Origin of the sequence: Prosthecobacter sp. (assembly GCF_014879935.1) — a bacterium.
In the GTDB taxonomy this organism is placed as follows: Bacteria; Verrucomicrobiota; Verrucomicrobiia; order Verrucomicrobiales; family Verrucomicrobiaceae; genus Prosthecobacter.
Window position 1 is genome coordinate 112,968 of sequence record NZ_JACSRD010000138.1, and the last position, 56,960, is coordinate 169,927.

A 56,960-nucleotide genomic window follows, 5' to 3' on the forward strand; every position below is an offset into this window, starting at 1 on the left:
AAACGGGCGAGGATGCCGCCAAGGCGACGGGGCCGGCCATTTCCACCGCCATCACCGAGCTCACCCACGGTGGTTTCCATCTGCAGGTCACAGTGATCGACCGGGCCGGTCTCAAAATGGAGGATTTGCGCAAGGAAGTCGTCCGCGCCCTCCTGGCCGAGCGCATCCTGCGCAATCAAACGAAGATCGTCACGCCCGAAGGCCGCCTGCTGCTGCCCGACTGGGTCATGACCGGTGTCCTGCTGGCCATGGATTACAAGGCGAGCGCCCGTCCGAGCGCGATGTTCGCCACCATCTTCCGCAGCGGCAAAATCTACGGCATCGAGGAGATCATCTCCGCCTCGCCTGTCACCATGGACGGACTTTCCCGGACGATCTATGAGACGTCCTGCTGCGCGCTCGTGCTGGCGCTGGCAGACCAGCCGCACGGGCCGCAGAACTTCAACAAATTCCTCAACTCGCTCGCCAGCGATCCGCGGTCCGAGCGCGAACTGCTGAACGTGGCCTTCCCGAATTTCGCGGCCTCCGCCTCCAGCCTGAACAAGTGGTGGGCGCTGCAGCTCGCCGCGCTTTCAAAGCCGGGCATCGCCGAGCCGCTCACACCAGCGGAAACCTTCAAGGCCATCGGCGACGCGATCCAGATCCGCTACGAGGCAAAGCCGGATGAAGTGCCGGAGAACATCAAACCGCGCCCGTTTGTGCTGCCGCAATCGCTCGTCTTGACGATGAACGAGCCAAAGTCCGAACCACCGCCCACCCGCTCGTCAGACGAAACGACCGCACCGAAGGCAAAGGCCAAGGACACGCCGCCCACGGCATCGACAGAGACGGCGGAGGCCACCACGGACGAGACATCCGAGGAAAAGCTCAAGCGCCCGCTGTGGCGTCGCCTTTTGTTCCTTGGACCCGCCGATGCAAAGAGCGATGCAGAGGCCCAGAAGACCGAGGAACCGGTGGTGGTGGAGAAAGAGGAGCCTCCGGCCGAGGAAAGCGATGATAAGAAGCCCAGTTTTCTCAGCCGCCTGTTTGGGGGTGGAGGCTCGGCCGAAAAAAATCAGGATGACCCACCTGAGCCCAAGGAGGAGCCGAAGCCTGCGGACGCCAAACCAGTGATGGAGGCGAAACAGGCCGAAACCCAATCTGCGGAGCCGAAGAAGGCCGAGGAGAAGCCGGTGGAGGCAAAAAAAACCGCCGAGACGAAGAAGCCCGGGCCACCCGCCGAAGAACCGCCCGCAGAAGAGCCTGAGGCTGAAAAAAAACCCTCCTTGCTCAACCCGATGAACTGGTTCCGCGGCGGCAAGAAGCCAGCGGAGGACAAAGCGCCGGAAAAACCCGCTGCGGAGGCGAAATCCGATGAGAAGCCCGCCAAGGACGAACAAGCCTACGCCACGCCTGCGGAGGTGGACTTCACCCGATTGATCGCGCCTTCACTCGCGGATGCCTGGCAGCTCCTGGCCCCATCTGGACCGCGGCAGGCCATCGGTCCCCTGTTTCGTCGCAAACCGAAGGTCGAGGAAGAGAAGAAGCCCGAATCCGAACCGGCTGAGGAATCCAAAAAGGCCGCTGATAAACCCAAGGCGGAGCCGAAAAAGGAATCGAAGCCGAAGACCACCAATCCCAACGCCAAATCGACTTCCAAGCCAGCGGCCGCCTCAGGGGAGACACGGACGAACAATCCAAACTCCAAGCCAGTGCCGGCGGCGATGGTCAATCCTGGCACGGCGGGCACCCCGACGGCCTCCAAATCCGGTCTCGTGCCGGTCACGCTGCCGCTGGAGGAGTACAAGCACATTCTGAAGCATCGGGACCGCGAGAAGATCCTGAATCACAACATCGCCACGCTGCGTGCGCTGGAGCTGCGCGTCAGCGTGCTGTTCCGCCCGGTCGTCATTGGCTATCTCAGCGCGTTCCTGGATTTGCAGGAAGGCAAGACCAAGGACATGGACAAACGAATCGCCGCCCTGCGCCAGTTTGCGGTGGTCGCGTATCAGAAATCCATCGCCGTCCGCGATTATCTCGACTGGTTCGAGGCCAGCGAAAGCGGCCGCGTCTCCGGCAAGTTCGACGACTACCTGAACCTGCCCAAGATCATCGAGAAAGAACTGCCGCCACGCACCGACCCGATCTCGAAGTATCTCGACGCGATCGACAAGGAGTTCTCGAAATAGGCGGACTGGAATCCAGGCGGCATCGCAGTGGCTCAAAATGAAATGCCGCTGCGCCATACCTCATCGCCATCCAGCAGCAATCGTTCACGATGTTGAAATGGCATGCCGTTTTTGTCCAGATGGCTGATTATCTCCTCGCTCTCCGCCCGCCCCTTTTGATTTTTATAGTGATTTTTCACCAACAGAAAATGCTCCGCCCCCCGACGAAACAAGATTCCAGCCAATTCTATTTTCGGCACGTCTGCGGGGACGGGTTTCCCCCCTGCTACATCAATCAGCAAACCAAGCGTCGCTCCTTTTGGCAGGTGATAATGTCCTGGGCGTTTAAATCCTCCTGAAATGGCAACCACGTGAATGGTTCCAGGCACTGGATCACCATAGGTTGGCAGTTGATCCCTGGGGACGAAATCTCTGCAGCAATCTGTCAGGCAAAGAGCGGCAACCGAGACAAGGAGCGCCCCCTTTTTAGTGGCCATACAATTGCGCCCTGATTCAATTTAAGCTCACGTCCTCGGGCATCTTCGCCATCACCTTGTAAACGGGGCCCATCTCCTCAAGGATCGCGCCCCAGAGCTGGGTGGGCGCTTTCACTGTGAGCACCAGCGGACGGGCGGTGGTGGTGATCCAGGAGCGATGCTCCAGCTCGTTTTCGAGCTGGCCGCCGCTCCAGCCGGAGTAGCCGACGAATCCACGCACGTCATGGCCCAGGCTGAGCGCGTGGAGCGCATCGGCGACGGAAAGGTGCGTCTGACAGCGCAGTGTGCGCCGCTTCCGGTTCCACTGAAGCGCGGCGAAGGCCAGCTTGTCCGTGGCGACCGGGCCACCCATGAACACGGGCACCTCTCCAAGCGCACCGAGATCCTGATCCGGCAGCAGATCAGCGACACGCTGCTCCAGCGGCCGGTTCAGGATATAGCCGAAGGCTCCATCCTTGGCGTTGTGCGCCGCCATGAAGACCACGGAACGCGAAAAATTCGGATCGCGCATCGCAGGCGAGGCGAGCAGCAGAGTTCCGCTGAGTGACGACGAGGAATCGTTGTTCGTGTCCGATGACATGATGAGGTCTGACGCAATATTTACGCCAGCCACTCAATCGCGCACCGAAAAAGTTCTTCACGCCGCCGCGGCGACTTCGAAGCCCTGGCGGTAGGTCTTCGTGAGCAGTTTGTCGGCTTCCGGCGCGTTGGTGAAGCGCAGGTTTGCTGCGTCCCATTCCAGCACCTTGTTCGCCTCCTCCATGCGTCCGGTGACCGGATCGATCTTCGGAATGGCAAGCCGCGTGGCCACATTGCCAAGCTGCACCGTTTCGGCCAGCGGACCGGCGTAGTGGAAGCCATCGCTGGTCTTTTTGCCGGCGAGGCAGGCGTCCACCCATGTGTGCCAGTGGCTGCGAGCTTCCTCTTTGGGGTATTGGAAGCCCTTGAACTTGTCCAGCGGGTAAAGCCGCGGTCCGGCGACGTGCGCCAGCACCATCGTGCCGCCTTCGCCGATGAAAATCGATCCGCTCGATGGCAGATCGATGTCGCCGGGCATCTGCGCCAGCTTGTGGCTCGGCTTCAGGCCGCCGTCCATCCACGTCAGCTTCATCGTCTTGCCCGCCGTGTATTCGGTGCCGGGGAAGACGTAGTTGATCGTCTCGTGCGTGGGCCAGATCTGGTTGTTGATGCCGCTGTTCTTGGCCACGACGCTGATCGGCGCGGTCAGGTCCAGCGCGGTGAACACCGGGTCCATGATGTGGCAGCCGAAGTCGCCCAATCCACCGCCGCCGAAGTCCTGCCAGTCACGCCAGATGAAGGGATGATACGAGGGTGCATACTCACGCATCGGCGCGGCACCGATCCACAGGTCCCAGTTCAAATGGGCCGGGACAGGCGCGGAAGGCGGCGGCTGGAACATGCGGGTGCGTTCGTTGCCCGTCACACCGACCCAGGAATACACTTCTTTGATCTTCCCGATCGCGCCTTCCTTGATCAGCCGCGTGCCCATGCGGTACTCGATGGCGGAGTGGATCTGATTGCCCATCTGCGTGGTGAGATTCTTCTTCTCCGCCCACAGACGCATCTGGCGCGCCTCCCACACCGTGTGTGCCAGCGGCTTCTGGCAATACACATGCTTTCCACGCTGCATCGCCGCCACGGCGACCGGAGCATGCATGTGATCGGGAATGCCGACGGTCACCGCATCAAAGCCATCGCCCAGCGTGTTGAACATCTCACGGTAGTCGGCGAAATGCTTCACGCCGGGGAACTCCTTGTCCGCCTTGTCGAAACGATTCGCGTCCACGTCGCAGAAGCCGACGAACTTCACCGCCGCGTGCGAGCCGACATTGTGCAGATCGCTGTAGCCCATGCCGTTCACACCCACGCAGGCCACCTGCAGCTTGCTGTTGAGATTCTGGCCACGCACCAGCGCCGGGAAAGCGACGGCGGCTGAGGTCAAAGCGGTATTCTTCAGGAAGGAGCGGCGTGAGTCAGGCATGATGAAGGCGTGTTGGTTTGAGTGATGCAAACCTACGCTGCGACAACAGGCGATCACGCGTCCACGTGGCACAAAATGCACGTCCACGCTCACCAGCATCTCAGGAATGTGAACGACGCTCCGCTTCCGCTGCGTAATCCTGCCGCCATGATCCGCCTGCTTCTCTCATTCCTTGCCCTCGCCACGTTTCTCCATGCCCAGACAGAGGATGGGAAGCTGCGCATCATCGTCTTCGGCGCCCATCCGGATGATGCGGAATACAAAGCGGCGGGCACGGCGGTGAAATGGGCACGGCTGGGGCATCATGTGAAGCTCGTCTCAGTGACGAATGGTGACATCGGCCACTGGAAGGAGGCCGGCGGGCCGCTGGCCCTGCGTCGTGCCGCTGAGGTGAAGGCCTGCGCGCAGAAGCTCGGCGTGACCTCACAGGTGCTGGACATCCACGATGGCGAATTGATGCCGACTCTGGAGAACCGCAAGCTCATCACGCGGGTGATTCGGGAGTGGAAGGCGGACATCGTGATCGCGCATCGCCCCTGGGATTATCATCCGGACCATCGCTATGTCGGCGTCCTCATGCAGGACGCGGCCTTCATGGTGGCGGTGCCGTTCATCTGCCCGGACGTGCCGCCGCTGAAGAAAAATCCGGTGTTCCTCTATTCCAGCGATGGCTTCCAGAAGCCTTACCCCTTCACGCCGGACATCGCAGTCGGTGTGGACGATTCCTTCGAGCAAAAGCTCGACGGCATTCATGAACTGACCTCTCAACACTACGAAGGAGGTGCCAACGGCTCCGAGGAGCACGTGAAGAACGTGCCGCCTGCCAGCGACGAGGCCGGCCGTCGTGCGTGGTTGAAGCGCCGCTGGGGTGCCCGCCAGGGCAGCGAGGCGGACAAGTATCGCGATCTGCTGATCAAGCTCTACGGTGAGGAGAAGGGCAAGGCGGTGAAGTACGCCGAGACCTTCGAGATCTGCGAGTATGGCCGCCGTCCCTCACTGCAGGAGATCAAGCAGCTCTTCCCTTTTTACGACTGAGACCGGGCCTCACGCCGCCGCGTGCCGCCACACACGCCCGGGAGCGCAGATCCAGTGTTCTTTGACCGTCCGGCTGGCATAAGCGCCACCGGCCGCCCAGGGTGAAAACGCCGGGAGAATCCAGCGTTCCCGCGATTGGGCGATGAGTTCACGCACGAGTGCGGGCAGCTTCAAACGCAGGCCTGCGCCATCACTCAGCGACACAGCAGGATGCTCATGGCCGGTGATGTGCACCGCGTCTCCGTCCGTGGCATGGTTTTCGACCTTCTTGAAGTGGTGGCCGTGGGAGAACAGGAAGCCTTCCTCACGATGCGTCTCGACAAACGGCCAGCTCCTGCGCAACGCGGGCCGGTCGTGATTGCCCAGGATGCAGATGATCTCCGCGACGTGAGGCTGGAGGCAGGCGAGCAGGTTCAGCGTCTCCTCGGCCGAGCCTGAGCCATCCATGATGTCGCCCACCAGGATGAGACGGCGCGGCAGGTGATCTGCGATCAGGGCCTTCAGTGTCTGCTCGATCTGCGGCATGCCAAAGTCCGGCAGCAGCGCGCCTTTTTTCGCCTGATGCACCTCGTAGCCGAAATGGATGTCCGCCACAGCCATCCAGCGCTGCGTGGCATGCACCAGCGCCCGGCGGCTGTCGAGCAGCACGTCATCCTCGATCCGGGCCACCACAGGCGGTTTCATGGCTTCAGTGGCTTGAAACGATCGCCGAGGCCACGCAGGGCTGCCTCGTTGCGGCGGTTTTTGCGGCCCAGTTCGCGCACCAGGGTGGCCGCGCGCATCGGATCACCTGCCTTGAGCAGATCGTCCGCGTGATTGGCCAGATCCGTCTGCTGGGCGCTGAGACCTGTCGCCCGCGGCGTGAGATTGGAGATGCGTTGAACGCCCTGCGCATGCCCGCCAAACACGTCCTGCAGGGTCAGCCACCATGCCTCGGTGCCATCCTGGGAGAAGGCCACCCAGACCACGGCATGGTTCTCGCCCTGGATCTCGAGCACGCGCCGGTTGGCGACGACCGCGTCCGCTTTCTCCACGTGCCACGCGGAGGTTTTGGCTCCGACTTCCAGGTCGGTGCCATTCCAGCGGAGCTTCAGGGGGGTCTCGCCGTTCCGGCCTTCCCAGACGACGTTGACGATGTCCTGGGGGAAGTTTTTCACCGGCTTCGTCGCCGTGCCGGCCTGCGCCTTGAACTCGACGATGCCGCTGATGTTGATGGGCGTGATCGTCTGTAGATCGTCGCTGACGAAATACCAGCCGGCACGCGATTCGCCAAACGTGAGCTGGAAGACACCGGCATCGACAAACGCGTGCTCCCTGAACTGGCTGCGCGACTGCCCGGTCGGTGCCAGGGCGTGAAAGCTTGTGCCATCAAAACGGAGGTGCTTGAGCGAGTTCGTTCCGCGCAGATCCCAGGTGATGTTGGTGATGTTCTTCGAGAACTGCTCCACCTCCGGCCACGTTTTCTCCTGGCTGTGAAGCAGTCCGGCGCCCAGGAGGCAGAGAATCAATGACCTTTGAAGCAATCGCATGCTCCCACACTGGCATCCACCTGACGGGCTGGCAAACAGGAGGTTTTGCGGTGGCAAAGCGTGTGGAAGCGGCTAAAGACACCGCCCCCAATCAACGCCCAAGCCATGGAACCGCAAGCCAACGCTCCCTCCGAATCCGAACTGCTCCAAATTCGCCGCGACAAGCTCGACGAATTGACGAAAACGGGCGTGGACGCGTTTGGCGGCCGTTTTGACACCACACACCAGCCCGGCGCGTTGAAGGCGAACTTCGAGGAAAACCTCACTGTGAGCGTCGCGGGCCGCATTTTGAGCCGTCGCGAGATGGGGAAGGCCACTTTCTTCGACCTCGGTGACATCTCCGGCCGCATGCAGTGCTACCTGAGCAAGGGCGATGTGGGCGACGAGGCTTACAAGCAGTTCAACCACCTCGTCGATATCGGCGACTTCGTCGGCATTGAGGGCTTCACCTTCATCACCAAGCGCGGTGAGAAGTCCATCCACGTCAAAAAACTCACGCCGCTGTCCAAGGCGCTGCGTCCGCTGCCGGACAAGTGGCACGGTGTCACCGACAAGGAGATCAAATACCGCCAGCGCTACCTCGACCTCATCTCGAATGAGAAGAGCCAGGATGTCTTCCGCAAACGCATCCAGATGGTCGCCGCCATCCGCAACTACATGCAAGAGCGCGGCTTCCTCGAAGTCGAGACGCCGATGATGCAGGACGTGCCCGGCGGTGCCGCGGCAAAGCCCTTCGAGACCTTCTTCCACGCGCTGAACCAGCCGATGTTCCTGCGCATCGCCCCGGAGCTGTATTTGAAGCGCCTGCTCGTGGCAGGCTTCACGCAGATTTTCGAATTGAACCGCAACTTCCGCAATGAAGGCCTCAGCCGCCGTCACAATCCGGAGTTCACCATGCTGGAGGCCTATTGGGCCTACGCCGACTTCGAAAAGATGGCCGACCTCGTCGAAGGCATGATCTGCCACCTCGCTGAAAACTTCTGTGGCGGCCTCAAGATTGAGCACAAGGACGAGGAGGGTAATGTCACCAAGACCATCAACCTCGCGCGTCCATGGAAGCGTGCCCGCTACACCGATCTGCTCAAGAGCATCGACCCGAAGTGGTATGACTACACGCCTGAAGAGCGCAAAGAACGCGCCAAAGAACTCGGCGTCGAGATCGGTGCCAACTTCGAGGACTACGAGGTCACGCAGCATGTCTTTGAGCGCCTCATCGAGGCGAAGCAGTTCGATCCGCTCTACGTCACCCATTGCCCGAAGGAACTCGTGCCTTTGGCGAAGCAAAACGCCGAGGACGACAGCATCGTCGATGTCTATGAACTCGTCATCAACGGCCAGGAGATCAGCCCCGGTTACTCCGAGCTGAACAACCCCATCGTCCAGCGCGAGCGCCTGGAGCACCAGGCCGGCGAGGAGACGCAAAAGATCGACGAGGAGTTCATCCTCGCCCTTGAGCACGGCATGCCGCCCGCCGGCGGCATCGGCATCGGCATCGACCGCCTCATCATGATGCTCACCGGCGCCGAAAGCATCCGCGATGTGATCCTCTTCCCGCAGTTGAAGCGGAAGGAGTGATGTGACACAATCCGCGCATCATGAATGCCCTGCTTTCATTGCCGAAAATCAAAAATCAGACGGCCTTCAATCTGGACCGCTGGGATGAGATCGGGCGTGATCCGGAGATTCGCCGCTGGCACGGCAAGGTGGAAACCGACCGCTACGGAAACGCGATTATGATGTGCTACGCTGAATTCTCGCACGGAGGCAAACAGGCTGATCTTGTGACCCTTCTTCGCACCCATGCCCCTGCTGGCAAAGTGACCGTCGAATGCCCCATCTCGACCAGTGCTGGCGTCAAGGCGGCGGATGTGGCCTGGGTGTCCAAAAAGCGTCTCCTTCAAATCGGCGGACGCACGGCGCTGAAGGCAGCGCCGGAAATCTGCGTTGAGGTCATCTCACCGTCGAACAAACGCGGTGAGATCGAAGAGAAGCGTCGTCTCTACTTTGAGGCCGGTGCCAAGGAAGTCTGGGTCTGTGACAAGCAGGGACGGCTGACCTTCTTCCTCAAGCAGGCGCCTGAAACCGCCGCTTCCGGTTCCGGGATCTGTCCGAAGATGCCGCGGTTGATCGAAGATTGATCTGGTCGTTTCGTCGTCGCAGATTCAAAGTGGCGGCATGAAGCGCCTCTTTCTCGCTACGCTGTTGTCCCTCGCAGCCTCCGCGACTGCGGCCACGCCGGAAACGGCTGCGCAGGCGGTGAATGCCTTCGGGCTCGATCTTCACCGGCAGATGCCGAAAGAGGGGAATGCATGCCTTTCGCCCTACTCGATCCAATCGGCGCTCGGGATGACGTATCTCGGTGCCAGCGGGGCGACGCAGGAGGAGATGGCTCGTGTGCTGCATTTTCCTGAGGACAAGAAAGCGCTTGGAGAGTCATTCGCGGCGCTGAAGGCCGCGCTGGCGGAGGCGCAGGAAAACTCGGAGAAGCAGGTGGCGCAGTCGAAAAAGTATGGCGGTCCTTCGGAGGCGCTGAAGCTGCATGTGGCGAACCGGCTCTTCGGGCAGAAGGGCTATGAATTCCGCGAGACGTTTCTCTCTGGTGTGAAAAGCCACTTTGGAGCGCCGATGGAGCTCATGAACTTCATCAAAGACCACGAGGGAGAGCGAGAAGAGATCAACCACTGGGTGGAGAAGCAGACACAGAAGCGGATTCGCGATTTGATCCCCAAAGGCGGCCTCAGTGGGGATACACGGCTCGTTTTGGTGAATGCGCTGTATTTCAAAGCGTCATGGCAAAGCGAATTTCCAGCCCATGCGACCGCCCCGATGGCTTTTCATGCGAATGGGGTCAAGGCGACGGTTCAAGTGCCAGCCATGAGCCAAAAGATGCAGATGAAGTATGTGAATGGTCGCGGCTTTCAGGCGGTATCGCTGCCGTATGCGGGCAATGACCTGCATTTCCTGCTCATCGTGCCAGATGGCATCAGCGGCGTGTCAGATGTGGAACTGAAGCTGACGGCAGAAACGCTGCTCTCCTGCGCGAAAGCCGAGACTCGCGAAGTCATCCTGCATCTGCCGAAATTCAAAATCACGCCGCCGACGGTGCCGCTGGGCGAGGTGTTGCAAAAAATGGGCATGACAACCGCCTTCGACAAACCTCAAGGAAGCGCGGATTTTGACGCGATGGCTCCGAAGAAGCCAGATGATTACCTCTGCATCTCCGAGGTCTTCCACAAAACCTTCCTCGAACTCGACGAAAAAGGCACAGAGGCCGCTGCAGCGACGGCGGTGGCGATGGCCAAAGCGGCCGTCGCTATTGCCGAGAAGCCAAAACCCATCGAACTCAAAGCCGACCGACCTTTCCTTTTTGCCATCCAGCATGCGCAGAGTGGTGCGTGCTTGTTTTTCGGACGAGTGAGTGATCCTCGGTGAGCATAGGCGCGATAGCGTTTTGGACTGCTCCAGCCCTCTGGAGCTTTTCGCAGGTCTGGAGACGTTCGAAAGCGCCGGAGGACAGGCGCACTCCAAGACGCTGCCGCGATGTAGGGTCACATTTTGGCGTCGATAAACTCGATGGCCTTCTTGAGCCACTCCGCTTTCGGCGGCGAGTGGCCGTGGGCGGGGATGTTGAGCATCTCGACGGCCTTGAAGCCTTCTTTTTGGAAGCCGTTGGTGAAGACGGCCTGGGTGTTGGGGAGGTTGAAGTCTTTTTCGCCGGTGCTGAGGACGTAGCGGCATTCGTTCTTCGCGATCTTCACGAAGTCGTCGTGCGGGAGGTAGCCGAGGCGGAAGGTTTGTTTGCCATCGGGCGTGGACACGTCGGTGTAGAAGTTCACGCCCATGCAGCAGATCGTGGCGGGGAAGAGGTCGGCATAACAGACGCCGAGCATGCTGGCGACGCGAGCACCGCCGGAGAAGCCGGAGACGATGACGCGGGCGGGATCGATGTTGGCGAGCTTTCGCACGTTGAAGTTCGCGTCGATGGCGAGGCGCATGCGGTCGAAGACGCTGCGCGGGTTGCCGGATTTATGAGCGCCGATGAAGATGAGCTTCTTTTCGGCCAAAACGGGCTCCCACTCTGCGGGGATGGCCGGTTTGTCGCTGGCGCTGATCCAGATGAAGAGGCCGTGCGGATCGGCCTCACGATAGTTTTTCGGCAGGAGGATGTCGAAGGTCTCCTTCGTCACGTCGTAAGGCGGTGGAGTTTCTGCGGCGCTGAGGCGCAGCTTCACTTCGAGCGCGTCGGAGTGCGGCGGTGATTCGTCGAAGGTGATGGTGGTGCGCAGGCCGGGTTTGAGGTCGGCAGAATGCGCCACGGAGACGAGAAGGCAGAGAACGAGGAGGAGACGAGGCATGATGCGGTCCAAAACGCGGCGAACGAGGCCGGTCGTGCTGAATCTGATGCAATGCGGTGGCGTGGCAGCTCGTTGGAGGGCCGCATGAAGCATCTTGTTGGCCTTTTCCTCCTCGCCCTGTCCGTCCACGCGGCTGATCGCACGCCGAATGTCATCTTCATCCTCGCGGATGATCTCGGCTACACGGACGTGGCTTGCTTCGGCTCGAAATACTACGAGACGCCGAACATCGACAAGCTGGCGGACCAGGGGATGAAGCTGACGCGGCATCACCACTGCCAGAACTGCCAGCCGACGCGTGCGGCACTGATGAGCGGCCAGTATGCGCCGCGCACGGGCGTTTACACGGTGGGCGGCATCGGACGTTTCGGGTGGGAGTCACGCCCGCTGCGGCCGGTGGACAACGCGACGGAGCTGCCGCTGGAGAAGGTCACGATCGCGCAGACGATGAAGAAGGCGGGCTATGCGACGGGCATGTTTGGCAAATGGCACCTGGGCCAGGAAGGCGAATTTCATCCGGGGAAGCGCGGGTTTGACGAGGCGATCGTCTCGATGGGCAGGCATTTCAATTTCTCGACACAGCCGAAGGTGGAGTATCCGAAGGGCCAGTACCTCGCTGATTTCCTCACTGACAAGGCGGTGGATTTCATCCAGCGGCATAAGGACGAGCCGTTCTTCCTCTACCTGCCGCATTTTGGCGTGCATTCACCCCACGATGCGAAGGAAGACATGATCGCGAAGTTCAAGGACAAGGCGCCTGTGGGCGGGCATCACAGCCCGGTGTATGCGGGCATGATCGCGAGCGTGGATGAGAGCGTGGGCCGTGTGATGAAGACACTGGACGAACTGAAGCTGGCGGACAACACGGTGCTCATCTTCAGCAGCGACAACGGCGGCGTGGGGGGTTACGCACGCGAAGGCATCAAGAAAGGCGGCGACATCACGGACAATGCCCCGCTGCGCAGCGGGAAGGGCAGTTTGTATGAAGGCGGCACACGCGTGCCGTTCATCGTGCGCTGGCCGGGCGTGACCCAGCCAGGAACAAGCTGCGACGTGCCGACGATCCATGTGGATCTGTATCCGACGTTCGCGGACATCGGCAAAGCCACGTTGCCAGCAGGCCAGCCACTCGATGGCGAGAGCTTGGTGCCATTGTTCCGCGATTCAGGGGCGAATCTGAAGCGTGAGGCGATTTACCAGCACTTTCCGGGCTACCTCGGTGCCGGCGAAAACACGTGGCGCACGACGCCCGTCGGTTTGATCGAAGCGGGCGACTGGAAGCTGATGGAGTTCTTCGAAGATGGCCGCCTGGAGCTCTACAACCTCAAGGATGACATCGGCGAGCAGAAGAACCTGGCGACGGAAAATCCCGAAAAGACCAAGGAGCTGCACGCAAAGATGCTCGCATGGCGTGAATCCATCAAAGCCCCGATGCCAACGAAGAACACCGATGTGAAAAGCCCCGAGCCCGCGAAGAAGGGCAAAGGAAAGGGCAAGGGCAAAAAGAAGAAGGCGGCGGAATGAACCGCCTCAGGCCTTGCGGGCGACGTAAACGAACGCGGGCGGCAGGTTGGCCCAGACCACACGGGTCGTCTCGACCCCGTGGGTCAGTTCGTGCAGCAGTTCGCGAAAACGCTGCCCGGCGGGCAGTTGATGGAAGCCCCAGTAGGCGAAGGTGACGAATGAGCCGCCGGATGCGAGATGGGGAAGCACATTGCCCAGGATCGCCTCCTGCAAGCAACGCGGAAAGGCCGTCCAGGGCAGTCCGCTGATGATGGTGTCAAACTTGCCGTCATCCGACAGCGCCTGCGCGAAGTCGTATTCTTGTGCGCCTGCGCATTCAAAACGCATGCGTGGGAACCGCGGGCGGAGCTTCTCGACAAAAGTGGGATTGAGCTCGATGCCGAGGTAGTCGGCTTCGTGCGGCATGGTGCCGGCGATCGCCTCTGTCAGGGCGCCGGTGCCGGGGCCCAGTTCCAGGATGCGCCGTGCCTGCCAGACGCCGGAGGCCTCCATCATGCGCTCCGCAAGGGCGGGACTGGAGGGCGCCACCGCGCCGATGGTCTTCCAGTTGTGGCGAAGCTCTCTGATGAAGGTGGCGGCGGACATTCGGGCCGGATGCTAGCGACTTGATGCGGGAGCGCGAGGCCTTTTCGTGGGCGACGCGGGGGCTTCCGACGGACGGAAGGGAGGAGCCGGTTTTGTCTGGCGCTGGAGGGCGCAACCGGCTGATCGCCAGACTTTTGAACGAAGGCGTTATCGCAGGTTCCAACGGCTCCACCCGTCCCTGCGATCGTGGCAGGAGCGCGGGCAATCCAACCAACCCAACCCCATGAAAAAACCTGTTCTTGATGCCGTGATCCTGGGCCTTTGTGCCAGCAGCCTGCTGACTCAGTGCGTTTCCAAGCCGCAGACTATTTACAACAAGAAAGGCCAGCCTGTGGCGACTGCCCTGGCAACGCCGACGGGCTACGTGACCCGCCAGCAGCTCGGCGATTCCACGGTGCTGACGCGGCGTCTGATCAACCGTGCTTTGACCAACGCGGATTGCGGAAAGGTGTATGAGGAGGTCACCGTGGTCTCGCCGCGCGGAACGTCGGTGCAGCACCGCGTCATCGTGCGTGCGCTGCCACGTCTTGAGCTGCGCAACGAGACGAAGGATTAGGCCGCAAGGCTTGACGGGCATGGTGCTTTGCGGCGACACTTCGCACCATGCCCCACCTTCTCGACGCGCTCGTCATCCTCGGTTACTTCGCCCTGATCATCGGGATCGGGCTCTCACAGCGCAGCAAGAGCGGCAGCATGGAGGGATTCACTCTCGGCGACCGGCAGATCGCGTGGTGGGCGGTGCTGGCCTCCATCCTGGCCGCTGAGATCAGCGCGGGCACGTTCTTCGGCGCGCCCGGGGAAGGTTACGCGCTGCGCAATTTCACCTACATCCAGCTCATGGCGGGCTACCTGCTCGCGCGTGTGGTCGTGAGCGCGGTTTTCATTCCGGCTTATTACAAGCACAACGTGGTGAGCGTGTATGAATTCCTCGAAGTGCGCTTCGGGCCGAAGACACGGCGCCGCGCCTCGGCGATCTTCCTGGTGACAAGGCTGCTGGCGAGCGGATCACGGCTGTGGGTGCCCACGGTGCTGCTGGTGCTCGCATGGAAAGTCTTCATCAATCCGCAGACGACGCCGATGCAGGAGTTCTGGCTGTATGCGGCCGCGCTGGTCGGCATCACGGTGCTGACATCGATCTACACCACGCTGGGCGGCATTCGTGCGGTGATCTGGACGGATGTGATCCAGGTGGTGATCCTGTTTTCAGCCCTGGGCTTCGGCCTGTGGCACCTGCTCGGTCACACCGGCGGCTGGGCGGCCCTGCAGGGTGCGATTCAAGAGCCGGCATTCGTCGATTGGGGCAGACCGGACCCCGCGCATCCGGGCGCCTGGGGTTGGATCAAGGGCGTTCTCGAAACGGAGTACACGGTCTGGGCCGCGTTTCTCGGCTCCACCTTCGTGACACTGGCCACGCACGGCACGGACCAGGACATGGTGCAGCGCATGCTGACGGCCAAGGACAAGAGCCAGAGCGCCAAGGCCACGATTCTCTCCGGTCTCGCCGACATCCCGGTCAATCTGATGGTGCTGAGCATCGGCATCCTGCTGTTTGTGTTTTATCAGCAGCATCCGGAGATCCTCCTGCCGAAGAACGCAGTGGGAAAACCGGACAGCAGCCAGGTGTTTCCGTTTTTCATCCTGACCTCGATGCCGTCGGGCCTGCGCGGCCTTGTGATCGCCGGGGTGCTCGCCACGGCGATGGGATCTCTGAGCACGGCGCTCAACTCGCTCGCCACGAGCTACGTGCGCGACTTTCACTTCCGCTGGTTCGGGGAACCGGACACCGAAAAAGGCAAGGTGCGTGTGCTGCGGCTCGGCACCGTGTTGTTTGCGATCTTCCTCATCAGCGTGGCGCTCGGCACCGCGTGGGTGAAGGCGCACAATCCATCGCTGCGCATCATTCCGATCATCCTCGGCATCTTCGGCTACACGTATGGCTCGCTGCTCGGCGTGTTCATGGTCGGCCTCTTCACCAAGGGGCGCGGCAACGATCTGGGCAACGGCATCGCCATGCTCGCGGGTTTCATCGTCGTGGGTTACTTGAGCGGGCTCGACAAAGGACTCGCCTCCACCCTCGGCCTTGGCGACGGGTTCTCACGCCCCGCCTGGGTGCCGGAGATCGAGTTCCCGTGGCGCATCCTCTTCGGCACCGTGGTCACGTTCAGCATCGCGATGCTGTTCAGGACGCCGGAGGAGAAGCTGGGGCACGCGAATGTGAGGTGATCACCTCAGGCAAGGTCGTCGTGCGTCAAATGCCTTCAAACCTCTTTGGCAATTCGTGATTCGCGAATCACGATCGATTTCTTGTCGGGGTTGATGGGCTTTGGGTGCTCCTGAAATGAAAAACGCGGACCGTTTCCGGTCCGCGCCTTTCTTGACTCTTTGACGATGCTTGAACGTCTTGACTGCTTTATGCGTAGCTGGCCTGCGCGCCTTTGATGTCGCGCTTCTTGATCCAGGGCATGAGGCTGCGGAGGCGGGCGCCGGTCTTTTCGATCGGGTGCTTCTCGCCGTCTTTGAGCAGCTTGTTGAAGGTCTTGTAGCCGGTTTCGGTCTCCTTGATCCATTCCTTGGCGAATTTGCCGGTCTGGATGTCCTTCAGCGCGGCTTTCATGCGCTTCTTGACGCTGGCGTCGATGATCTTCGGTCCGACTTTGACGTCGCCCCACTTGGCGGTCTCGGAGATGGAGAAGCGCATGCCGGCGATGCCGGACTCGTTCATAAGGTCCACGATGAGCTTCAGCTCATGCAAGCACTCGAAGTAGGCCATCTCAGGGCTGTAGCCAGCCTCGGTGAGCACTTCAAAGCCGGCCTGGACGAGGGCGCTGGCGCCACCGCAAAGGACGGTCTGCTCGCCGAAGAGGTCGGTTTCGGTTTCTTCCTTGAAGGTGGTCTCGATGACGCCGCCGCGGGTGCCGCCGATGCCGTGCGCCCAGGCGAGAGCGATCTTCTTGGCCTGCTTGTCGGCATTCTGATGGATGGCGATCAAAGAGGGGACGCCCTTGCCTTCTGTGTATTGGCGGCGGACGATGTGGCCGGGGCCTTTCGGGGCCACCATGATGACGTTCACGTCCTTCGGCGGGACGACCGTCTTGTAGAGAATGGCGAAGCCGTGGGAGAAGAGGAGCGTTTTGCCCTTGGTGAGGTTCGGGGCGATGTCCCTCTTGTACACGCCGCCGATCTTGGTGTCCGGCACGGCGACGAAGATGACGTCGGCAGCTTTGACCGCATCGGCGGTGTCCATGACCTTGAGGCCCTTTTCTTCAGCCACCGCGCGGCTCTTGGAGCCAGGGTAAAGGCCGATGACGACTTTGACGCCGCTCTCCTTGAGGTTCAGGGCGTGGGCGTGGCCTTGGGAGCCGAAGCCGATGACAGCGCAAGTCTTGCCTTTGAGGGGGGCGAGGCTCGCGTCTTTTTCAGTGTAGATTTTGGCGGGCATTATTGTGGTCTGGTTTAAGGGGTGGCGATAGTGGTTCATGGCTCCCAAGGGGTCAAACGCCTTTTTCCCGCCCTTCCAAGGCTTTGATTGACCGCTCTTTCCCGGGCGCTTAGGCTGCCTGCTCCTATGCAACCCACCATCGCCCTGCTCTGCGCCGCGCTTGCGGCTGTCACAGTCGTTCAAGCCCAGGAAGTCAAGCCAGCGCAGCCGGCCGAAGCTCCCGCCACCCCCGCCAAAGTCCCCATGGACAAAGTCAGCTACTTCATCGGCCGTAATTTCGGCGACCAGTTCAAAAACCAGGGCATCGCCATCGATCTGGCCGCCCTGACCGAAGGCATCAAGTCCGGCATGGCCGGTGAGAAGCCGAAATTCTCGCAGGAGGAGCTCATGGCCGCCATGCAGGCCTTTGAGGGCAGCATGCGCGAAAAGGAAGCCATGCGCGGGCAGGAAGCCAAGGCCACTGGTGACAAGTTCCTCGCTGAAAACGGCAAGAAAAAGGGCGTCACCACCACCGCCAGCGGTCTGCAATACGAAGTGCTCAAAGCCGGCGACGGTCCGAAGCCCCAGGCCACCGACCGCGTGAACGTCCACTACCACGGCACGCTCATCGACGGCAAAGTGTTCGACAGCTCCGTCGAGCGCGGCATGCCCATCACCTTCGGCGTCCAGGAAGTCATCAAAGGCTGGACCGAGGCGCTGCAGCTCATGCCCGTCGGCTCGAAGTGGCGCATCTACATCCCTTCCCAGCTTGCCTACGGTGAGCAGGGCGCGGGTGGTGACATCGGCCCGAACGAGGCGCTCATCTTTGAAGTCGAGCTGCTCGGCATCGTGAAGTAGTCGATCTCAGACGAATCTTTCCAAAGGCGGGGGCCCAGGCTCCCGCCTTTTTCATGCCCTCGTGTCAGGCGGGGCACCTTCATTCATGCACGTGCGCACCCACGCCAGCTTCTGGCGCAGGCGGTCGCCAGCGCTGGTTGATTCGAGCAAGGTCTCGTCCAGGAGCAAGGTGGTCACATAGTGGCGCTGGCCGCTCACCTCGGTGGCGCCCAGCGCGCTCCACCAGGCACGCATGACGATGTTTTCGCGCAGCACATGGCCCACCAGCTTCTGGATGCCGAGGGCAGCCGCATGTTCCCACAAAACCGCCAGCAGCAGCGTGCCGAGGCCGCGTTCCTGAAACTCGTCGGCCACGGTGAAGGAAACCTCCGCCACTTCAGGCTCGTCCTTCATCCGCCAGAGCGACGCACCGGCCACACAAGGAATGTCCGTGCGCGACTCGTGCAGAATCACCCAGCCGGCATGGTCCTTTTGGTCCGGCGAGCAGATCTGTTCGATCAGACGCGGGTTCACCTCACGAAACCGGGACCAGAAGCGAAAGTAGATCGCGTCTGGCGACAGATGGCGGAATGCCTCGGCCACGGCTTCTTCATCCGCAGGCCGGAGCGAGCGCATGAGCAGGCGTGTGCCGTCCTCCAGGACGGTGTGCAGTTCACAATGAGGATCAAACGCCACACGCAACGCTTCGGCCACGCATGGCCGCCGCACAAGCCGCAGGCGTGGCCGAAAATGAAGTCAGGCGGTCACCGGGGCCGCCTGATCAGTGCCTGCCATCACTTCCCGCTCGTCCACTTCGCGGCGTTGATGAGGAGCTGCTGGTAGGGCTTCAAATCGTGCGTGCGGGCGTCATGGCCGAGGGCGATGCCGACGATCTTGGCTTTCGGGTGCTTGGTGATCCAGACGCTGGGGTGCGGCTTTTGGTATTTGTCGCTGTTGCTCGTTTCGGCGAGGACTTCGATGGGGGCGGTGCCTTCGGGAGTGCCTTCGGCGTTCACATAATACAGTTCGTCTTCGACGTTGAAGCTGGCAGGCACGTCCTTCATGACGGGATGATCGGCTTTCAGGGCTTTCACGTCGAAGGGATGGATCTTGTCGTGGCCGCGGGCACCGCCGCCGACGATTTGGGCGTTGAGCTCGGGCCAGCCGGAGAAGCCATACCAGGTGCCGGGATGCAGCATGACGATGCCTTTGCCTGCGGCGGCGAAATCGAAGAGCGCTTTGCGATAGGCCCCGGTGTCGAAGAATTTGCGGTTCACGCTGATGATGGCGGCGTCGGCGTTGGCAAGTTCGGCAGCGGCTTGGTCGCGGTCTTCGGTGTAGTGGACGGTGAAGCCGGCGGCTTTGAGCGTGGCGACATCGGTGGTGCCGAAGAAGTCTTTGAAGTTGTGCGAGGAACCGCCGCCGATGACGAGGATGCGTGTTTTGCCCGCTTCCCACTGCACGGGCGCGGCAGGAACGAGCGGGCCATCGCCTTTGCCGCCTTCTTTGGGGCCCGTAGAACGAACGTCCACGTTCGTTTTTCCGGCTGGCGGTGTGTTGCGGGGACGAACTTGGAAGTTCGTTCTACGTTCGGGTCCTTTGCCTTCGATGTCGGCGGTGACGGCGATGATGACCGGCGGCGTTTTGTTTCCGGCGGGGCTTTCGAGGATCAGGGTCTTCGCGACGGCTTTCTTCGTGAGTTCGAGCGTGAGGAGGCGCGGCTCTTGGCCATCGGCGAGGCCTTCGATGCCTTTGGAGCCGGGGACTTCGACAGGGCGGATGTAATCGCTGAAGTGGATGCCGTTGAGGAGGGTGAATTCCTCCTTCTCGCCGCCTTCATAGACGACGGTGGCTTTGAGCGCGGGCGCTTCGTCCTGCACGGCGGGGAAACCCCAGCCGGAGACGCCACTGAGGAGTTGCAGACGCTTCGCGGCGACGTTGATGGCCACCTCGGCCTTCGCGGGGAAGGTCTGCGAGTGGTTGTCTTTGCCGGGGCCGCCTTTGAGCACGATCAAATTGCCGCCGGTGGAGCTTTTCGCGGGGTCTTGGATGAAGAAGGGCACGCCTTCGACCTTCACGTTGCCGAACTTGGTGAGTTTCACCTGGCCGCCGCGAGGATCGGAGCTGGCGAAGAGGCCGTCGCGGCTGTCGGCGGTGAAGGCGTCGGCGAGGTGGAGGATGCGGAACTGCTTCATCGCATCGCCGCAGATGAAGGCGAGGATGTCGCGCAGCGGCTCGGGGCCGAGCGCATCGAGACCTTCCGGCATGAGGCTGCGCTTGGTGTTCTCGCGTTTTTCGATGTCGTTCTTCGCGATCTCGCGCACGCCGACCTGCGTGGCGAGCGTGACGGTGGCGCTGTTTTCACTGGTGACGACGCCGACGAGTGTCTCGCCCTTCTTCGTGGTGATGTTGAAGGCCCAGAAGCTGGGATCGACCTCGCGATTCGGATCGACGATGTGCACGAGCAATTCGGCGGGTCCATGCGCGCCCATGCCATCGAGCGGCGGGCCGACGGCGACGCCGATGTCGCCGAGCTTGTGGCAGATGGCGCAGGCGGCGGTGAAGAGCATTTTGCCCTGCGCGGCATTGCCGGGCTTCTCGACCTCCGGCACGAGTTTGGCGATGATGGCATCCTTCGCGGCGTTGTTGACCTTGAAGAGGTCGTTGGCGCGTTTGGCGATTTGCTTGTTCGGATGCGAGCGCAGGCGTGCGACATCGCCAGGGGCAAAAATCGCGCGGTCGATGCTGCCGGCCTTCACGGCATCGAGCAGGGCTCCGGTGGCCTCGGGGCGTTTGAGCATGGCTTCGAAGGCTTGGGTTTGTTGTTCACGCTTCAGCGTGCCAAAAGCGGGCACGATGGCCTCCACGCCGCCGCTTTCGTCCAAAGCGGCCACGATGGCGCTTTGCAGTGCCGCAGGCATTTCCGGACGAGCTAAAGCTCGAACAACGTACTCCTGCGAAGCACCTCCAACGGCCACAAGGCCCTTCGCAGCGCTCACACGCGCTTCTACAGGCGCGGCGTTGTCGGAAAGCGTGGCGCTGAGCTTGTCGAGCTGCGCTTTGACCTCGGCAGCGAGCACGGCGCCTTTGTCCCACTTCGTCACGAGCGGCAATGTGGCCGAGGCGAGCGAAGGCTGGGCGAGAAGCTTCTTCAAAGCCTCCGTGAGTGCTGGAGACATCGCGGGAGCTTCATTCATGCTCGTGGCGATGCCACGGAGGATGGCGTTCTTCACCGGATCGGCCTTCGCATCGGCGTTGGCACAGGCGGTGATGAGTTTTTCGGCATTCGCGGGGAGTGCGGCGGGAAGGAGGGCGCTGACGAAATTGGAAAGCGATTCGGGCGACGAGGAAGACAGCGCAGCAGCGATGACTTCGGCAGGTTTGTCGGCTGCGGCGGCGATGAGAGCGCTGCGGGTCCAGTCATCTTGAGCAGCGGCGAAGTCCTGGAGGAGCTTTTCGGCATTCGCGGCTTGTTTGGCGGCTTCGTAGGCCAGCAGCGCTTTGCTGCCTTGAGTGCCTTTGGACTCCGGCTTGTTGCGATAAGCGGTGGCGGCTGGCGATTTCGCTTCCTTGTGCTGCACCTTCCAGATGCGGCCGTAGTAGTGGTCGCGGTCGGGGCGGACGGCGGCGTTGGCGGGGCCGTGGGTGGGGCCGCGGGTGTCGTTGTGAATGACGGCCTGATTGCAGAAATCGACGATGTAGAGCGCTCCATCCGGACCGACTCGATTCTCGATGGGGCGGAACCACAGGTTCTTGCTGCGGATGAACTCGGTCTGCTCGCGGCCAGGCTCGCGCTTCGCTTTGTAGGTGACGCCATCGGGCTCGACCATGAAGTGGCTGACGATGTTCAGCGTGGGCTCGGTGGTGAAGTAGCCGTAGTTCCACTTCGCGGGCCAGGCGCCGCCTTCATAGATGGCGCATCCGGCGGCGGCGGTGTAGCTGCCGACCTGGTCGATCTGCACATAGGCCTGCTGCTCCCAATGCATGGCCGGATACGTCGGCTCACGCGGCAGCATGCCATTCGTGCCGCTGACGCCGGGCAGCTTGCCTTTGGCCAGCACATACTCCGGCAGCACGACGTGGATGAAGTGATTGCCGCTGGTGGGCTGCGTGTAGAAAACCTGGCCGTCGCTGGTGATGTCGAGGCCCCAGGTGTTGCCGCCGCGGCTGGCGTATTGCTCGAAAGCGCTGCCGTCCGGCTTGAAGCGCACGACACCGGCTCCGATGGGGCCGAAGCCCTTGCTGCCATCGCCGGATTTTGCGTCGTCGGTGCTCGAATAGCCGTGCGTGGCGTAGATCCAGCCATCGAGGCCCCAGCGCATGTTGTTGATGACGGCGTGCGTGTCGCGGTTGCCGAGATTGGTGTAGAGCTTGGTGCGCTTGTCGGCCTTGTCGTCGCCGTTCGTGTCCTCGAAGAACCACACATCGGGCGCGGCGCAGACGATGACGCCGTTTTTGTAAAACACGCTGCTCGTGGCGAGCTCGATCTCGTCGGCGAACACCGTTTTCTTATCCATGACGCCGTCGCCATTCGTGTCGGAGAGGATGGAGACGCGGTCGAGCGGTTTGCGGTCATACTGGCCGGGCTTGATGGCGCCGCTGTCCTTCCACGCGTCCACATTCGACTGGCGGAGGCCGTTCGGATACTCCGGTGTCTCGACGACCCAAAGGCGGCCTTTTTCATCCCAGTCGATGTTCATCGGCTTGTTGATGAGCGGCTCGGCGGCGACCAGCGTGAGATTGAATTCCGGATGCACCTCCAGATGCCCCGGCATGTCCTGCGGACGCGGCACGCCGCCTTCAGCATAACGCAGCGCATCGCCCAGCTCGGCCGGTTTGCACAGCTCGTCGATGTTTTCCCGCTTTCCGGCCCAGGCGATGCCGCGCAGGATCATCGTGCGCAGCGCATTGTGGCTGAAGTTTTTATACCAATGGCCGGGGATGCAGGTGAAGGCGCGATAGGTCGTATCGGGGGCATTCTTGCCCCCTTCAGAGGGGCCAGGAATGGCCCCATTACGTTCATAGGTCCACACCTGCGGCTGGATGTCGTAAATATTGACCGCCTTCTTCTTCGCCACGGCCTCGGCGGCACGTTGCTGGGCCTCTTTGTTGCCGCCTTTGACCTGCGGCGTGTTCGGCGTGTAGGCGGCGGCGAGGATCTTGGCCTCGGGCAGCAAATCCATGTCGTAGTAGATCTCGTCGTCGATGTCGAAGTTGCTGATGTCCTTCGTGATCGCGTTGTCGTGATCGGTGAAATAGAGGCTCATGGGTGCCTCCAGCCATTTCGTCTGCCCGAAGTGCCACGATCCGCCGATGATCGTCTTGAACCAATCGTGGTCTTTTGACACCGCCGCCGCGTGGATCGTCACCACGCCGCCGCCGCGAGCGAGGAACTCCATCAGATTCTTCCGCTCGTCGCCAATCTTGATGTTCCCGGCCTCCTGCGCGTGCAAGATGAGCACATCCGTGCGGTCGAGCTGCTCCTTCGTCGGGAATTCGAGGCTGCCCTCGCACTTCGCGCCGCGTTCATTGAGCATCGGCACCCAGTCTTTGAGGAACTGTGGGAAATCATGCGCACCGGGGCCGTGGGACTTTTTGCCGGCGCGGATGAAGACGCGGAGCGGCTCCGCCGAAAACGCGGAGGGCAAAGGGCTGAGGGCAAAGAGACAGAGCGCGGCAAGGAGAGTGCGTTTCATGGTCGGAGGGCGGAGATGCTACGCGAAACCAACGCCCCTTGGGAAGCCCCCTTTTGCACGGCGCACTATCGGAAATGCACATGAGGCGATGGTTCTGGGTGTGAAGGCGGGGTTCGAGCGTCGCGCTGCGACGCCGGGGAGAACACGAGCACCTTCTCCTTTGGCCCCGTCTTGAAAGACGGGGCTACGGCACGTGTGTCGCTCTGCGACACAGGGCCATGGGTCGATGCTCGCAGTTGAAGCCAGCGGCGCGCGCAAAACCATGCCGCAGAGCGGCATCCGTGTCGTTGCCCGGCCTTTCAAGGCCGGGAATCAAGTGCAAAACATCTCCGCGCATGTCATGCGTCGCAGCGCGACGCCCGAACCCGCCGCAGTCACTCATCATGGCCGATTCTTTCCACAGCCTGACGTATCATCTGATCTGGAGCACGAAGGACCGTTTGCCTTGGTTCTCGGAGGAGATTCAGCCGCGCATTTGGGAATACATCGCCGGAATCGCGCTCCAGAAACGCATGGTTCCGCTCTGTGTCGGTGGTTATCAGGACCACGTTCATGTGCTGCTGAGACTGCCGCCGAATCTGGATGTCAGCAAGGCAGTGCAGCTTCTGAAAGGGCCGTCGTCGAAGTGGATTCACGCAACCTTTCCGAAGATGAGCACCTTCGAGTGGCAGGATGGCTATGGAGCCTTCACCGTGAGCAAATCGCAGACCTCGGAGGTGTTCGATTACATCAAGAAGCAGCGGGAACACCATCGTGTGAAGACTTTTCAAGAAGAGTACATCGAGTTTCTGACCCGGCATGAGATCGAATGGAACCCGGAGTATGTCTGGGGATAGCGGAGGGTTCGGGTGTCGCTCTGCGACACATGCTCGAGAGCGAGGGGGCTGGCGAAGAAATCCCGGCCTTGAAAGGCCGGGCAACGATACGAGTGCCGCGCTGCGGCACAGGCGGCGAGCCTAATCAAACCTTCACCGTCTTCGATCCGGCCTTCGCTTTGTCGGTCGCTTTCAAACCGGCGAGCGTCTGGGCATCCGGCTTGTCCTTGCCGATTTTCACGGTGTAGCTGCCTTCGGCATAAACGGGTGGCTGGAAGCGGCTGCTCTTGGCTCGGATCGTGTAGAGCACTTCGCCATTCGACTCGGCGATGACCTGGATCACGGGGCGTTCAGCGCCTTCGACGATGATCTCGGGCAGCCAGGCGGTGGGTTTGCGGCCGTCGTTGTCGTCGGTGTTCACGGTGATGGGCCAGCCGGGGAATTGACTGCCATCGGAGAAGCGTGGCCAGCATTCGAAGGTGACCTGGCCGGTCTTCTTGTTGAAGCGGGCGAGTCCGTAGCCATCGGCGCGTTTTTTCTCGTCCTGGATGTCCTCGGGGTTCGCGTAGGCCATGATGGACATGCGGTTGCCGAGGCCGTCTTTGAAATCGCCGGTCCAGGGCAAAGGACTGCCGGCGACGGCGTTCGGACCGGGTTTTTCGTCCTTCGGATGCCACCAGCGGCCGTAGATCGTGTTCACGAGTGCTGGACTGGTGAAACCGTAGGGGCCGTCGCCGAATTCGTCGATGCCGTGCTTCAAGGTGACGGCGAGATGCTGGTCGCCACACAGATGCGTGGCGCGTGCGCGGCGGATTTCGCGCAGCGCTTCGTTGCGGCCGGTTTGCGGCCAGCCGTTGCAATCGAGATCGGCGAGCAGGCGGTTGTCAGGGCTGCCGTGCAGATGCACCGCACCGCAAAAGGCGGTGGCGGAGAGCACGCACTTCAACTGCGCCCCGCTCCAGTCCTGGGTCCAGTCGCGCATGAACTTCATCTGGCGTTCGCCGAGCAGTTGCAGGCCGGGTAGATCGATCGCTTTGGGATCATACTTCTCGTCGTTGATGTGATCAGGACGCGGCCCCATCTGCGGAATCTTGCCTGCGGGGCCGGATTTGAATTTGCGGTCCTCCAGGATGGCGAAATCGATGCCGCCAACGCGCATGCGGGTGAAATAGACCGTGATGCCGCGATCCGCTGGCGCAGGATCGACCGCATCGGGCAGGTGCCAGGACTGCTGGCGCTGCACCTGGTTCACGTACTCGACGGGATAACGATAGCCGCCGTCCGCGTCGCCTGGAATGGTGGAACGCTTGCCGTTTTCACCCCAGAGATTGCCGTGACCGACGTCGTGATCGTCGGGAATGCAGATCGTCGGGCGGTCGCGCATCACGTCGCGGAATTGCAGGCCGAATTCGATCCAGCCGGCAGTGTGCTCGGTGTGGTGGTAGGTCTGGTCTCCGGCGAAGAAGAGCAGGTCCGGGTCCTGTTGGAGCAGGCGGTTCACGATCTCAGGCCGGCCGCCCTTTGTGCGGGCGGAGTTGCAGGACATGTTGGCGATGACGATCTCGTCTTTCTCGATGGGATCGCGACGAATCGTGCCTTCAAACATCGCTTTCTCGCCATGGCGGACGCGGTAGGGGGCGGTCTGCGTGTTGTCCCAGCCTTCGACGCGGAAATGGGCGTCCCAGCCGGGGTAAAGCACTTCCGCCCTGGCCACTTCCTGCCATGCGTCGCCGCGTTTGATCTCCAGGCGGGCCTCACGTGCCTCAGCGGGCTTCAGCGGGAACAACTGCGCGGAGACTTTCAGCACGCCGCGCTCATGCGTGTAGATGGCAAAGCACACCACCTGATCCCGTGGGACGTTCAGATCGACGATCGGCCCCGCATTGCCTTTTCCTTTGCCCTTGGCCTTGCCTTTTCCGCCTGGATTGGCCTTCGGAGCCGCAACCGCACGCGGTGCCCACCAGGTGCCGGTCGTCTGCGAATCGAGGCTTGGAAACTCGGCTCCAAATGGCGGTTTGGCGTCCTGCGCGGGCAGGATCTGCGATGCGACGGCGACAGTGGGAACGGACTTGAGGAAGGAACGGCGCTTCATGGGTTGGGAGAAGGCTTAACGTGGGTCTCACAGGGTTATTCCAGCGATGTGCCTGCGTCATGAAAGGTGTGCCCAAAAAACAAAGGACACGACCGGGGTCGTGTCCTTGGCGGGTTCGAATCTGTGATCTCAACTCACTTCGGCTGCGCGGCCGGTGCGGGAGCAGGTGTTGGGGCCGGTGCGGCGGCTTTCGGAGCTTCGGGAGCCTTCGCCGGCTCGGACTTCGCCGGAGCAGGGGCTTTGGCGGGCTCAGCCTTCTTGTCGTCGGCCTTCGGAGCGGCAGCAGGAGCTTTGGCAGCATCCGCAGCCTTCTTGTCGTCCGCTTTGGGCGCCTCAGCGGCCTTGGTGGGCAGACCGGCATGCGGATCGGCGGCCGCAGGGACTGCTGGAGCCGCAGGGGCGGGCTTGGCATCGCCGAAGATCTTCTCGGTCTTGCTACCGGTCTGCTTGCGGGCGACGAGCACGGCCAGGAGCAGCGTGAGGGCGAAAAGAACGATGGCGAGGTAAACCGTGAACTTTTGCAGCACGTTCGTGGTTTGTGCGCCCCAGACCTGGCTGGCGGCGGCGTCGCCGAAGGAAGCGCCAAGGCCTTCCTGCCGCGGGCGCTGCATGAGCACGACAAGGATGAGCAGAAGGCAGACGATGACTTCGACTGTGGTGAGAATGCCGATGAGGATGTCCATAAAAAGGGGCGCGAATATGGGGGCACTTCCCCGCTTGGCAAGGAGGAGTTCAGGCTGTTCCGGGCCCGGGTCCGGCGGCTTTACGGGAAGAAATCGAGTTGAAGCCTGCCGGGGCGCTCCCCACTGTCCGCCCCTCCATGTTCGACCTCAAAGAATACCTCGCCGAGCGCTGCCAGTTCGTGGACGCGGCCCTGAACCGTCTCATTCCCGATGCCAAGACGCGTCCGACCACGCTGCACCAGGCGATGCGGCACAGCATGTTCGCCGGTGGAAAGCGGTTGCGGCCCATCCTGTGCCTGGCGGCGGCTGAAGCCTGCGGCGGCAGAGCTGAGGACGCCGTCTTCAATGCCTGCGCGGTCGAGTGCCTGCACACCTACTCCCTCATTCACGACGACCTGCCCTGCATGGATGACGATGACATGCGCCGCGGTGTTCCCACCTGCCACAAGGTCTATGGCGAGGCGATGGCACTGCTCGCTGGCGATGCGCTCCAGGCGCTGGCCTTTGAACTGGTGACCAAGACGCCCGTGGCGGCACGTCATCCCTCCGCCGTGATGGTGCTGGAACTGGCCCGCACTGCCGGAAGCCTGCATCTGGTGGGCGGCCAGGTGGCGGATCTCGAAGGCGAGGGCAAAAAGCTGCCGCTGGAGGACCTGCGCTTCATTCATGAGGGTAAAACGGCCGCGCTGCTGACCACGAGTGTGAAACTGGGCGGCATGAGTGCCGACGGGAGTGCCGACCAGCTCAAGGCTCTGCACGATTTCGGCATGGCCACCGGCCTGGCTTTCCAGATCATCGATGACATCCTCGACGTGACACAGACGAGCGAAAAACTCGGCAAAAGCGCCGGGAAGGACGTGGCGTCGGAGAAAAGCACTTATCCGGCGCTGATGGGCCTGGAAGCCTCGCGTGCGGAGGCCCAACGCCTCACAGAAGCGGCAAACCGGGCGCTCGATGTGTTCGGCGAAAGCGGGACGCGGCTGCGCCAGCTGGCGGATTACCTGTTGAACCGAGACTATTGAGCCGGAGGGCGCTCAGTTCGCCTTTTTCTTCTTTTTCGGCATTTCCTCCGTCTTCGTCTCGATGACGGCCCCGCCGGACGGGATGACCAGCGTGTCCTTCACCTGGGTGAAGGAGCGTCCCTGCTGGGAGGCGTGGATGTAGAGCTTCTGCTTGCGCTTCTTGAGCGTTTTCAAGACCGTCTCCATCTGCTCGGCATCCACTTTGTCCATGAAATCGGCGAACCAGTAGATGGTGTCGGCATCCATGACCTCCTTCGACATCAGGGCCGTCCAGGCATAGGTGATGCCGTTGAATTCGACGAAGTAGGTGTTCCGCCGTTTTTCCATCTGGTTGAAGATGTCCTGCAGCGGCATGGGCAGGCCGGGATTGTATTTGAGTTTTTTGCGCTCGTCGGCGGGCGTGTTCAGCGGCGTCCTGCCCTCCCACACCTGCCAGAAAGTGCGGAATTTTTCGCTGGAGGTCGGATTGATGTCGTCATCGATCTTGCCCTTCGGTTTTGCCAGGCCGCAGCCAAAGTAAAGCACCAGCGTGCTGCCGTAGGCCACCTTGTCGAGTTCCTTGGCCACGAGCGGCAGATACTTCGTCATCGACCGCGAGACATCCATGACCACGGCGATCTTGCGGGTGTCCTTCAGCTCCGTGCCGAACATCATCAGCGGCTTGAAGGTCATGCCGCCCGCCCCGCCGAGCCCGTGGCCGTTGCCGAACCCGCCACCCGCGCCGCCAGTGCCGAATCCGCCGCTGCCCAGCTTTCCGCCGCCGGAAAGGGATGAGATGTCCGGCATCGTCAGCATGTCCGGCGGTGCCTCGGGCAGGGTGATGTTGGCGCTGATGCTGGCCGAGACCAGCCGCTGCATGGGCGGTGTCTTCTTCATGCGCTGCTGGTGTTTCATCTGCACCTTGTGGGCGAGATCCGCCGAAGCCGCGGCACCCTGGTTCGTGCCGCCACCTGGGAGGAAATCGACCTGCTTGTCAAACACCTGTGAGGCGAGGACCACGAAGCCGGCCACCACCAGCAGTCCGACATGAACCAAAAGGCTCAACGTCAGCGATCCGCCGCCGATCGAGCGCCACATTCGCACAAAGCGGTTCGGCTGCCGCCAGACCCCGGGCTCTTCATGGACGGCAACGGCGGCTGGCACAGGGACGGCATCGTCCTCCGGCGTGGATGGAACAGTGGTCGGGTCCATGGCTGGTAACCACCGTAAACGCACCCTTTACCCGCCTCTTGGGGGCATTTTCCATCTTTTACCGGGCCTGAAACAGCTCCGGATGGTCTCCGGCCACGGTCTCCGGCGGGCCAAAGTGCATCAGGAGCGTCGAACCATCTCCCTGCACGATGCGGAAGCCCAGCAGCCGCTTTCCGCCGGGCTGGATCTGCATGTCGAGCTGCGTGAGGTACTTTTTGATCAGCAGGGGCCGCGGAATCATCGCCACCGTGACGAAGCTTTTCTCCTCCTGCGTGACCTTCAGCGTGAAGTTCTTCGTCAGTGACTCGGTCTCCATGTCGCGTCCGCTGAGAAAGCGCATCCACATGCGCACGCGGCTGTCATCCGGCTTCAACGTCTGCCACGCGGCATCCGCGCTTTCCTTGAGCTGCACGGTTTCCTTGTCGAAGACGAGGATCATCGATGCCGGCGAGCCGAGCTCCCAGCGGAAGCGGCCGTCCGCCATGCGCCAGAAGCGGCCGCTCGCGGTCACCGGTTCCTTCAAGGCGGGCGTGGTGCGCGTCTGGGTGAAGGGCACCTTGATGCTGCCAATGCCTTTTTGCGCGGCGATCCATTCGCGAAACACGGGTGGAATCGCGCCTGCGTCCGTCTGGTCGGCAGCGGCGACGGCGGAACAAACAACGAGCGCGAAAATGGCGGTCAGGCGGATCACTTTTCGAGCCAACCACGGTATTTCACGACGCTCAAGCATGGAGACGCCGCGCTGGCACGATTTCCCCTTGCCCCACCCTTCAAACCGTGTTCTCTCAACCCTCAGTCCAACCCCCAAAACATACACAATGAGCGAGCGTCGCGTCGTCATCACCGGCATGGGAGTCGTCTCCCCGAACGGCAACACCAAGGAAGAGTTCTGGAAGAATCTGGTGGCCGGAAAGAGCGGCATCCGCCGCATCCAGTCGATGGACACCGAGAAGTACGACTGCAAGATCGGCGGCGAGGTCGTGGACTTCGACCCCACGCAGTACTTCAACAACCACAAGGATGCCCGCCGGGCCGACCGCTACTTCCAGTTCGCCATGGCCGCCTCGAAAATGGCCGCCAAGGACTCCGGTTTGAACCCCGACAGCCTCGACCCGCACCGCGTCGGCGTGATGGTCGGCAGCGGCATCGGCGGCCTGAGCACGATCGAAACGCAGTATGAGATCCTCCTGAACAAGGGACCTGGCCGTGTCTCGCCGTTCCTTATCCCGATGATGATCACGAACATCGCCAGCGGCATGATCGCGGCGGAATACGGCTTCATGGGGCCGAACATGGTCATCGTGACCGCCTGCGCGACCTCCAACAACAACATCGGGGAAGCCTGGCGCATGATCAAATTCGGCGACGCTGACGTGATGATCGCCGGTGGTGCCGAAGCCTCCATCCGCCCCTGCGGTCTGGCCGGTTTCGCCAACATGAAGGCCCTCAGCCTTCGCAACGACGAGCCTGAACGCGCCTCCCGTCCTTGGGACAAGGATCGCGACGGTTTCGTCATGGGTGAAGGCGCCGGCGTCGTCGTGATCGAGGAGCTCGAGCACGCCAAGAAGCGCGGAGCGACGATTTATGCCGAACTCGCCGGCTACGGAGCCACTGCGGACGCCTACCACCTCACCTCCCCGCATCCGGAAGGTCTCGGTGCCGGCAAGTGCATGGAGATGGCCCTGCGTCACGCCAGGCTCAACACCACCGACATTCAATACATCAACGCACACGCCACCTCGACACCTGTCGGCGACCTGTGCGAACTGCGCGCCATCAAGCGCACCTTTGGCGACTACGCGACCAACGGTCTGCTCGTCTCCGGCACCAAATCGATGACCGGCCACCTTCTCGGTGCCGCAGGCGGCGTCGAACTCGTCGCCTCCGTTTACGCCATCAAGGACCAGGTCATCCCGCCCACCATCAACGTCGAAAACCTCGATCCAGAAGTGGACGTGGACATCGTTCCCAACACCGCCCGTCCGGCCAAGGTGAACGCGGCTTTGAGCAATTCCTTCGGCTTCGGCGGTCACAACGCCGCGCTGCTGATCAAGAAATTCGAGGGCTGAGGACGCTGCGGTGATTCAATTCACCGCGTGACCGTCAGTTCCACGTCCTTCGCGCCTTCGACCACGTCGAAGGTCCAATCGCTCGCGCCAGGTTGTTGCTCCTTCGTCGCGACCGTTCCGTCGGCCGTCTCAAGACCGGGCACATCCGCAGCACTGTAGCTGATGGTAAGTTTCACTTTGCCGACCACCGGCCCTGTCTTCTCATCGAGTTTGAAGTTTCCACGCATCACGCGAGCGCAGGCAACGGGAGCGCCCGGATCTTCCGGCGTGAAGATGACGCTGCCCCAGCTCACGGGCGTGCCGTTGACGGTCACTTTGCCATTGATGGCGGTGCGTTTGGCCGGTTTGAGGAAACCTTGATTGCGCAGCCAGTCGCGCAGATGGCCGCTCCAGGTGCCTAGCACCGGATCGCCGAGGTAAAGGCCCACGCCATGCGGCCCCGGTTTGTAGATGTGCAGTTCGGCAGGCACCTTGTGCTTCCGGCAGGCGAGGTAAAACGCGACCGGATTCTCGCCGGGCACCACGGTGTCATCATCGGTGTGGAAGATGAAGATCGGCGGCGTATTTGCGGTCACGCGCAGCTCGGTGCTGGTGTGCTTGGCGAGCTCGTCGTTGTCATTCGGGCCGAGGAGGTTTTTGCGCGAGCCCTTGTGGCCGTAGTCTTCGATCATCGAGATCACCGGATACGTCGGCGCGGCCACCGTTGGTCGAGCGCTGGCTTGATCGACGGCATCACTGCTCATGCCTGCGGGCTTTTCGTCGAACATCGTTGCCGCCATCGAAGTGAGGTGACCTCCGGCGCTGAAGCCGATGATGCCGATGCGCTCCGGATCGATGCCATACTGCTTCGCATTCGCCCGCACGTGCCGGATGGCCCGCTGCACATCGATGAGCTGCGTGGGAAAGTGGTAGCCATTCGTGCCGAGCCGGTAATGCAGCACAAAAGCGCTCACGCCGATGCCATTGAACCACTTCGCCACCTGTACGCCTTCATGATCGGCCGCGAGACCGCCGTAACCACCGCCTGGGCACACCACAAACGCCGCGCCATTCGCCTTTTCCTTCGCCGCAGGCCACACATACACAAACGGCTGGTCCTTGTCCTCATTCCCCTTCGCCAGCGGCGCACCATCGGGCCAGAGTTTTACCTTCGCGGGCTCGGCTTGCGCGATGGAGGCTAAAAACAGGGCGGCGGCAAAAAGAGAAAGCTTGTTCATGGTCAGTGAGTTCTGTTAATCCTACTGTTCCAACCTGTTCTTTCATTCGCCATGATCTCACGCCGCCATTTTCTCTCCACCAGCCTCGGTGCGCTCACTGTTTCCACTCTGCCGGCCATTGAGCCGATCAAGCGGCCCGGCAAAAGCCGCATGCAGCTCGGTGTCGCCGCGTATTCGTTCCGCGAGTACTTCCAGTGGATGCGGGACAAGGAGCAGAAGCCGAAGAATGACCGCAAGCAGTGGAGCATCACCGATTTCGTCGATTGGTGCGCGGACAACAACGTGCCTGGCGCGGAATTGACGAGCTACTTCTTCCCACCAGATGTGAACGAGGCCTCCCTGCTCGAATTGAAGCGCCACTGCTACCTGCGTGGCGTGCAGATCGCCGGAACGGCCGTGGGGAACAACTTCGCCCTGCCGAAGGGTGAGAAGCTGAGCGAGCAGATCGCCTACACGAAGAAATGGATCGACCACGCCGCCACGATGGGCGCGCCGCACATTCGCGTGTTTGCCGGAGCCAAGGAAAAAAGCATGAGTGAGGAAGAAGCCGTCGCGAACTGCCTCGCATCTTATCAAGAGTGCCTCGACTACGCGGGCAAGAAGGGCGTCTTCCTCGGCCTGGAGAACCACGGAGGCATCGTGGCTCTGCCGGACAATCTGGTGAAGATGGTGCAGGCCGCCCAAAGCCCGTGGGCAGGGATCAATCTCGACAGCGGCAACTTCCACACCGCCGATCCTTATGCCGATCTGGCCAAGATCGCGCCCTACGCGGTCAACGTGCAGCTCAAGATGGAGATCAAACGCGAAGGAGCCAAGGAAGCCGAGCCGAGCGATGTGAAACGCGTGATCCAGATCATGCGCGATGCGAATTACCAAGGCTGGTTCACGCTCGAATTCGAGACGAAGGAAGATCCGTTCGTGCGCGTGCCGGAGATTTGCGACATGCTGCGTCCTCTGCTGGCGTGACGTCGGCGAATGAATCCAATCACGTCGCAAAACGCCGGCCCCGGCCGGCGTTTTTTCCGTGTGTCGCGTCCCGTTCCTGCTCGTGTTTTTGTTCCATGCCTGATTCTAGGCCTGGCGCTGCATGCCGCCGAGCCATCATCGATTGATTGGGGCAAAGCACGCCAGCACTGGTCGTTCGTGGCACCGAAAGCGCAGGCTTTGCCGAAGGTGAAAGACGCGAACTGGCCGCGTGAACGGGTGGATCACTTCATCCTGGCCAAGTTGGAGCAACATGGGCTGTCCCCGACTGCCGAGGCGGAGAGGCGTGTGCTGCTGCGCCGCGTGTTCTTCGATCTCACCGGACTGCCGCCGACGCCGGATGACGCGCGGAAGTTTTTGAGCGACCCCAATGCCGGCGCTTATGAGCGCCTCGTGGATGAACTGCTCAGCCGCCGTGCGTTTGGCGAGCGTCTGGCCTCGCTGTGGTTGAATCTGGCGCGTTATGCCGAGGATCAGGCGCATCAGGTCGGCAACAACACCGCGCTGAACCTGCCGAACGCCTGGCACTATCGCGACTGGGTCGTGTCGGCGTTCAACGCGGATGTGCCATATGATCGCTTCATCGAGAGGCAGCTCGCGGTCGATCTGATCGAGCCGAAAAACACCGGCGACCTGGCCGCGCTGGGATTTCTGGGCCTCGGCCATAAACTGTATGCCCGTGGACGTCTGGACGTGCAGGCGGAGGAATGGGCGGAGCAGGTGGACATGGTCTCGCAGTCGCTTCTCGGTCTCACGGTGGTTTGTGCGCGTTGCCACGATCACAAATTCGATCCCATCAGCATGCGCGACTACTACGCGATGGCGGGCGTGTTCGCATCGGTCAAGAAGGTGAGTTTGCGGCCTGACGGCAAAGATGAGGACGAGAAGACCTTCGCGGAAAAGATGGACCCGCGCACGCTTCACATCGTGCGTGATGAAAATCCGCGTGATCTGCCGATCTACGACCGTGGCAACACCGAATCACCAGGCGCGGCGGCAGCACGCGGCTGGCTTCAAGTTCTCAGCAAGGATGAGCCGGTGAAATTCACCCAAGGCAGCGGCCGGGCCGAGCTGGCACGGCTGATTGCCGACAAGGCCAACCCGCTGACGGCCCGCGTGTTCGTGAATCGTGTGTGGGACATGCTGTTCGGCAAACCGCTGGCGCGCACCACCAGCAACTTCGGCGCGATGGGCGACAAGCCGACGCATCCTGAGCTGCTCGACGACCTCGCTGTGCGTTTCATGCAAAACGGGTGGTCGGTGAAACGGCTCGTGCGCGAGCTGGTTCTTTCTGCCACTTATCGTCAGAGCAGCCACGGCAGCGCGTCGAATGCCCAGCTCGACGAGGCCAACGACCAGTTCTGGCGCATGAACCGCAAACGGCTCGCCATCGAGCCGCTGCGTGATTCGCTGCTCGCCGTGGCGGGCGCTTTGGACGTGGAGGGTGGCCGTTCGCTCGATCTCAACACGGCGGACCATCGCAAGCGCACGCTCTACTCGCAGATCAGCCGCAAGGAACTGAACAAGACGCTCATGCTCTTCGATTACCCAGATGCGAACGTGCATGCGGCCCGTCGGTCAGAAAGCACCACGCCGACACAGAAGCTCTTCGTGATGAACAGCCCGTTTGTCACCGAGCAGGCGAAGAATCTCGCCCGCCGGCTCCAAACTGAGGCTGCAAGCGATCCAGCGCGTGTTCGCCTGGCCTATGAGCTTCTTTTCACCCGCGAACCGCTGCCTGAGGAGGCGGAGCTTGCGCTGGAGTTTCTCCAACAACCCGCAGACGGCCAGCTCACGCCCTGGGAGCAGCTCGCTCAGGCACTCCTGGCCACCAATGAGATGATCTATGTGGACTGAACCGACCTCCAGCATGTCCCGCCGCGACGCCTTGCAGCGTCTCTCGGCCGGCTTTGGCGCGATCGGGCTCGCAGGCATGTTGAATGCGGCTCCGAAGCAACAAATCACGCCGCGGGCGAAGCGCGTGATCTTCCTGTTCATGAACGGCGCACCGTCGCACATCGACACCTTTGATCCGAAGCCGGCGCTGAAGAAATACGAAGGCCAGCAACCGAGCGGAAAGCTCTACAAGGCCCCGAAGACGAGCGGCTTCATGTCATCGCCGCTGCGTTTCGAGAAATGCGGCCAGAGCGGCATCGAAGTGAGCGAGAGCCTGCCCGCGCTGGGCAGCATCATCGACGACTGCTGCGTGATCCGCTCCATGCACACGAACGTGCCGAACCACGAGCCCGCGCTGCTGATGATGAACACGGGCAACATCCAGCCGATCCGGCCGTCGCTGGGCTCGTGGGTGCTGTATGGGCTCGGCACGGAGAACGAGAACCTGCCGGGCTTTGTCGTGCTGCGTCCGACGCCGAACATCGTGGTGGGCCCGGCGCTGTGGAGCAATTCCTTCCTGCCTGCCGAGTATCAGGCGACGGGCGTGATCACCTCCGACATGGCCGTGGACAAGCTGGTGGCCAATGTGCGCAATCCGGTGCTCTCCGCGACGACCCAGCGACGCCAGATCGACCTCATCCAGCGCCTCAATGGCATCCACGCGGCGCGCCGCGACCATGACTCCACGCTGGAGGCGCAGATCAAGGCGATGGAGACCGCGTATCGCATGCAAAGCGCTGCCAGTGATGCCTTCGACATCAGCAAGGAGCGCGCGAAGACGCGCGAGCTGTATGGCGACACGCCCTTTGGCCGCTCCTGCCTGCTGGCGCGGCGTCTGGCCGAGTCCGGCGTGCGCTACGTGAGTGTCTATTACACCAGCAGCAACAACCAGCCCTGGGACACGCACAGTGATCACTACAAGCGCCACCCCGAGCTCTGCGCCGACAGCGACCGTGCCTCCGCGGCTCTCATCAGCGATTTGAAACAGCGCGGCATGCTGGAGGACACGCTGGTCGTTTGGACAGGTGAATTCGGCCGCACGCCCTACTCGCAGGACAATCCGGACAAGAAAAAGCAGACGGACCCGATGAAGCGCGGGCGTGACCATCACCACACGGCTTTCAGCACCCTGCTGGCCGGTGGCGGCGTGAAAGGCGGCCTCGCCTACGGTACCTCCGACGAACTGGGCATGAACGCGCAGGAGAATCCCGTCCACGTGCACGATCTGCACGCGACGATCCTGCATCTGCTGGGCCTTGATCACGAAAAGCTCACCTATCGCTACGCCGGACGCGATTTCCGGCTCACCGACGTGTTCGGCAAGGTGGTGACAGACATCCTGGCCTGAGGCGGCAGGAGTTTGGCGCGGTTTTGCAGTTGTTGAACGGGTTTCCGGACGCAATGCTGCGCCGTTCACCCCACGCAAACCCCTTTTGCCATGTCCCACGCCCCCACTGTCGTCATTGAAAACTTCTACCCCTGCATCGAAGGCGGCCGGCACCCCGTCAAACGGGTCATTGATGAGCCGCTGGACGTTTGGTGCGACATCTTCAAGGACGGTCACGATGTGATGAGCACCGTGCTGCGCTGGCGTCAGCCTGGAGCCCGCCGCTGGTTCGAAGCGCCGATGAAGCCCATCGACAACGACCGCTGGCAGGGCCGCTGCAGTTTCTCCAAAGCCGGTCGCTGGGAGTACGTCGTCGAGGCCTGGGGTGACACGTTCCGCTCCTGGAAAAAGACCTTCGCCGTGCGTGTGCAGGCCAAGGATCCTGATGTGCCGATCGAGGCTCAGGAAGGTGCCCGCCTGCTGCGTGATGCTGGCAAACGCGCCCGCAAGGCCGGTGTGCCCGAGATCGCGACGCAGTTGGAGGACTTTGCTGATCTGCTCACAAGTGTGAAGGTGCAGGACATCATGGACGTGCTGCAATCCGACGAATTGCAGAGCCTGATGGACCAGTATTCCGACCGTTCGCTGTCCACCGTGTCCGAGCCGCTGCAAGTCATCGTCGAACGCGAACGCGCACGCTTCTCCGCGTGGTATGAGTTCTTTCCGCGCAATGCCGAAGGCCTCAGTGACAAACACTCCACCTTCCGCGATTGCCTGGGCCGTCTCGACCATGCGGCGAGCATGGGTTTCGACGTGATCTATTTCCCGCCGATCCATCCCATCGGCATCACCGCCCGCAAAGGGAAGAACAACTCCCTCACCGCACAGCCCGGCGATGTCGGCAGCCCGTGGGCCATCGGTGGTCCCGCAGGTGGACATCGCGCCATCGAGCCCGCACTCGGCACGGAGAAGGACTTCGTCTGGCTGGTGAAGGAGGCAAAGAAACGCGGCCTCGAGATCGCGCTCGACTTCGCCATCAACTGCTCGCCCGATCATCCGTATGTGAAGGAGCATCCCGAGTGGTTCTACCAGCGTCCCGACGGCAGCATCCGCTACGCCGAGAACCCGCCGAAGAAGTACCAGGACATCTACCCCATCAACTTCCACTGCGACGACTGGCGCAATCTCTGGAACGAGCTCATCGACGTTGTGCAGCACTGGGTCGATCTCGGCGTGAAGATTTTCCGCGTCGATAATCCGCACACCAAGCCCGTCGCGTTCTGGGAGGAACTCATCACCACCATCCAGCGCAAGGACCCCGACGTGCTCTTCCTCGCCGAAGCCTTCACGAAGCCGAAGATGATGCAGGTGCTCGGCAAGGTCGGCTTCACGCAGAGCTACACCTACTTCACCTGGCGCGAGGACAAGCACTCGCTCACTGAGTACGCGAAGGAACTCACGCAAAGCGACATGCGCTGGTATTACCGCGGCAACTTCTGGCCAAACACGCCCGACATCCTGCCCGGCCACCTGCAAAACGCCGGCCCGCAGATGTTCCGCATCCGTGCCGCCCTCGCCGCCACGCTCTCATCGAGCTGGGGCATGTACTCCGGCTACGAGCTGTGCGAGAACGACCCCTATCCCGGCAAGGAGGAGTACGACAACAGCGAGAAGTACCAGCTCAAGCAGCGCGACTACAACCAGCCCGGCAACCTCACCGCCTTCATCCGCGTGTTGAACACCATCCGCCGCGAAAATCCCGCGCTGCATCTTTACGATAACCTGCGCTTCCACGGCTCTGACCACGGCCAGATCCTCTGCTACAGCAAGGCCACGCCGGACTTCAGCAACCGCATCCTCTGCACCATCAGCCACGACCCGCATCATCCCGCCGCCGGCATGGTCCACCTCGACCTCGCCGCCCTCGGCCTCGACGGCAGCCGCCCCTACAAGGTCACCGACCTCATCCACAACCAAAGCTACGAGTGGCGCGGCGCGGACAACTACGTCGGCCTCAATCCACACGGCGTCTCGATGCACATCTTCAAGGTGGAGCAGTGATGCACCATGAAAACGCTGCCGCTGCTTTTCGCCCTGATCTGCTCAGCGCTGGCTCAAACTTGGTGGCTTGAATCATTCCCAGGCCTCACAATCTGTCCGCTGCAGGAAGCAGCGTGCATCTTCGATCACGTCATGATCCCCTTCACCACATTGCCCTTCACTTCCGTCAGGCGCATATCGCGTCCGGCGTAACGATAAGTGAGCTTCGTGTGCTCCAGGCCGAGCAGGTGGAGGATGGTGGCGTGCCAGTCGTGGATGTGGACGGGGTCGATGACGCTTTCGTAGCCGAACTCGTCGGTCTCGCCGAAACTGAATCCGGGCTTCACGCCGGCTCCGGCGAACCAGGTGGTGTAGCCGGTGTGGTTGTGGTCGCGACCGTCGTCGATCTGCGCATACGGCGTGCGGCCAAACTCACCGGCGAAGATGACGAGCGTGTCTTTGAGCAGGCCACGGCCTTCGAGATCGGTCAGCAGGCCCGCGATGGGGCCATCGACGGCGGCGGCGTGTTTGCCATGGTCTTCGGTGAGGTTGCGGTGCTGGTCCCAGCCGCCGTGGTTGACCTCCACAAAGCGCACGCCGGCCTCCAACATGCGCCGGGCCATGAGGCACTGGCGGCCAAAGTCGTCGGTGGTGGTGTTGCCGATGCCGTAGAGCTTTTTCACGGTGTCGGACTCGCTTTCGATGTCGAGCACGCTGGACAGAGCGTCCTGCATGCGGAAGGCGAGTTCGTGCGACTCGATGAGGCCCTCGATGGCGGCGTTCTCCGGCTGGCGCTGCTGGGCGACGCGGTTGAGCTGCTGCACGAAGTCGAGCTGGGCGCGTTGCTCTGGCCGTGCGAGCTGCGGATGCGCGAGGTTGCTGATCTTGGCCTGGGCGATGGGCTGGCGTCCGTTGCCGATGCGCGTGCCTTGATAGATGGCGGGCAAAAACGAGCTGCCGTAGTTCGCGGAGCCGCCGTTGCCGGGATTCGGGCTCAGCGTGACAAAGCCGGGAAGGATTTCATTCATGCTGCCGAGGCCGTAGGTGATCCAGGCACCCATGCTGGGACGCGGCGCGGTGGGGATGCCGCAGTGCATTTGCAGGAAGGCGGGGGGATGATTCGGCACGTCCGCGAGCCGAGCCGTGCCCTGCTCCACCTGCCTCGTCAGGCGTTCGCGCTGGCGTGGGCTCAGCGGCTTCAGCGCATCAGGCTGCCCTGCGGTCGCGGGCAACGGCATGAGTGTGCTGACATTGTTGTTCTGCACCAGCTTGATCGTGCCAAACTTCGTGTCCGTGCTGCGGAAGATGCCCGCCAGAGCGTAGTAGTCGCGCTGCGAGACGGGATCGTATTTGTGATCGTGGCAGCGGGCGCAGGCCATCGTCATGCCGAGAAAGCCTGGCTCACGGTGTCGATCTGCTCGTCCACCACATCCATTTCAAACTGGAGCGGAAAAAGCAGGCCGCAGCACCGACATCCGGCTGCAAGGCCGCACGGTAGGGCAGATGACCGCCAATGCACGGCCCGAACGATCCGAGGCGACCGGTGCAGGCCTCGTGCTGCTTCAAGAAGTCCAGCACCGCGCGATTGTCCGCATCGTAGGCCGCCACGAGCTTCTCGGTCTTCAAGCGATTGCCCACATCCGAGCCCGCCTGGTCATACGCGAGCACCGTGCCCGCCGGCAGATACTCATGGTAGATCTCCGGCAGCGCGACGACGAAGCCATGCCCCGCCAAAAACGCGGCGGTGCGATGAATCGGCCTCGTGATCTGAAAAATCTCCGAGTGAAACAACAACCCCGGATACCGCCCCGCCGCCGCCGGCCTGAGCACCATCGTGCGCATCGGTCCGGTGGGTGTTTTCAGTTCGACGATTTCAGGTTCGCGGAGAATCATGTGGCCGGAGAAGTAAAAAGGCTGGGCAGAGTGCAATCGCGGCACGGTCGAGGTTTCGTCACTCGAACGTCCCCACCGGTCACGCACCGCCGTCTGACGGGAACGCGAATGGGGGCGATGTGGCCCGCGAAACTCCAAGGGAGCCCCACGGGTGGCCCGATCCGCAGCGGACGGCTGCCGATAATTCGATTGCGCCATTCGCCGCCGCACGGAATCATGGCGCGCAGCAGCCCCCGCCCGGGTGGCGGAATTGGTAGACGCGCCAGACTTAGGATCTGGTTTGGAAACAAGTGCAGGTTCGAGTCCTGTCCCGGGCACCATGCTTTGCAGTGCAATGCGCGTGCCGGGGGCGGCGTTCCCATGCGCCATGCGCTCGCTCCTTTTTCTCCTCGCCCTCGGCTCCACACTCCTCGCGGCCGCGGAGCGGCCGAACATCGTCTTCATCCTCGCCGACGATTTCGGCTACGGCGATCTCGGCTGCATGGGCTGCCCGGACATCCAGACGCCGAACATCGACCGCATCGCGGCGGAGGGCGTGAAGTTCACCGACTTTTATGCCAACGCGCCGGTCTGCACGCCCACGCGCACCGGTTTCATCACAGGCCGCTGGCAGCAGCGCTGCGGCTTGGAGTTCGCGTTCGGCTATCAGGTGGAGCAATTCCGTCGCGTGAAGGGCGAGTGGGTGCCGGAGAAGGACATTCACGCGCTCGGGCTGCCGCTGAATGAGATCACGCTCGCGCAGAAGCTCAAAGCGGCCGGTTACGCCACGGGCGCGTTTGGGAAATGGCATCTCGGCTTCAAAGACGAGTACAATCCGGTGAAGCGCGGCTTCGATGAATACTTCGGCGAATTGCTCGGCCACGCCGACTACTACAAGCACACCTACTACGACGGCACGTACGCCCTGCGCGACGGATTGGAGCCGGTGAAGCGTGATGGCTACTTCACCGACCTCATCAACGAACGCGCCGCGAAGTTCATCCGCGATCACAAAGACGCGCCGTTTTTCATGTATGTGCCGCATCTGGCCGTGCACGCGCCGTTTGAGGCGCCGGACGCACCGGAAACGCCGATGGTGACAAAGGAGACCATGCACCACGGCAGCCGCGCGATTTACAAGGCGATGGTCGAGCGCATCGACCAAGGCGTCGGCATGATTCTCGATGAACTGGAGAAGAACGGCCTCGCCGACAACACGCTCGTCGTCTTCTCCAGCGACAACGGCGGCGAGCGCTACAGCCGCAATCTGCCGCTCTTCCATCACAAGGCCACCGTGTGGGAAGGCGGCATCCGCGTGCCCTGCGTCATGCGCTGGCCGGCGAAACTGCCGAAAGGCAAAGTCACCGCGCAAATGGCCATCACGATGGACCTGCATGCGACCTTCGCCGAGCTCGCGGGTGCCAAAACGCCGCCGGAGAAGCCGCTCGACGGCCTTAATCTCATCCCGCTGCTCACCAGCGATGCGAAATCGGTCGAACGCACCTTCTTCTGGCGGATCGATCGCTCGAATCGCAAGCAGAAGGCCATCCGCCATGGGAAATGGAAGTACCTCAACGATGGCAACACCATGGACCTCCTTTTCGATCTCGAAGCTGACATCGGCGAACGCGTGAACCTCGGCTACCAGCACCCCGAAGTCCTCGAAGACCTCAAAGCGAGGCTCAAAGCCTGGGAAACCGAAATGGACGCGAGCGAGCGGGAGATCTGGGTGAGGTGAGAGCGCCGGGGCGAGTGTCGCCCTTTCAGGGCTCCACGAAATGGGGATCGTCTCGTGTTCCAAACCCGGTGTTGCACACCGGGCTGAGGAATAACGTGCCTTTGGCACTCCGGAAGTCGAATGACGAACGAGGTGGCGTGGCTGATGGGAGAACACCGGCGTTCAGACATTCCTGGCAGGAAGATGCCGGCAGCGAGGCCCCTAGGCCTTTGGTGAGACCACCGCATCGTCAACAAACGAGGTGCCGCCCTGACAACGCTGGCTTTGAGCACCAAAGGTGCGGCATTCCTAAGCCTGCGGGCGAAGCCCCAGGATTGATGATCGCAGCATTCAGCGCTTGGTTTGGCCAAGCCCTGAAAGGGCGTGACTCGACTCCGCGCTTTCGTCATCATTCTTCGCACTCAAACCAGTCACCATGCCGCAATCGCTCTCCCAGGTTCTCATCCACGCGGTTTTCAGCACCAAGAATCGAGAAGCGATGATCCCAGCGGCGATGCGTCCCCGTCTGCATGCCTACCTCGCCACGGTCCTGGATGAGAACGGCTGCCCGTCTCTTCAGGTCGGCGGCACTGACGACCATATCCACGCGTTGTTCGCGCTGTCACGCACACTCACGATTGCGGACGCGATCAAGGAGATGAAAACCGGCTCCAGCCAATGGATGAAGACGCACCTTGGCACCGCCTTCGGGTGGCAGGCTGGGTATGGCGCGTTTTCAGTCGCCGCCTCCCAGAAGGTGCAGGTGATCAAATACATTCAAGGCCAGGAGGCACATCATCGGCTCATCACTTTCCAGGATGAGTTTCGGAAGTTGCTCAAACGCTACGAGGTGGCCTGGGATGAGCGCTATGTGTGGGACTAGCGACGCTCCGCACAGCGCCGAAGGCGCGGCACTCCTCAGCCCAGGATGCAATCCTGGGTTTCACGGGCGGAAAACGCCAGCGATGAACGTCAGCCCTGAAAGGGCGAAACCCGACACCGGGTGATCTTGGCGAGCGGTGGGGTGACTTTGGACACACGGTGTCGAGTGCCGCCCTTTCAGGGCTCCACCGTATTCAGCATGCGGGGGCGTTTCTCGTAAACCCAGGGCTTCGCCCGTGGGCTGAGGAATGACGCGCCCTTGGCGCTCCAGACGTGAACGCTGAAGGTTTCTCAGATGAATCCTCGTTGCTCCTCACGTCACTCCGCTTACCTCTCCCCCGCCATGAACCGCTCCGCACTTCCAAGCCTCGCTCTTTCGCTTCTCACCACCGCCGCGCTCGCTGAAGGTGGTTTCTACGGCGATCCGCCGGACAAGACGCATCCGTGGGCCATTCATGACATGAACCGGCCGCAACCGCCGCGCGTGGAGCCGGGCACATTCAGCTCGCAGGAGCAGCCGGGCAGGCCGCCGTCGGACGCGGTGGTGCTCTTCAGCGGCAAGCCGGAGGAGATTGAGAAGTGGATCTCCGACAAAAACGGCGAACCGACGAAGTGGGTCGTCAAAGACGGGGCGCTGCAATGCGTGCCCGGCAGCGGCTACATCCGCACGAAGGAGGAATTCGGCGACTGCCAGCTTCACATCGAATGGAGCGCCCCGAGCAAGGTCGAGGGCAACAGCCAGGGCCGCGGCAACAGCGGCGTCTTCCTCATGGGCGCGGTGGAGGTGCAGGTGCTCGACAACTACAACAACCCCACCTACGCCGACGGCTTCGCCTCGTCGATCTATGGCATCAACCCGCCCGCGGCGAACCCGCTGCGCGCGCCGGGCGAGTGGCAGGTCTATGACATCGTCTTTCGCAAGCCGGTGTTCAAAGACGGCCAGGAGATCGATCCGGGCTACATCACGGTGTTTGTGAATGGCGTGCTCACGCAGGACCACACGCCGTTCGAAGGCGGTGGCGGCCACATGCGCCGCTCGAAGGCGAAGGCATTTCCGGAGAAAGGCCCACTCAAGATCCAGGATCACGGCAACCCCGTGCGCTTCCGCAACATCTGGTATCGCCCGCTGCCGAAACGTGCGGTCGAAGGCGGCGAATACAGCCGCATGAGCGAGGAAGCGACCGCTGCGAAGCGGGCTGAGATCGCCAAAGGCATCCGCGAGGACGCCGCCAAGCTCGAAGGCAACGCGAAGATGCTGCGCTTCTTCGAGTCCCTGTGCTATGACGAAAATGCCGAGGCGCGCGAGTTCGCCACCGCAGCGGTCAATGACTTCGCCAAGGCGATGACGGCCGTTCCTGCCGACAAGCTCGAGTCGAAGAAGGGCGAGATCCTGCAGGTGGCCAAAGCGCTGCGTTATCTGGCGCAGTGGCAGTTCCTGCCGGCGGACTTTGCGCCGAAGGCAGACCTCGAAGCCATCATCAAGGTGCAGGATTGGGAGCCGAAGCCGAAGAAGAAGTGAGGTGATAAATCCATGCGCGATGTTCCACCAGCCATGCAGCTAGTCTTCGTCGCTATCGTTACACTCTTGGCCATTGGCTGCGCGAGACGTGGCGAAGAAGCCGGGCGAGTGGATGACAAGACGTGGAACGCACCTGACCTTAAAACTCGAACTTCACCCGACTCCAAAAAGCGCCTCCGAGCTGACGTGGATGGAACAAAAATCGTTCTGAAATTTGGTGAAGCAGGTGAGGATCATCCTGTGGACATCATGATTCACCACACAGAGACCATTCCTCTGCCTAAGTATAGCATTTGGGATATGCGCTGGATCAATGACACGGAAGTAGCATTCGAGCATGACGAACTGGGCCTGCGCACTTGGGCTGTCAACGGCACCATCGACATGAAAGTCGATCTCAAGCGCGACTGGGAACCGAAGAACAAGTGATCCAGTGGTGCGGGCAGGAGTGCCCGCATCACCATCAAACCGCGTCCGCGGCCAGAGCGGCGTTGCCGATGATGCCGGCTTCGTTGCTGAAGCGGGCAGGCACGATCTGGAGACGCTCCCACACCACGGTGCTGAGCATGCTCTGCACCTTGTTCTTGAGCGGGCTGAAGATCAGATCGCCTGCCTGCGAGACTCCGCCGCCGATGACGAACACGTCGGGATTGAGCAGCCAGGCGATGCTGGAGAGCGCGGTGCCGAGCCAGTCGGCCACCTCGCTCCAGATCTGGCGGGCGATGTCGTCACCCGCCTGCGCGGCGTCGGCGATCTTCTTCGGAGTGCATTCCGCGATGCTTTTGTCGATCCCGGCCTCCGCATAGCGCTGCACGGCGTGTTCGGAGATCTGCTGGTTGCCGGTGTACTTCTCCAGCGCGCCCAGATTGCCGTAATGGCCGGGTTTGCCGTCGAAATGAATGCTCATCTGGCCGATCTCACCCGCCGCGAAGCCGCTGCCGCGATACATCTTGCCATCCAGCACGAGTCCACCGCCGATGCCGGTGCCGATCGTGAGGCCGACGACGTTTTTCATGCCACGCGCCGCTCCATAGCGGAATTCGGCATAGACCATGGCGTTCGCATCATTCTCGACGAGCACCGGCAGGCCGGTTTTCTCGCCCAGGATGGCCTTCAGCGGCACATGCTTCCACCCAGGCACATTGGTCAGCTCATGCACGAAACCGTGGTCGAAATCGACGAGGCCAGGAACACCGACACCGATGGCGCAGATGTCAGGATAAGTCTGGCGCAGCTTGGCCACACGCGCCGCCATCTCACCGATGAGCGCGGCCGGGCCGTGAAAGTTTCCTGTGGGGATCGGTTCATCGGTGACGAGGAGTTCATCGCCACGGCAGACACCGAGTTTCACGGACGTGCCGCCGAAGTCGATGCCAATGGAGGTTTTGGGAGAGTCAGACATGAAAGGAAATGACGAATGACGAATGACGAATGACGAATGACGAATGACGACGATGCCGCGCTGGTGGGAATTCGTTCGTCATCCGGGACCTGTCACTTCGCCGAAGCGGCGGCGAGATTGCCCACCAAACGCAGACCGTGCAAGGTCAAATCGGAGTCCACGGCGATGGGTTCGCCCATGCCGGAGATGATCCAGGCCGCGTCACCGCCGGTGGCGACGATCTGAGGAGTGCCCGCATCACTTCCCAATTCCTTCTTCAGCGCCTCGAGGATGCCTTTCACCATGCCACGGTAGCCGATGGCGGCTCCGGCGAGGATGGCGGCCTCGGTGGACTGCCCGATGGCACTCTCAGGTTCACGGAGATCGATGCGGGGCAGCAAGGCGGTGCGTTCGTGGAGGTAATCCGTCATCAAACGCAGCCCGGGAGCGATGACGCCACCGATGTAGTGCTTGTCCGCGCTGAGAATGTCGAAGGTGACCGCCGTGCCGAAGTCGATCACGATCCCGGGAGCGCCGTGCATGTGGGCAAGCGCGATGGCATTCGCGAGGCGGTCGGTGCCGATGGAGTTCGGCTTCGGATAGCGGATGCCGATGCCCATCGGGGTGTCATGACGCAGCACGAGGAGGCGATCTCCCAGCACTTCCTCGAAAGCAGGCACCGCTTTCGGCACCACGCTGCAAAGAACGGCGGTTTCAAAGCTCCAGTCACGAACGAGATCACGGACGGCGTCCGGCGAGATCTCTCGCGTGGGATGGTCGCGGTGTTCGAGAATGGATTCGTCTGTGGCGAGGCCGAACTTCGTGCGGCCGTTGCCCACATCGATCAAAAGCTGTCTGCGGCTCATGGTTTGGCTGCCTCAGGCTCCTTCTTGGCCTCTTTCGAGTCTTTCGGCTCCTCTTTGGGCGCTTCACCAAAGGTGCGCACCTCCAGCATGCCTTCAGGTGCGCTCTTCTTTTCCGGCTCCTCTGTTTTCTTCGCCGCAGCCGTCTCGCCTTCGACTGGCAGGGCCTTGGGCGGGTCCTTGGTGACCTTCACGCATTGATAGAGGAGGTTGTAATTGTGCCGAAGGGCGGCCGGGTAGGCGATGCGGCCCGGCTCGGTCACGTTTTCCCGCAGCACCTTCGAGGCGAGGCTGGCGAAGACGTTGCTGCCGAGTTTCGCCGCCTTCTCCGCCGTGCCGCCGACGAGATCGCCCGCCGCTTTGGCCGCGGACTGGCCGCCGCTGCGGAACAGATCGCTGCTGATGCGCCGCTCCTGGATCGAAATGGCCGCCTGGGAGGAAAGCAGCGTGCCGTCCGGGCCGAAGCTCATCTCGATGCTGGCATGGTCATCCGCCGAAAACAGGCCGCGCAGGTGATCCACGCGCACGGAGATGAAGACGCCACCATCAGGCGCTGTGGTGACCTCCGGTTTGTAGGTGCGGTAATCCGTCTCGGAGAATTTGTACTCCGCCGCCTTTTTCCCCTCTTTCGTCCAGCCGCCGAGGCTTTCGCCAAACTGGTCGATGTCCACCTCCACGCCGGCGTGGGCGGCGGCAGTGAGCAGGATCAAAAGGGCGATGGGGCGTTTCATGGCCGCGAAAAGTGCGGCATGGAAGAGCTTTTTCAATCACGGAAGCGGGAGGCTTCGCATGCCTCTTTTCAATTGCGCACCAAACGGAAATCTGAAAGACTCCCATCGCTCAAGCATGAGTATCCCGCCATGAAGAGAGTGCTTTTCCTGCTATCACTTTTTGTTTCAGCCTGCAGCGCCTGGTGCCAAACAGTCGGCAAGGAGGCATCTCCGGCTCAACTGGCCTTCGAGTTGGCTGAGTACAACGCCAAACGCGCCGAGGGCACGACGCGACTCGCCGAGGCGGCAAAAACCCAGTTGAGTCAGGCGCAGCAGGAACAGATGAAGGCGGGCAATCTTGAGGCCGCGAACGCAATCGCCAAGGCCATTGAAAGCCTGCCAATCACCTCGCCTGAGGCGGTGATTCCCCCAGACGGCCTGCCGTCTTCAGCCGTCGGCGTTTTGAAGGATCATGTCAGCAAAGTTTTTGCTGGCATCACAGGCCTGAACAAACTCTTCATCCCAAGATTTGAAAAAGTGAAAACAGATCTGTTGAAGAGTGGAGATCTGGCCGGTGCGAACGCGGCGGCGGTAAAAGCTCAAGAATTAACAGACGAGTCCGCAAAACTGAGTCCTGGCAAGGCTGGCTCGGGCGGCAAGCAGGAGGCCGTGGAAAGCTTCACTGTCGAGGCCTTGATCGACGGTGGCAGCGAGCTACACGTGACCAAGGAGGGTATTTATTGGATGGTGCCGGGTGGAGAGGCCAAGCCGGGCCTGCACCAGGGATCCAATGAAGCCACTTATGTGAACGGAACCCGTTGGAAGCCCCAATGGCGGATCAAGGGGGATCGCGGTCCCGATACCAGCGAGGTTTATCCCATCAAGACCACTTCTCCGAAACTGGCATCTGAAACCGTGCAGGTTTCCAAAGAACGCTTCGGCAAGAACGAAAACCGCACACCTGTGGTCACCTCCATCAAGGACGATCACTTTGTGGTGACGATTCGTGATCCTGAAGGAGGATCACGCTGGTACAAGCTGCGCATCAAAGCCATCCCGTGAATGATGCCTGGCGGCGGGAGAAATGTGTCCCGCCTCCTCACGTCAGCCGTCCGGTGATGTAAGACTCCGTCAGCGGATCATTCGGCCGGTTGAAGATGGTCATCGTGTCGTCCTCCTCGATCAGCTTGCCCTTGTAGAAGAAGGCGGTGCGGTCGGCGATGCGTTTCGCCTGCTCCATGTTGTGGGTGACGATGATGAAGGTGTATTGACCGCGGAGCTGGTGGATCAACTCCTCGATGCGGGCGGTGGCGATGGGATCGAGCGCCGCGCAGGGCTCGTCCATGAGCAGGATGCGCGGCTGCAAGGCGATGGCTCGTGCGATGCACAGGCGCTGCTGCTGGCCGCCGGAGAGACCGGTGGCCATCTCGTCGAGCCGGTCCTTCACCTCGTCCCAGAGCGCGGCCGAGCGCAGGCTGCGCTCGGCAGCTTCTTCGAGGTCGTGGCGGTCCTTCACGCCCGCCACGCGCAGGCCATAGACGGCGTTTTCAAAGATGGAGCGCGGGAAGGGGTTGTACTTCTGGAACACCATGCCGACGTTGCGGCGCAGGCTGATCACATCGACCTCGGGTGCGTACAAATCGACGCCATCAATGGTGATGCGGCCGCTGACGACGCGGGCGGAATCGACGAGGTCGTTGATGCGGTTGATGGCGCGCAGGAGCGTGCTTTTGCCACATCCGGAGGGGCCGATCAGGGCCGTCACGTCCCTGCGCTGCATGTTCAAATCGACATCGAAGAGCACCTGGTGGTCGCCATAGGCATAGTTGAACTTCTCCACACGGATGAGCGGCTCTTCGGGGGCGGGAGCTGGACTGTTGGCGGCCATTTCAACTGAAGGTGCCGCGGAGGTAGGACTCCGTCAGCTTTTCGCGGGGATTGGTGAAGAGTTCCTCGGTCGGGGCGAATTCGACCAGCTTGCCGAGGTGGAGGAAGGCGGTAAAGTCGCTCACGCGCACGGCCTGCTGCATGTTGTGGGTGACGATGACGATGGTGTAGTTCTGCGAGAGCTGGTGCATGAGCTCCTCGATCTTCAGCGTGGAGATCGGATCCAGAGCGGAGCACGGCTCGTCCATCAGGAGCACATCCGGCAGCGTGGCGATGGCGCGTGCGATGCAAAGACGCTGCTGCTGGCCGCCGGAGAGGGCGAGCGCATTGGCCTGCAGGCGGTCTTTGAGGTCATCCCACAGCGCGGCTTGGGTCAGGGAACGCTCGACGGCTTCATCGAGGACGCTTTTGCGCTTTTCCCCATGGATGCGGAGCCCGTAGGCCACGTTCTCGTAGATGCTCTTCGGGAACGGATTCGACTTCTGGAAGACCATGCCCACCTGCTTTCGGAGCTGGGTCAGATCGACATCGGAGTCGTGGATGTTCTTTCCTTTGACCAGCACGGCGCCTTTCGTCACGCGGGCACCGGTGACGCGGTCGTTCATGCGGTTGATGCAGCGCAGCAGGGTGCTCTTGCCGCAGCCGGAGGGGCCGATCAGGGCGGTGACGCGATGATATTGCACCTGCAGATGGATGTCATGCAGCGCCGGGCTGGCACCGTAGCAGAAGTCCATGTCGCGCACCTGGACGACCGGCGGTTTGGCGGCGGAACTGGGGTCAGGTGTCACCATTTGTATTTCTTGCGAAGGTGAATGCGCAGCCAGATGGAGGCCGCGGCCAGCGTGGCCACCAGCACCAGGAAAACGAACACGGAGCCGTATTGCGCACGCTCGGCATACTCGTTTTGCGGGATCTTGGCGGCCAGGGTGTAGATGTGATACGGCAGCGCCTGCACCGATTCGGTGAAGATGCCGAGGAAGCGCGACACGCTCTGCTCCCAATGGGCGAAAATGGACGCGTCGGCCGGCAGCGGCGGCAGGTCCTTCTGCCAGGGCAGCTTGTCTTTGAAGGCGAGCGCGGCGGTGAACATGATCGGCGCTGTTTCGCCGGCCGCACGGGCGATGCCGAGGATGCTGGAGGTGAGAATGCCCGGCGTGGCGAACGGCAGCACGCTGTAACGGATCGTCTGCCAGCGCGTGGCACCCAGCGCCATGCTCGTCTCACGAAATCCCTGCGGCACGGCTTGAAGGCACTGCTCGCTGGCGGTGATGATCACGGGCAGGATGACGAAGGCGAGGGTGAAGCCGCCGGAAAGCACGCAGGTGTCCCAGCCTTCAAAGCTGAGGGTGGTGAATCCCAGCGGAATGGAGAAGACGGAGCGCTCCGCAGGCACATCGACGAACTTCGGCGCGGTCAAAACGAAGGCCCCGAGGCCAAACAGGCCGAACACGACGGAAGGAACGCCCGCGAGGTTCAAGATGGCCAGGCGCACGGTTTCGAGGAACTTCCCCTTCTTCGCGTACTCGCTCAAATAGATGGCGCAGGAGACGCCCAGAAAGAGGGCGACGCTGACGCTGACGACCACGAGCAACGCGGTGCCCACAATCGGCCCGAGAATGCCGCCGCCGGAGTAGGAGATGGTTTTTTCGGAGAGAAAGTTTTCGCCGAGCTGCTTTTTGACCGCGTCCGCTCCGTTCACATCCGTCTCGATGTGCTGGCCCTGCTTGCCTTCAATGACGTGAAGCGTGGCAGGCAGCTCGGTGAGGAACTGGGTGTTGATGAACGGCCACTTCGACTGGAAGGCCACGGGCGCTCCTTTGACGAAGATGTGCAGCATGATGGCCGCGGTGGTCAGGACGACGAGGTAGCTGCCGGCACGCAGGGCCCAGCGTGCGGCGGTCTCGCGCTTCTGGATGCCGGAGTTGTCGCCAGCGAAGGGGTTTTCGGCAGTGGGGACGGGATTCATGCCTTGTGAGGTTCAAAACGGCGAGCCACGGCCCGGGCGCACCAGTTGACGAGCAGGGAGATGGCAAAGAGCACGATGCCGACCATGAAAAGCGCCTGCCAGTGCGAGCTGCCACGCGAGACCTCGCCCAGCTCCTGGGCGATGATGCCGGTGAGCGTGTGCGCCGGCTGGAAGATGACGCCCGGACCGGCGCTGAAGTCGGGAATGGCGATGCGATTCCCCGCGACGAGCAGCACGACCATCGTTTCACCGATCACGCGGCCCAAACCGAGCAGGATGGCGGAAAGAATGCCCGAGATGCCGGCTGGAACGATGACGCGGAAGACGGTCTGCAGCTTCGTGGCTCCGAGAGCGTCCGAAGCGTCGATGTAGGCACGGGGCACGTTGTTCAGGGCGTCTTCAGAGAGGCTGAACATGGTGGGCACGGCCATGAAGGCGAGCAGGCAGCCGGCATTGAACATGTTCAGGCGTTCCTGGATCGGGAAACCGGGCACCCACTGGAGAAAGCCCCATTCGCTGACCTCCTTGATCAAATTGCCGACGAGCGAGATGCCGATGAACCCGAGCACGACGGATGGAATGGCCTGAATGAACTCGATCACCGGCTTGATGAGTTCCTTTTCACGATCGGTGGCAAACTGGTTCGTATAAATGGCCGCGATGACGCTGATCGGCGTGGCGATGAGAACGGCGATGAGCGCAATGACGACCGAGCCTGCCAGCAGCGGGACGAAACCGTAGAAGTCCTGCCAGGAGCTGTTGGTGATCCATTCGGTGCCGAAGAAGAAGGCGCCGATAACGCTGAAGATGGAGACGGGTTTGTCCCACTGCCACGCTTGCATCCGGCCGGCGGCGGCCTTGATCTCCGCGATGTGGGCGGGAACGGCGGCACGGACCTGGTCCACGAGCACGTTGTTCTGCGGAAAGGCCTTCACCGCCTCCTCCAGCGTGACGGTGTATTCGTGCATCTTGGTGGCGAGTTCCCCGCGGCGCTCCAGCAAAGGGGTGATGCGTTCGGCGAAATCGACCGGTTCCAGCTTTGAGGCCTCGGCTTCCTTGAGCAGGTCGGCCCTGGCTGCGGCGTCGGTGGTTTTGGCGGCCGCGTTGAGCAACTGCTGGCGGCCTTCTTCGAGGGTGTGGAACTCCACGGCGAGTTCCTTTGTCTCCTTGGCCAGCTCCTTGAGTTCGTCCAGAACCTCGGCGGCGGGTTCGATGGCGGTGTCGAAGGTGTCCTCCGCATCACTGAGCACTTCCTTGGCCGCAGGGTCGGTGGTGGCGGCCCAGGCACGGCGCAGGACGCTGGTGAGGTCCTGCTGCTGCTTGAGGGGATTGTCGGCGATGTCGCACAGCTCCAGGCCGGCTTTCCGATAGGTTTCCAGCTCACGCCGGTAGGTGGGCAGGAAGTCGATGCCTTCGCGAACGAGGAAGATCATGATCAGCACCAGGACGATGACGGCGGTGCTGGCGTTCGCACCGAAGAAGTGCTTGATGATCTGCTGTGGATCGAAACCTAGCACGGTGCGCTTGCGGGTCCTGACGATCAGGCTGCGCAATGGTGGCCGACTGGATGATTCGGAGGGGGCCATGAAAGGGGTTTCAGTCCATCAAACGAGAATCCGGCGAGGAGAATTCTCTTCTCCATCGCCGGATTTGTGAAGGGGTCAACCAACGATTACTTCATCTGGGAAAGCGGAACGAAGCCCGTTTTGGAGATGATCGCGTCACCGGCGGCACCGCGGCAGAAGTCGATGAATTCCTTGATGGTGCCGGAAGGTTCGCCGCTGGTGTAGAGGAAGGTGGGGCGGGCGAGGACGTAGCTTTTCACCGCCGCCGGATTCGGGAAGGCTCCGTCGATGGAGACGACCTTGATGCCGCTCGCTCCCGCGTAGGCGTAGCCCACGTAGCCGATGCCGTTGGCGTTGGAGGAGACTTCGGAGACGATCTGCTCGTTGCCGGCCATCTTCTGGCTGTTGGAGCCGTACTCGCGGCCTTTCATGGCCATGGTCATGAAGTCCTTGTAGGTGCCTGAGGAGGTGTTGCGGGTGTAAACGGAGATGGGGCCGGGAGAGCCGCCGAGCTCGCTCCAGTCCTTGATGTCGCCGGCGAAGATCTGCATCACGTGCTTCTTTTTGAGGTCGGTGATGGGGTTGTTCTTGTTCACCACGACGGTGATCATGTCCCAGGCGATCTCGATCTCGTTGATGGCGATGCCCTTGCTGCGGCAGAGGGTGCGCTCGTCGGCCTTGATCTTGCGGGAGGACATGCCGATCTCGGCCGTGCCGGCGGCCAGGTTGGTGAAGGCGGTGGAGGAGCCTTCGGCGGCGATGTCGAAGCTGACCTTGCCGCCCTGCTTCTTGAACGCTTCCGCCAGCGACGGCACGAGCTTCGCACCGAGGGTGTCGGAGCCGCGGATGCGGAGGGTGGTCTGGGCCTGGGCGGAGAAAGCCGCAGTGAGGGTGATGCAGAGGGCGATGAGGGTGGATTTCATGGATGAATGGTGAAGATGGGGCGGGCAGTGAACGCCGCGAGGGTGTCTGAGCCGCGCCAATGGTCAAAACGGCCTGTGTGAAGAAATCGTCACGAATGACGAGTCTGCCAGCCAGACTGAGTGACGGAAGTGTCACACAAGGCCTCTCGCGGGCAGGAGGCCCGGTCGGTTAAAGAAACGGCGCGTCACGCCAATGTGACGGACTGAACGCAAATCTGACAACCCTGAAACACACACATGCTCAAGACCACCTCCCAACGTGCCTTGGCCCGCATGCTCGCCCTCATCGCGGCGATTGGCGTGGCGCTGCCTCCCTCACTGCCTCTGACGGCCAGTCCGGCGATGGAAAAACTTTTCTACATCCTGAAACAGAAGGGATCGATCACCGCCGACGAGTATGACCTCCTCATCCAGACGATGAAGGCGGAGGAAAAGAGCACGCCCAAGCCCGCCCCTGCCAATGACCCGGCGATCGCCCAACGTCTGGAGCAAACAGAATCGAAGGTGGAGAACCTGGAGAACGTGCTCGGAGCCACGAAGGGGCAGGTCGAGGAGCTCACCCGCGTGAGCGACAACACTTCCCCGTCCACCCTGAGCAAGGCTGACATTGACGCGCTCCTCTCGGACAAGTGGTATGAACGCGTCAAAGTGCGCGGTTACATCCAGACGCGTTTCGTTGGCATCCTGGGTGATGATGACATCCCCGGCTATCATCAGCCGAACGACAGCACGATCGCCAGCGACATCGCCGGCATCGGTATCCGCCGTGGCCGCCTGGTTTTCAGCGGTGACGTGACGGACCACGTTTTCCTCTATTTGCAGGCGGACTACATGGCCGGCGTTGGCGGCTCGAACGCGCTGCAGGCACGCGACGTGTATGCCGACGTGTCGTTGGACCCTGCACGTGAGTTCCGTGTGCGTCTGGGCCTGTCGAAGGTACCTTACGGCTTCTCGAACATGCAGTCCTCGCAGAACCGCTACGCGCTGGAGCGGCCTGATGCGTTGAACTCCGCCGTCGAAGGCGAGCGTGACCTTGGCGCTTACTTCATCTGGGCTCCTTATGAGATTCGCAACCGTTTCAAGGATCTCGTCAAAATGGGTCTGCGCGGCTCCGGTGACTACGGCGTGGTGAACCTCGGGGTCTATAACGGCCAGGGCATCAACAACGCCGACCGCAATGGCGACATGCACTACATCGCCCACGTGGCATGGCCGCATGAGTTCGCCAACGGCCAGATCCTCGAAGTCGGTGCCAGCGCCTTCACCGGGCGATACGTTCCGACGGTTGCGACCATTCCAGGCGTTCCTGGCCCCGGCCCCACCTTTGACTCCAGCGGTGTGCGGGACGAGCGCGTGGCCGTCAATGCCATCCTTTATCCGCAGCCGTTCGGCATCGAAACGGAGTGGACCTGGGGCCGCGAACCGACGCTCAGCCAGGACATGCGCAGCATCGTCAGCGACACCACCTCCGGCGGCTTCGTGCAGGCCGTTTATCGTCACGTCTTCCCGAACCAGTCGGAACTGCTGCCCTTTGTGCGCTGGCAGACCTTCGACGGCGCGCGCAAATTTGCCGCCAACGCCCCCCGCACCCGCGTCAACGAAGTCGCCTTCGGCATCGAATACATCCCGTATCCCGAGGTGGAGCTCACCCTCATGTATGCCACCGGCACGCGCACCAACACCACCGACAATCCGGCCGTCGCCGGGCCACGTTATCGTGACGTGAATTACCACTACCTCGGCATCCAGGCGCAGATCAACTTCTAGCGCACCGGCGCAACACTTTGGTTGTGAGGTATGAGAACCGGACGTGCCGTGGGTGCGTCCGGTTTTCTGTTTTTCCCGCCCGTCTCTTGCCGGGTTGATTTGCCGGAGGTTATCCCTTAGCCTCCCCGCCGCAGCCAACCCTGCGGCCTTCATGGAAAACACTCTCCAGCAGATCCTTTATGTCGCGGCGGCCATCGTTTTCGCCATCTCCTGCCGGTCATTTGAAAACCGCCTCATCCAGAAACTTGGCTGGTTTTCGCTGCTGGGCGCCTCGTATCTGGCCGGTTTCTACCTGAGCGGCGGCCAGCACCTCGGCGGACTGCTTTGCGTGGGGGCCTGGTTCATGCTGCCGTGGCTGGAGATCATCTTCCGCGTCCGCAGGCTGCGTTTCCCGATCAAGAGCGAGATCAAACACCGCTTTCCACCGTCGCGGGACGTGTTTCCTGAGCTCGGGGACCTCAGCAGTGAGGCTGAGGACGCCGGATTTGCCGAAGTGGGGGACACTGGCTGGAAGTGGAGCCAGACCGACCACTTCATGCGTCTTTTTTATCATGCGGAAAAGCGCATCCAGGCCGCCATCGCGCTGGCACTCCAGGGCGATTTTGGCTTCTCCTACGTCAGCCTCACCTCCCGGACGAAAGACGGCATCAGCTACACGACGACGAACTACCCCTTCGCCGCCACCATGAAGCACTCCCCCAAGCAGCGGCTGAACCGCTACACCCACGCGGCCTCGTTTGAAGATCTGCTGGAGCGGCATGAGAGCTTCCTCCACAGTCAGGGCATCGCCACAGAGGCGCTGGCGCTGCAGGACACCGAATTCCTGCATGCCTACATCGAGCGCGACATGAGCGCCCAGATCGACCACAACATCACCGCCGGAGTCATCGAGCCGACAGGGAATGGTGAATTCCGCTACTCCTGGCGTGGCTGCTTCTTTCTCTACT

General features: G+C 61.8%; 48 protein-coding genes and 1 tRNA gene (2 of these 49 cut by a window edge). 24 read left to right on the forward strand and 25 right to left on the reverse strand.

What is annotated here, in order from left to right:
- Positions 1-2,168: the 3' portion of a hypothetical protein gene (locus IAE77_RS12315; RefSeq protein ID WP_294226836.1), read on the forward strand. Its footprint begins 520 nt before the window's first position; 2,168 of the gene's 2,688 nt are visible here — the last part of the coding sequence; its start codon lies off the left edge, out of view; it ends in the stop codon at positions 2,166-2,168.
- Positions 2,169-2,200: 32 nt separating this feature from the next.
- On the opposite strand, the gene IAE77_RS12320 is transcribed toward IAE77_RS12315, so the two are convergent.
- From IAE77_RS12320 to IAE77_RS12330, 3 genes are read right to left on the reverse strand one after another with little or no spacing between them, the layout of a single operon-like run.
- Positions 2,201-2,644: an SLBB domain-containing protein gene (locus tag IAE77_RS12320; protein WP_294226839.1), complete on the reverse strand. Its 444-nt coding sequence runs from the start codon at positions 2,642-2,644 to the stop codon at positions 2,201-2,203.
- 16 nt (positions 2,645-2,660) lie between these two features.
- Entirely contained in the window at positions 2,661-3,224 is a 564-nt protein-coding gene (locus IAE77_RS12325) for a YqgE/AlgH family protein (protein ID WP_294226841.1), read from the reverse strand.
- A gap of 57 nt (positions 3,225-3,281) precedes the next feature.
- Positions 3,282-4,646 (reverse strand): Gfo/Idh/MocA family oxidoreductase, encoded by a 1,365-nt coding sequence (locus IAE77_RS12330; protein WP_294226842.1) that lies wholly within the window; start codon positions 4,644-4,646, stop codon positions 3,282-3,284.
- 147 nt (positions 4,647-4,793) lie between these two features.
- On the opposite strand from IAE77_RS12330, the gene IAE77_RS12335 reads away from it, so the two are divergent.
- Complete coding sequence (locus IAE77_RS12335) at positions 4,794-5,681, forward strand: PIG-L family deacetylase (RefSeq protein WP_294226844.1); 888 nt, start codon at positions 4,794-4,796, stop codon at positions 5,679-5,681.
- Between the two features lie 9 nt (positions 5,682-5,690).
- On the opposite strand, the gene IAE77_RS12340 is transcribed toward IAE77_RS12335, so the two are convergent.
- A complete protein-coding gene (locus tag IAE77_RS12340; protein ID WP_294226847.1) occupies positions 5,691-6,365 on the reverse strand; it encodes a metallophosphoesterase in 675 nt (224 codons plus the stop codon).
- Positions 6,362-7,210 carry a hypothetical protein gene (locus IAE77_RS12345; protein ID WP_294226851.1) on the reverse strand — a complete coding sequence of 283 codons (849 nt, stop codon included), beginning with the start codon at positions 7,208-7,210 and terminating at the stop codon, positions 6,362-6,364. Before IAE77_RS12345 ends, IAE77_RS12340 begins: the two co-directional genes overlap by 4 nt.
- Positions 7,211-7,315: 105 nt before the next feature.
- Between IAE77_RS12345 and lysS the strand changes: the two genes are divergently transcribed.
- From lysS to IAE77_RS12360, 3 genes are read left to right on the forward strand one after another with little or no spacing between them, the layout of a single operon-like run.
- Positions 7,316-8,785 (forward strand): lysine--tRNA ligase, encoded by a 1,470-nt coding sequence (gene lysS, locus IAE77_RS12350; protein WP_294226854.1) that lies wholly within the window; start codon positions 7,316-7,318, stop codon positions 8,783-8,785.
- Between the two features lie 20 nt (positions 8,786-8,805).
- Complete coding sequence (locus tag IAE77_RS12355; RefSeq protein ID WP_294226857.1) at positions 8,806-9,348, forward strand: Uma2 family endonuclease; 543 nt, start codon at positions 8,806-8,808, stop codon at positions 9,346-9,348.
- Positions 9,349-9,385: 37 nt separating this feature from the next.
- A complete protein-coding gene (locus IAE77_RS12360) occupies positions 9,386-10,642 on the forward strand; it encodes a serpin family protein (protein ID WP_294226860.1) in 1,257 nt (418 codons plus the stop codon).
- A gap of 116 nt (positions 10,643-10,758) precedes the next feature.
- Here IAE77_RS12360 and IAE77_RS12365 read toward each other — a convergent pair whose 3' ends face one another.
- A complete protein-coding gene (locus IAE77_RS12365) occupies positions 10,759-11,565 on the reverse strand; it encodes a PHB depolymerase family esterase (protein WP_294226864.1) in 807 nt (268 codons plus the stop codon).
- Positions 11,566-11,649: 84 nt separating this feature from the next.
- On the opposite strand from IAE77_RS12365, the gene IAE77_RS12370 reads away from it, so the two are divergent.
- The gene (locus IAE77_RS12370; RefSeq protein ID WP_294226867.1) at positions 11,650-13,089 is read left to right on the forward strand and encodes a sulfatase; all 1,440 of its coding nucleotides are present in this window, start codon (positions 11,650-11,652) and stop codon (positions 13,087-13,089) included.
- 6 nt (positions 13,090-13,095) lie between these two features.
- Here the strand turns inward: IAE77_RS12370 and IAE77_RS12375 are convergent, their stop codons facing one another.
- On the reverse strand, positions 13,096-13,674 hold the full coding sequence (locus IAE77_RS12375) for a methyltransferase domain-containing protein (protein ID WP_294226870.1): 579 nt from the start codon (positions 13,672-13,674) through the stop codon (positions 13,096-13,098).
- A gap of 223 nt (positions 13,675-13,897) precedes the next feature.
- Here IAE77_RS12375 and IAE77_RS12380 point away from each other — a divergent pair, with 223 nt between their 5' ends.
- Together IAE77_RS12380 and IAE77_RS12385 are read left to right on the forward strand one after the other, a co-directional pair.
- Positions 13,898-14,230, forward strand: coding sequence for a hypothetical protein (locus IAE77_RS12380; RefSeq protein ID WP_294226873.1), 333 nt, complete (start codon positions 13,898-13,900; stop codon positions 14,228-14,230).
- 47 nt (positions 14,231-14,277) lie between these two features.
- Positions 14,278-15,897, forward strand: coding sequence for a sodium:solute symporter (locus IAE77_RS12385; RefSeq protein WP_294226877.1), 1,620 nt, complete (start codon positions 14,278-14,280; stop codon positions 15,895-15,897).
- Positions 15,898-16,084: 187 nt separating this feature from the next.
- On the opposite strand, the gene ilvC is transcribed toward IAE77_RS12385, so the two are convergent.
- Positions 16,085-17,152, reverse strand: a complete 1,068-nt coding sequence (gene ilvC, locus IAE77_RS12390) for a ketol-acid reductoisomerase (RefSeq protein WP_294226880.1) — start codon at positions 17,150-17,152, stop codon at positions 16,085-16,087.
- Between the two features lie 87 nt (positions 17,153-17,239).
- Here ilvC and IAE77_RS12395 point away from each other — a divergent pair, with 87 nt between their 5' ends.
- Positions 17,240-17,950 carry an FKBP-type peptidyl-prolyl cis-trans isomerase gene (locus IAE77_RS12395; protein ID WP_294226883.1) on the forward strand — a complete coding sequence of 237 codons (711 nt, stop codon included), beginning with the start codon at positions 17,240-17,242 and terminating at the stop codon, positions 17,948-17,950.
- Positions 17,951-18,001: 51 nt separating this feature from the next.
- Here the strand turns inward: IAE77_RS12395 and IAE77_RS12400 are convergent, their stop codons facing one another.
- Complete coding sequence (locus tag IAE77_RS12400; RefSeq protein ID WP_294226886.1) at positions 18,002-18,643, reverse strand: GNAT family N-acetyltransferase; 642 nt, start codon at positions 18,641-18,643, stop codon at positions 18,002-18,004.
- Positions 18,644-18,723: 80 nt separating this feature from the next.
- Positions 18,724-23,625: a PVC-type heme-binding CxxCH protein gene (locus tag IAE77_RS12405; RefSeq protein WP_294226889.1), complete on the reverse strand. Its 4,902-nt coding sequence runs from the start codon at positions 23,623-23,625 to the stop codon at positions 18,724-18,726.
- A 383-nt stretch (positions 23,626-24,008) separates the two neighbouring features.
- On the opposite strand from IAE77_RS12405, the gene tnpA reads away from it, so the two are divergent.
- Entirely contained in the window at positions 24,009-24,461 is a 453-nt protein-coding gene (gene tnpA, locus IAE77_RS12410) for an IS200/IS605 family transposase (protein WP_294226891.1), read from the forward strand.
- Between the two features lie 124 nt (positions 24,462-24,585).
- Here the strand turns inward: tnpA and IAE77_RS12415 are convergent, their stop codons facing one another.
- Positions 24,586-26,532 (reverse strand): hypothetical protein, encoded by a 1,947-nt coding sequence (locus IAE77_RS12415; protein WP_294226893.1) that lies wholly within the window; start codon positions 26,530-26,532, stop codon positions 24,586-24,588.
- Positions 26,533-26,666: 134 nt separating this feature from the next.
- Positions 26,667-27,215, reverse strand: coding sequence for a preprotein translocase subunit SecG (secG, locus tag IAE77_RS12420; protein WP_294226895.1), 549 nt, complete (start codon positions 27,213-27,215; stop codon positions 26,667-26,669).
- A 137-nt stretch (positions 27,216-27,352) separates the two neighbouring features.
- Between secG and IAE77_RS12425 the strand changes: the two genes are divergently transcribed.
- On the forward strand, positions 27,353-28,237 hold the full coding sequence (locus IAE77_RS12425) for a polyprenyl synthetase family protein (protein ID WP_294226898.1): 885 nt from the start codon (positions 27,353-27,355) through the stop codon (positions 28,235-28,237).
- Positions 28,238-28,249: 12 nt separating this feature from the next.
- On the opposite strand, the gene IAE77_RS12430 is transcribed toward IAE77_RS12425, so the two are convergent.
- The gene (locus IAE77_RS12430) at positions 28,250-29,428 is read right to left on the reverse strand and encodes a hypothetical protein (protein ID WP_294226901.1); all 1,179 of its coding nucleotides are present in this window, start codon (positions 29,426-29,428) and stop codon (positions 28,250-28,252) included.
- A 58-nt stretch (positions 29,429-29,486) separates the two neighbouring features.
- Positions 29,487-30,158 (reverse strand): outer membrane lipoprotein carrier protein LolA, encoded by a 672-nt coding sequence (locus tag IAE77_RS12435; protein WP_294226904.1) that lies wholly within the window; start codon positions 30,156-30,158, stop codon positions 29,487-29,489.
- An 88-nt stretch (positions 30,159-30,246) separates the two neighbouring features.
- Here IAE77_RS12435 and fabF point away from each other — a divergent pair, with 88 nt between their 5' ends.
- A complete protein-coding gene (gene fabF, locus IAE77_RS12440; protein ID WP_294226907.1) occupies positions 30,247-31,497 on the forward strand; it encodes a beta-ketoacyl-ACP synthase II in 1,251 nt (416 codons plus the stop codon).
- Between the two features lie 20 nt (positions 31,498-31,517).
- Here the strand turns inward: fabF and IAE77_RS12445 are convergent, their stop codons facing one another.
- Positions 31,518-32,714 (reverse strand): alpha/beta hydrolase, encoded by a 1,197-nt coding sequence (locus IAE77_RS12445; protein ID WP_294226910.1) that lies wholly within the window; start codon positions 32,712-32,714, stop codon positions 31,518-31,520.
- A 51-nt stretch (positions 32,715-32,765) separates the two neighbouring features.
- On the opposite strand from IAE77_RS12445, the gene IAE77_RS12450 reads away from it, so the two are divergent.
- The 4 genes from IAE77_RS12450 (at position 32,766) to IAE77_RS12465 (ending at position 38,982) form a co-directional block, all read left to right on the forward strand.
- A complete protein-coding gene (locus IAE77_RS12450) occupies positions 32,766-33,680 on the forward strand; it encodes a sugar phosphate isomerase/epimerase family protein (RefSeq protein WP_294226913.1) in 915 nt (304 codons plus the stop codon).
- A 9-nt stretch (positions 33,681-33,689) separates the two neighbouring features.
- A complete protein-coding gene (locus IAE77_RS12455; protein ID WP_294226915.1) occupies positions 33,690-35,555 on the forward strand; it encodes a DUF1549 and DUF1553 domain-containing protein in 1,866 nt (621 codons plus the stop codon).
- Positions 35,556-35,568: 13 nt separating this feature from the next.
- On the forward strand, positions 35,569-36,942 hold the full coding sequence (locus IAE77_RS12460; protein WP_294226919.1) for a DUF1501 domain-containing protein: 1,374 nt from the start codon (positions 35,569-35,571) through the stop codon (positions 36,940-36,942).
- Between the two features lie 90 nt (positions 36,943-37,032).
- Positions 37,033-38,982 carry a maltotransferase domain-containing protein gene (locus IAE77_RS12465; RefSeq protein ID WP_294226923.1) on the forward strand — a complete coding sequence of 650 codons (1,950 nt, stop codon included), beginning with the start codon at positions 37,033-37,035 and terminating at the stop codon, positions 38,980-38,982.
- Between the two features lie 125 nt (positions 38,983-39,107).
- Here IAE77_RS12465 and IAE77_RS12470 read toward each other — a convergent pair whose 3' ends face one another.
- A complete protein-coding gene (locus tag IAE77_RS12470) occupies positions 39,108-40,346 on the reverse strand; it encodes a DUF1501 domain-containing protein (protein WP_294226925.1) in 1,239 nt (412 codons plus the stop codon).
- 16 nt (positions 40,347-40,362) lie between these two features.
- Positions 40,363-40,854: a dienelactone hydrolase family protein gene (locus tag IAE77_RS12475; RefSeq protein ID WP_294226929.1), complete on the reverse strand. Its 492-nt coding sequence runs from the start codon at positions 40,852-40,854 to the stop codon at positions 40,363-40,365.
- A 235-nt stretch (positions 40,855-41,089) separates the two neighbouring features.
- Between IAE77_RS12475 and IAE77_RS12480 the strand changes: the two genes are divergently transcribed.
- The 5 genes from IAE77_RS12480 (at position 41,090) to IAE77_RS12500 (ending at position 45,380) form a co-directional block, all read left to right on the forward strand.
- A tRNA-Leu gene (locus tag IAE77_RS12480) sits at positions 41,090-41,174 on the forward strand.
- 47 nt (positions 41,175-41,221) lie between these two features.
- The gene (locus tag IAE77_RS12485; RefSeq protein WP_294226931.1) at positions 41,222-42,571 is read left to right on the forward strand and encodes a sulfatase; all 1,350 of its coding nucleotides are present in this window, start codon (positions 41,222-41,224) and stop codon (positions 42,569-42,571) included.
- 415 nt (positions 42,572-42,986) lie between these two features.
- Positions 42,987-43,433 (forward strand): transposase, encoded by a 447-nt coding sequence (locus tag IAE77_RS12490; protein ID WP_294226933.1) that lies wholly within the window; start codon positions 42,987-42,989, stop codon positions 43,431-43,433.
- A gap of 342 nt (positions 43,434-43,775) precedes the next feature.
- Entirely contained in the window at positions 43,776-44,951 is a 1,176-nt protein-coding gene (locus IAE77_RS12495) for a DUF1080 domain-containing protein (protein WP_294226934.1), read from the forward strand.
- Positions 44,952-44,984: 33 nt separating this feature from the next.
- Positions 44,985-45,380, forward strand: coding sequence for a hypothetical protein (locus IAE77_RS12500; protein WP_294226936.1), 396 nt, complete (start codon positions 44,985-44,987; stop codon positions 45,378-45,380).
- A 34-nt stretch (positions 45,381-45,414) separates the two neighbouring features.
- On the opposite strand, the gene IAE77_RS12505 is transcribed toward IAE77_RS12500, so the two are convergent.
- The 3 genes from IAE77_RS12505 to IAE77_RS12515 form a co-directional block, all read right to left on the reverse strand.
- Entirely contained in the window at positions 45,415-46,353 is a 939-nt protein-coding gene (locus IAE77_RS12505; protein ID WP_294226938.1) for an ROK family protein, read from the reverse strand.
- A 92-nt stretch (positions 46,354-46,445) separates the two neighbouring features.
- Complete coding sequence (locus IAE77_RS12510; protein WP_294226940.1) at positions 46,446-47,198, reverse strand: type III pantothenate kinase; 753 nt, start codon at positions 47,196-47,198, stop codon at positions 46,446-46,448.
- Complete coding sequence (locus IAE77_RS12515) at positions 47,195-47,926, reverse strand: hypothetical protein (protein ID WP_294226942.1); 732 nt, start codon at positions 47,924-47,926, stop codon at positions 47,195-47,197. Before IAE77_RS12515 ends, IAE77_RS12510 begins: the two co-directional genes overlap by 4 nt.
- Before the next feature lie 18 nt (positions 47,927-47,944).
- Here IAE77_RS12515 and IAE77_RS12520 point away from each other — a divergent pair, with 18 nt between their 5' ends.
- A complete protein-coding gene (locus tag IAE77_RS12520) occupies positions 47,945-48,967 on the forward strand; it encodes a hypothetical protein (RefSeq protein WP_294226944.1) in 1,023 nt (340 codons plus the stop codon).
- A 37-nt stretch (positions 48,968-49,004) separates the two neighbouring features.
- Here the strand turns inward: IAE77_RS12520 and pstB (IAE77_RS12525) are convergent, their stop codons facing one another.
- The 5 genes from pstB (IAE77_RS12525) to IAE77_RS12545 all read right to left on the reverse strand — a co-directional run bounded on the left by pstB (IAE77_RS12525) (position 49,005) and on the right by IAE77_RS12545 (position 54,246).
- Entirely contained in the window at positions 49,005-49,793 is a 789-nt protein-coding gene (gene pstB / locus IAE77_RS12525) for a phosphate ABC transporter ATP-binding protein PstB (protein ID WP_294226947.1), read from the reverse strand.
- 1 nt (position 49,794) lies between these two features.
- The gene (pstB, locus tag IAE77_RS12530; protein ID WP_294226948.1) at positions 49,795-50,583 is read right to left on the reverse strand and encodes a phosphate ABC transporter ATP-binding protein PstB; all 789 of its coding nucleotides are present in this window, start codon (positions 50,581-50,583) and stop codon (positions 49,795-49,797) included.
- On the reverse strand, positions 50,577-51,758 hold the full coding sequence (pstA, locus tag IAE77_RS12535) for a phosphate ABC transporter permease PstA (RefSeq protein ID WP_294226950.1): 1,182 nt from the start codon (positions 51,756-51,758) through the stop codon (positions 50,577-50,579). The genes pstB (IAE77_RS12530) and pstA overlap by 7 nt, the downstream gene beginning before the upstream one ends.
- Entirely contained in the window at positions 51,755-53,344 is a 1,590-nt protein-coding gene (gene pstC / locus IAE77_RS12540; protein WP_294226951.1) for a phosphate ABC transporter permease subunit PstC, read from the reverse strand. Before pstC ends, pstA begins: the two co-directional genes overlap by 4 nt.
- 86 nt (positions 53,345-53,430) lie before the next feature.
- On the reverse strand, positions 53,431-54,246 hold the full coding sequence (locus tag IAE77_RS12545; RefSeq protein WP_294226953.1) for a PstS family phosphate ABC transporter substrate-binding protein: 816 nt from the start codon (positions 54,244-54,246) through the stop codon (positions 53,431-53,433).
- Between the two features lie 237 nt (positions 54,247-54,483).
- Here IAE77_RS12545 and IAE77_RS12550 point away from each other — a divergent pair, with 237 nt between their 5' ends.
- A complete protein-coding gene (locus tag IAE77_RS12550) occupies positions 54,484-56,013 on the forward strand; it encodes a porin (protein WP_294226955.1) in 1,530 nt (509 codons plus the stop codon).
- 151 nt (positions 56,014-56,164) lie between these two features.
- Positions 56,165-56,960, forward strand: partial view of a hypothetical protein gene (locus tag IAE77_RS12555; RefSeq protein ID WP_294226957.1) — the 5' portion only. The gene runs 32 nt beyond the window's last position; the window shows 796 of its 828 coding nt (coding positions 1-796); the start codon lies at positions 56,165-56,167; the stop codon falls past the right edge of the window.

Coding starts and splice junctions, on each gene's coding strand:
- IAE77_RS12320 (WP_294226839.1), bottom strand. CDS start 2,644: ATGGCCACTAAAAAGGGGGCGCTCCTTGTCTCGGTTGCCGCTCTTTGC.
- IAE77_RS12325 (WP_294226841.1), bottom strand. CDS start 3,224: ATGTCATCGGACACGAACAACGATTCCTCGTCGTCACTCAGCGGAACT.
- IAE77_RS12330 (WP_294226842.1), bottom strand. CDS start 4,646: ATGCCTGACTCACGCCGCTCCTTCCTGAAGAATACCGCTTTGACCTCA.
- IAE77_RS12335 (WP_294226844.1), top strand. CDS start 4,794: ATGATCCGCCTGCTTCTCTCATTCCTTGCCCTCGCCACGTTTCTCCAT.
- IAE77_RS12340 (WP_294226847.1), bottom strand. CDS start 6,365: ATGAAACCGCCTGTGGTGGCCCGGATCGAGGATGACGTGCTGCTCGAC.
- IAE77_RS12345 (WP_294226851.1), bottom strand. CDS start 7,210: ATGCGATTGCTTCAAAGGTCATTGATTCTCTGCCTCCTGGGCGCCGGA.
- lysS (WP_294226854.1), top strand. CDS start 7,316: ATGGAACCGCAAGCCAACGCTCCCTCCGAATCCGAACTGCTCCAAATT.
- IAE77_RS12355 (WP_294226857.1), top strand. CDS start 8,806: ATGAATGCCCTGCTTTCATTGCCGAAAATCAAAAATCAGACGGCCTTC.
- IAE77_RS12360 (WP_294226860.1), top strand. CDS start 9,386: ATGAAGCGCCTCTTTCTCGCTACGCTGTTGTCCCTCGCAGCCTCCGCG.
- IAE77_RS12365 (WP_294226864.1), bottom strand. CDS start 11,565: ATGCCTCGTCTCCTCCTCGTTCTCTGCCTTCTCGTCTCCGTGGCGCAT.
- IAE77_RS12370 (WP_294226867.1), top strand. CDS start 11,650: ATGAAGCATCTTGTTGGCCTTTTCCTCCTCGCCCTGTCCGTCCACGCG.
- IAE77_RS12375 (WP_294226870.1), bottom strand. CDS start 13,674: ATGTCCGCCGCCACCTTCATCAGAGAGCTTCGCCACAACTGGAAGACC.
- IAE77_RS12380 (WP_294226873.1), top strand. CDS start 13,898: ATGAAAAAACCTGTTCTTGATGCCGTGATCCTGGGCCTTTGTGCCAGC.
- IAE77_RS12385 (WP_294226877.1), top strand. CDS start 14,278: ATGCCCCACCTTCTCGACGCGCTCGTCATCCTCGGTTACTTCGCCCTG.
- ilvC (WP_294226880.1), bottom strand. CDS start 17,152: ATGAACCACTATCGCCACCCCTTAAACCAGACCACAATAATGCCCGCC.
- IAE77_RS12395 (WP_294226883.1), top strand. CDS start 17,240: ATGCAACCCACCATCGCCCTGCTCTGCGCCGCGCTTGCGGCTGTCACA.
- IAE77_RS12405 (WP_294226889.1), bottom strand. CDS start 23,625: ATGAAACGCACTCTCCTTGCCGCGCTCTGTCTCTTTGCCCTCAGCCCT.
- tnpA (WP_294226891.1), top strand. CDS start 24,009: ATGGCCGATTCTTTCCACAGCCTGACGTATCATCTGATCTGGAGCACG.
- IAE77_RS12415 (WP_294226893.1), bottom strand. CDS start 26,532: ATGAAGCGCCGTTCCTTCCTCAAGTCCGTTCCCACTGTCGCCGTCGCA.
- secG (WP_294226895.1), bottom strand. CDS start 27,215: ATGGACATCCTCATCGGCATTCTCACCACAGTCGAAGTCATCGTCTGC.
- IAE77_RS12425 (WP_294226898.1), top strand. CDS start 27,353: ATGTTCGACCTCAAAGAATACCTCGCCGAGCGCTGCCAGTTCGTGGAC.
- IAE77_RS12430 (WP_294226901.1), bottom strand. CDS start 29,428: ATGGACCCGACCACTGTTCCATCCACGCCGGAGGACGATGCCGTCCCT.
- IAE77_RS12435 (WP_294226904.1), bottom strand. CDS start 30,158: ATGCTTGAGCGTCGTGAAATACCGTGGTTGGCTCGAAAAGTGATCCGC.
- fabF (WP_294226907.1), top strand. CDS start 30,247: ATGAGCGAGCGTCGCGTCGTCATCACCGGCATGGGAGTCGTCTCCCCG.
- IAE77_RS12445 (WP_294226910.1), bottom strand. CDS start 32,714: ATGAACAAGCTTTCTCTTTTTGCCGCCGCCCTGTTTTTAGCCTCCATC.
- IAE77_RS12450 (WP_294226913.1), top strand. CDS start 32,766: ATGATCTCACGCCGCCATTTTCTCTCCACCAGCCTCGGTGCGCTCACT.
- IAE77_RS12455 (WP_294226915.1), top strand. CDS start 33,690: ATGAATCCAATCACGTCGCAAAACGCCGGCCCCGGCCGGCGTTTTTTC.
- IAE77_RS12460 (WP_294226919.1), top strand. CDS start 35,569: ATGTCCCGCCGCGACGCCTTGCAGCGTCTCTCGGCCGGCTTTGGCGCG.
- IAE77_RS12465 (WP_294226923.1), top strand. CDS start 37,033: ATGTCCCACGCCCCCACTGTCGTCATTGAAAACTTCTACCCCTGCATC.
- IAE77_RS12470 (WP_294226925.1), bottom strand. CDS start 40,346: ATGACGATGGCCTGCGCCCGCTGCCACGATCACAAATACGATCCCGTC.
- IAE77_RS12475 (WP_294226929.1), bottom strand. CDS start 40,854: ATGATTCTCCGCGAACCTGAAATCGTCGAACTGAAAACACCCACCGGA.
- IAE77_RS12485 (WP_294226931.1), top strand. CDS start 41,222: ATGCGCTCGCTCCTTTTTCTCCTCGCCCTCGGCTCCACACTCCTCGCG.
- IAE77_RS12490 (WP_294226933.1), top strand. CDS start 42,987: ATGCCGCAATCGCTCTCCCAGGTTCTCATCCACGCGGTTTTCAGCACC.
- IAE77_RS12495 (WP_294226934.1), top strand. CDS start 43,776: ATGAACCGCTCCGCACTTCCAAGCCTCGCTCTTTCGCTTCTCACCACC.
- IAE77_RS12500 (WP_294226936.1), top strand. CDS start 44,985: ATGCAGCTAGTCTTCGTCGCTATCGTTACACTCTTGGCCATTGGCTGC.
- IAE77_RS12505 (WP_294226938.1), bottom strand. CDS start 46,353: ATGTCTGACTCTCCCAAAACCTCCATTGGCATCGACTTCGGCGGCACG.
- IAE77_RS12510 (WP_294226940.1), bottom strand. CDS start 47,198: ATGAGCCGCAGACAGCTTTTGATCGATGTGGGCAACGGCCGCACGAAG.
- IAE77_RS12515 (WP_294226942.1), bottom strand. CDS start 47,926: ATGAAACGCCCCATCGCCCTTTTGATCCTGCTCACTGCCGCCGCCCAC.
- IAE77_RS12520 (WP_294226944.1), top strand. CDS start 47,945: ATGGAAGAGCTTTTTCAATCACGGAAGCGGGAGGCTTCGCATGCCTCT.
- pstB (WP_294226947.1), bottom strand. CDS start 49,793: ATGGCCGCCAACAGTCCAGCTCCCGCCCCCGAAGAGCCGCTCATCCGT.
- pstB (WP_294226948.1), bottom strand. CDS start 50,583: ATGGTGACACCTGACCCCAGTTCCGCCGCCAAACCGCCGGTCGTCCAG.
- pstA (WP_294226950.1), bottom strand. CDS start 51,758: ATGAATCCCGTCCCCACTGCCGAAAACCCCTTCGCTGGCGACAACTCC.
- pstC (WP_294226951.1), bottom strand. CDS start 53,344: ATGGCCCCCTCCGAATCATCCAGTCGGCCACCATTGCGCAGCCTGATC.
- IAE77_RS12545 (WP_294226953.1), bottom strand. CDS start 54,246: ATGAAATCCACCCTCATCGCCCTCTGCATCACCCTCACTGCGGCTTTC.
- IAE77_RS12550 (WP_294226955.1), top strand. CDS start 54,484: ATGCTCAAGACCACCTCCCAACGTGCCTTGGCCCGCATGCTCGCCCTC.